Here is a 55817-nt window from a genome sequence, read left to right on the forward strand (position 1 = left end):
GCCGGTGACGATGTTGGGCAGCGCGCCGGGCAGCAGCACCTGGGTGAGCATCTGCCAGTGCCCTGCGCCCAGAGAGGCCGCGGCGTGGCGCAGCGGCATGGGAATGGTCGAGACACCCAGAAGCGTGTTGTAGGTGACCACGAAGAAGACCGCGTTGAAGATCACGAAGGTGATCGCCCCGAAACCGTAGCCAAACCAGAGCGTGGCGATGGGGATCCAGGCGATGCCGGCCAGCACCGAGAAGAAGCGCAGTGGCGGCGTCAGGAAGGTGGAGATGCCGCGGCTGACCCCCATGGCGATACCCAGTGGCACCGCGGTGACGATGGCCAGGACCGTGCCCACCGACACGCGCAGCAGGCTCGCGCCCACATGGGTCAGCAGCGTGCCGTCGATAATGGTCTTCCAGCCGGCGCTGAGCACCGTGGGGACATCGGGAAAAACGCGCGGATTGACGTCCAGCGCCATGACCAGCACCTGCCAGACCACCACCAGGCCGAAAAGCGGCCAGAGGAAGCGCAGGGCTTGGCGCACGCGCGACGGAGCGGGCCGGAAGATAGTGGTCTGATCAGCGGCCATAGCTGCAATCCTGCCCTAAACTCAAGGCCTGAAGATGAACAAGCGCCCTTCGGCGGCTGGCTTGCACCAGGATCTCCTCCCCGACCAATTTGCTGGGCGGCGGCAGGACGGCGTCACCGATCTCACCCACCTTTGTTTGCCCACACTATGGACATTTGCCCACATTTCGCGGAGAAGTATTGTCGCAGGCTTGACCGCCGTCAAGCCAGGCTGGCGGGCTTCCGGCCGAAAGGCCACCGCGAGGAACAAGCGACCCGGTCGACAGGCAACGAGGTGGCGCAGATGGAGGTGTTCGAGGGCAGCGGAAAGGGACAGGCGCGGGGCGCCCGGCGCGGGATTGCGGTGCAGGGGGCGGCGGCCTTTTCCAAGTACATGGCCGTGCTCCAGGCCGTGGCCGACGAGCCGGGGCGGCTGGATCGGGCGGGCCTGGCGCGCCAGATGCCCTATCCGCGCGGCACGGTCTATCGGCTCGTCTCGGCGCTGGAGGCCGAGAACCTGCTGAACGAACACGCCGACGGCACGCTCCATCTTGGCCACCGACTGATCAGCCTGGCCTCGCGCAGCTGGGAGAACTCGGACCTGCGCAGCACTGCGCACGATCATCTTGAGGAACTGCGCCGGCTCACCGGCGAAACCGTGCACCTGGCGGTCCCCAGCGGCTTGGGTATGGTCTACATCGACAAGCTGGAAAGCCCCCACACCGTGCGCATGACCTCGCGCATCGGCACCTACGTCGACCTGCACACCACCTCGGTGGGCAAGGCCTATCTCGCTGCGCTGTCCCCCGACGCGCGCGCTGCGCTGGTGCAGCGAATCGAGTTCCGGCCCCGCACGTCGAACTCCATCACCGATGCGCCGACCCTGCTGCAGGAGGTGGAGCGGGTGGCGCAGCAGGGCTACTCGGAGGACCGAGAGGAGCAGGAGCCGGAAATCCGCTGCTTCGGGGCCGCGATCCTCGACCGTGACGGCGCTCCAGTCGGCTGCGTCAGCGTCAGCGTTCCCACTTTCCGCTTCGATGCCCAAACAGCCAAAGCGCAGATCGGCCACCTCAAGCGTGCCGTCGCGCGCATATCCGCTGAGTACGCGACTCTCGTTTAGAGGGTCTTCGTTAATCGGCCTGCAGGTACCAGTCGTACTCTTGTGGCGAGATCAGCCAGTCGAATTCGTCGTATTCCGCTTCCTTGCAAGCGGCGTAGAGCTTGGGATAGTCCGCGCCCAGGTACTGGGGGATGATCTCGGAAGCGAGGAGCTGCTCCAGTGCCCGGCGCGGACGCATGGGCAAGGCCTTATCGAAGCTCTCTCCTGCGTTGCCATCGTGCGGCGCGCCGGGATCGATGCGATTGACGATGCCGTGGTGAATGCCGGCGATCATGCTGGCCAGAGCCAGGTAGGGATTGGCATCGGCGCCGGCGACCCGGCTTTCGATGCGCCGTGCCTTGCCTGAGCCGATGGGCACGCGCATGGCGACCGAGCGGTTCTCGAAACCCCAGGAGCGGGTGATCGGCACAAAGATGTTCGGCTCGAAACGCCGGTAGGAGTTCACGTTCGGCGCCAGGAAGGCCATGGATTCGGGCAGCAGATCGAGCACGCCGCCGATGGCGTGGCGCAGAGTGTCGCTGGCTAGGGCTTCGCCGCCGTCGAAGACGTTGTTGCCCTCCTCGTCGTAGAGGCTGACGTGTAGGTGCAGGCCGCTGCCGGCTTCTTCGGGATAGGGCTTGGCCATGAAGGTGGCCTGATAGCCGTGCTTGCGGGCGACACCGCGCACCACCCGCTTGAAAAGCACGCAATGGTCGGCGGCCATGAGCGGGTAGGTCTCATGGCGCAGATTGATCTCGAACTGGCCGGGCGCGTACTCGGCACTGATCGCCCCAGTGGGAATGCCCTGGGCGTCGCAGGCATCGGTGATGTCTTCCAGCAGGTCTTCGAAGCCGTCCACCTGGTCCATGCCGTAGACCTGGGTGCCGCTCTCGCGCTTGCCCGTGAGGGGGGAGAGCGGTGGCTGCGGCCGCCGGCCCTCGGCCCGCTCCTTGTCCAAGAGATAGAATTCGAGCTCGAAGGCCACGACCGGGCGCAGGCCCAGTTCGCGCAGGCGGCCCAGCGCGCGCGCCAGAACGTTGCGCGGCTCGAAGGCCAAGGGCTGGTTCTTGCTGTCGGAGAAGGTCAGCAGCAGCTGCCCCAGCGGCCGCTTGGCCCAGGGCACGGGCTTGAGTGAGCCAGGAATTGGCCGGGCAATGGCGTCGGGATCGCCGTCGGAAAAGCCCTTGCCGCCGGGATCGTGACTCTGGCCGTTGGTGTCGAGCAGGAAGACCGACGCCGGGAAGGTGACGCCCGATTTCCAGACGCTCTTCAGGTCCTCGACCGGATAGCGCTTGCCGCGGATGACGCCGGAAAGATCGGCAAGCAGCAGGTCGATGGCGACGGTATCGGGATGGTCGGCGAGGAAGGCCGCGACCTCGGGGTGAAGTTCAGAGCTGCTGTCCGGCATGATACCCTGGAAGGACGTTGCGTATGCCGCATCATCCTTCGCCGCAGCGGTGCTGGCAATGTTAATGCAACGGCGGCAACGCAGCGGTGTTGGCCGCCGCCGCTGCGTTCAGCCGTTGGTGCGCGCCTTGTCCACCTCGCTCTCGGTCATGCGCGCGGGCGAAGGGATGCCTACCACGTTGTAGCCCGCATCGACGAAGTGAACCTCGCCGGTCACTCCGGCGGACAGCGGCGAGAGCAGGTAGAGCCCGGCCTTGCCCACCTCTTCCAACGCGACCGCGCGGTTGAGCGGCGCCTGGTCCCGGCTCCAGCCATAAGTGAAGCGGGCATTGGTGATGGCCGAGCCGGCCAGGGTGCGCATCGGGCCGGCCGAGAGCGCGTTCACCCGCTTTCCCTCGGAACCCAGGTCGGTGGCCAGGTAGCGCACGCTGGCTTCCAGGGCGGCCTTGGCGACACCCATGACGTTGTAGTTCGGCGTGACCCGCTGAGAACCGAGGTAGGAGAGGGTGAGCAGGCTGCCACCCTCGCGCAGCATCGGTCCGGCTGCGCGGGCCACCTCGGTGAAGGAGTAGCAGGAGATGGTGAGCGTCTGGGCGAAGTTGGCGCGCGTCGTGTCGAGGTAGCGCCCCTTCAGCTCCTCCTTGTCGGAGTAGGCGATGGCGTGCACGACGAAGTCGATCTCAGGCCAAACCTTGGCCAGCTCCTCGAAGGTGCCTTCCACGGCACCCGGCGCGGCAACATCGCATTCCAGCACGATGTCGCTGCCGATTGACTCGGCGAGCGGCCGCACCCGGCGGGCAAAGGCCTGCCCCTGAAAGGTGAATGCCAGCTCTGCCCCTGCTTCGTGCAAGGCCCGGGCAATGCCCCAAGCGATGGAGTGGTCATTGGCAACGCCCATCACGAGGCCGCGCTTGCCCGTCATCAAACCCATGAGTCTTGCCTTTCCGCTTCGTCTGCGCTGGCGCCGGGGGAGGAGAAGGTAAGGGGCATCCTCAGGACTGCAGGCGCCGGAAGGCGAGGCTGCAGTTGGTGCCCCCGAAGCCGAAGGAGTTCGAAAGCGCGCAGTCGATCCGCGCGTCTTCCGCGTTATTGGCCACGATCGGCACGCCCTCTGCCTCGGGATCGGGATTGACGATGTTGATCGAGGGCGCGATGAAACCCTCTTTCATCATCAGCAGCGTGTAGATGGCCTCGGTGACCCCGGCCGCACCCTGGGCGTGGCCGGTCATGGACTTGGTGGAGCTGACTTTAGGGGCTTTCGCGCCGAAGACCTCCTTGATCGCCCGCAGTTCCACACTGTCGCCCACCGGCGTCGAGGTGCCGTGGGCGTTGATGTAGTCAACGTTCGTGTCCTGCAGGTCCGCTGTCGCCAGCTTCATGCAGCGCACCGCACCCTCGCCGGAGGGTGCGACCATGTCGGCGCCGTCGGAGGTGGCGCCATAGCCCACCAGTTCGGCATAGATCGTGGCACCGCGCGCCTTGGCACGCTCCAGTTCCTCCAGCACCACCACGCCGCCGCCGCCGGTGATGACGAAGCCGTCCCGGTCGGTGTCGTAGGCACGGGAGGCAAGCTCCGGTGTGGCGTTGTGCTTCGAGGAGAGAGCGCCCATGGCGTCAAACAGCATCGACAGCGTCCAGTGCAGCTCCTCGCCGCCGCCGGCAAAGACCACGTCCTGCTTGCCGTACTGGATCAGCTCCGCGGCATTGCCGATGCAATGCGCGCTGGTCGAGCAGGCCGAGGAGATGGAGTAGCTGTGGCCCTTGATCTTGAAGGCGGTGGCCAGGTTGGCCGAGTTGGTCGAGGACATGCAGCGCGGCACCATGTAGGGCCCGATGCGCTTCACGCCCTTGCTGCGGGCGATGTCGGCCGCTTCCACCTGATTCGCGGTGGAGGGACCGCCGGAGCCCATGATCAGGCCGGTGCGCTCGTGACTGACGTCGCTCTCACCAAGGCCTGCGTCGGCGATGGCCTCCTGCATGGCGATGTAGTTGTAGGCCGCGCCTGCACCCATGAAGCGCAGCAGGCGGCGGTCGATGTGGTCCTCGAGCGCGATGTCGACCGAGCCTTTGACGTGGCTGCGAAAGCCCCGCTCGGCATAGTCATCGGCAAAGACGATGCCCGAGCGCCCGCCCCGCAGCGATTCAACCACTTCCTGACGATTGTTTCCGATGCTGGAGACGATGCCCAGGCCGGTGACGACGACGCGTTGCATGATACTCTAACCCCGTAGCTTGCGTTCAGCCGGTGCCCGCCGCGCAGGCGGCACGCGGTCCTTCAGGCTGCCTGCGCCGCGTCCTGGAACAGGCCGACCTTCAGATCCTTGGCTTCGTAAATGGTGTTGCCATCGGCTTTCAATACCCCGTCGGCAATGCCAAGCACGAGCTTGCGCATGATGACGCGTTTGAGATCCAGGTGATAGGTCACCTGCTTGACGTCCGGCAGCACCTGGCCAGTGAACTTGACCTCGCCGACCCCCAGCGCGCGGCCGCGACCGGGCGCGCCGAGATGTCCGAGGAAGAAGCCCACGAGCTGCCAGAGCGCATCCAGGCCCAGGCACCCGGGCATCACCGGATCGTTCTCGAAGTGGCAGCCGAAGAACCAGAGGTCCGGGCGCACGTCCAACTCGGCGATGATCTCGCCCTTGCCGTGAGTGCCGCCCTCGTCGCTGATGTGCGTGATGCGGTCGAACATCAGCATGGGCGGCAAGGGTAGCTGCGCATTCCCCGGGCCAAAAAGCTTGCCGTGGGCGCAGTCCAGCAGTTCCTGATAGGTGTAGCTTAGCTTCTTTTCGGTCACGGCCTCACCATAGGTGACTGGGTTGCGGAAGAAAAGCGACTGCCTTTCGCTCCATTGCTGCATGCCCGTTGAGGTCACCCGCGAGGGCCCCTGACGGACGTTGCGAATTGGGGAGAAAAGGGCCGCAGGATGCAAGAGCTAACCGCCGCGCCTGGGGAATCGAGCGTGGAGAAATACCTTCGACCCATTCCAATTTTCTCCCCAAGCGCATGAAAACCTCTTTCAATTTATGCTAAGCCGACTATATTCCAGCCATGTCCACGATGCGACCATACAGTGGCCTGATCGACCGCCTGAAGGCCGTCGGCCTGCGACCCACGCGGCAAAGGCTGGCCCTCAGCCGTCTCCTTTTCGAGGAAGACGGCTCGGCCGACCGTCATCGTCACGTGACTGCCGAGCAGCTTCACGGCGAGGCGCTGGACGGCGGCATCCGGGTGTCCCTGGCCACGATATACAACACGCTGAACCAGTTCACGCGTGCTGGCCTGTTGCGTGAAGTGGTGGTCGAGCCCGGCCGTTCCTACTACGACACCAATGTGGACGACCATCATCACTTCTACTTTGAGGGAAGCGGGCGCCTGCTCGACATTCCCGGCGAGAGCGTGCATCTCGACCGCCTGCCGGAAGCGCCCGAAGGGTCGAGCGTGCGGCGCGTCGACGTCATCATCCGTCTGAGCGACGAAGGCTGACGCCTGCCTCCGGCATTGCCGGGGGATCTCATTGATCATTCCTTGCCGACCAAAAGCTTGGAAGTGTGATTGGAACGCTTCTAAAGTGTTGACCTGAGCGGCTGTTCCTGCTTAACTATGATCACAACGCGTCACCGGTGGGGTCCCTTCTCGGGGCTTCGCAGCACGGCGCCGCAAAAAAGCCGAACCGGCATTTTCGAAGTTGATCAGGAAGGGAGAGATCAATGGCTGCGTTAAAGGGTTCCAAGACCGAGGCCAACCTGAAGGAAGCCTTCGCGGGCGAATCCCAGGCGAACCGCCGCTACCTCTATTTTGCACAGAAGGCCGACGTGGAAGGCTACAACGATGTGGCCACCGTGTTCCGTTCCACCGCTGAGGGTGAGACGGGTCACGCGCACGGTCACCTCCAATATCTCGAGGAAGTGGGCGACCCGGCCACCGGCGAGCCCATCGGCGACACCCCTCTGAACCTCAAGTCTGCCATCGCCGGCGAGACCCACGAGTACACCGACATGTACCCGGGCATGGCTCGTACCGCCCGTGAAGAGGGTTTTGACGAGATCGCGGACTGGTTCGAGACGCTGGCGAAGGCTGAGAAGAGCCACGCCGGTCGCTTCCAGAAGGCGCTCGACACGCTCGATTAATGGCGTGCAAGGCGGGGTCGGACCAGTCCGACCCCGCCTTTTTGCTTTAACCCCAATTGAAAGCGATGCCCTCCACCCGTTGTTGCTGGAGCAAGGCCTGCGCTTTGGGGTGAACTTTACTCAAGGTGCAGGGGAGATCGGCGATGCGCGAGGGCAGTCTGGATGCCCCGGTCCGGCATCCGATTCGATGGAACGACCCGGATTTCTACGACTGGGAAAAGATCAACGACGAGCTGGAGCGGGTGTTCGACATCTGCCACGGATGCCGGCGTTGCTTCAATCTCTGCGATTCCTTTCCCCTGCTGTTCGATCTGATCGACGATTCGCCCAGCGGTGAACTCGATAGCGTCGATCGCAGCGAATATAAGAAGGTCGTGGACGCCTGCACGCTCTGTGACATGTGCTTCATGGTGTCCTGCCCCTATGTGCCCCCGCACGAATTCGACCTCGACTTCCCGCACCTCATGCTGCGCTACCGCGCGGCCGAGCGGCACCATGGCCACAAGCTCGGCATGGAAGGCGAACTGACCAAGACCGACCGCAACGGCAAGCTTGCTGCCATCGCCCCCTGGCTCGCCAACTGGGCCAGCGAACGGAGCAATGGCCTGACGCGGCCGCTGCTGGAACGGGTCGCCAAGGTGGACCGCCAGGCCGACCTGCCGAAGTATCACGGCAAGCCTTTCATCAAGCAGGCGCGCAATCCCGAGACGGTGAACAGCGCGGCGCCGGCGGCCGGACGCAAGGCGGTGCTCTATGCCACCTGCTTCGTGAACTACAACAATCCTGACATCGGTGTGGCCACGCGCCGGGTCATGGCGCACAACGGCGTCGAGACCGAAGTGGTCTATCCGCGCTGCTGCGGCATGCCGCAGTTCGAGCAGGGCGAGGTCGAGAAGGTTGCGGAAGCGGCGCGCGAGATCGCCGGCGAACTGATCGGCTGGATCGAGCGCGGCTACGACGTCGTGGCCCTGACCCCGTCGTGCGCGCTGATGATGAAGTTCGAGTGGCCGCTGCTGCTGCCCGAGGACGAGACGATCAAGCGCGTCTCCCAGGCCACCTTCGACGTGACGGAGTACGTGGTCGACATCGCCAACAAGGAAGGCCTGGCCGAAGGGCTGCAGCCGCTGGACGGCGGTGTTGCCCTGCACATCGCCTGTCACGCCCGCGCCCAGAACATGGGCAACAAGGCGCGCGAGATGATGAAGCTGGTGCCGGAAGCCGAGATCAAGCAACTGCCGCGCTGCTCCGGCCACGGCGGGTCCTGGGGTGTCCTGAAGGGCAACTTCGAGACTGCGCTGAAGGTGGGCAAGCCGGTGGCTCGGGACACCTACAAGGCCGGCCACAAGTACGTGGCTTCGGAGTGTCCCCTGGCCGGGACGCACATCCTGCAAGGGCTGGAGCGGATCGACGCCGACACCGCGGCGGAAGATAAGAAGCCCGTGCCGAATCGCGCGCACCATCCCATCGAGCTGTTCGCGCGCGCCTACGGCTTGATCGATTGACCTTGCCTCAAGGAGGCCTGCCATGACGAAGAAGACCGAGATCACCCGCGACGACATCTGGCCGATGGAGCGCTACGAGGCGGAGCGAAAAGGCCTGCGCAAGCAGCTTGTCGAGCAAAAACGCAACCGACGCTGTGAGGTCGGACCGGTCTGCACCTTCTATTTTGAGAGCTACGAGACCATGTGGGCGCAGATCCACGAGATGCTCTACATCGAGAAGGGGGGCGAGGAGCAGATTGCCGATGAACTTTCCGCCTACAACCCGCTGATCCCTAAAGGCAACGAACTCTGTGCTACCGTGATGTTCGAAATCGACGATCCGGTGCGCCGCAAGGCCTTCCTGTCGCGCCTGGGTGGTGTGGAGGAGACGGCCTTCTTCGAGTTCGACGGTCATCGTGTGCTTGGAAAGCCGGAAGAGGACGTTGATCGCACCACCGCGGACGGCAAGGCGTCTTCGGTGCAGTTCATCCACTTCACCTTCACGCCTGAGCAGATCGAGGCCTTCAAGACGCCGGAAACGCGGGTGATCCTGGGGTTCAGCCACCCGCAGTACTCGCACATGGTGGTGCTGAACGAGGCCACGCGGGAGGCCCTGGCTGGCGATTTCGCTTGACCCGCGCGGTTCCTGCCCAATTCTGACACCTCGGTCCATGTGGATCCGAAGAGCGAACCAGCGGCAGGGCGGGGGTCTGGCACTTGGCGACGGCGGGACGGGAGGCAGCAGCACGGCTGACGACGGACCGCGACGGTTCGCAGTTGCGGCTGCTGTTTGCCGGAAGCTGGACCACTGCGAATCTCGCTGATCGCGAAGCCGAACTCGACGGAACTTTGAACCGCCGCGCGCTCGCCGGGGTCGAGCGTGCCGTCTTGTCCTTGGACCAGGTCACCCACTTCGACACGGCGGGAGCCTGGGCGACGCTGCGTACCGCGCGGCGACTGCGCGATGCCGGGGTTGAGGTCGCCATCGAGGGTGCCGGGGCGGATCGTCAGCGCCTACTGGAGGCGGTGGAGCAGACTGAGCCCGCGCCCTCGCCGCCGCGCGGCCTGCGCTTTCCGCTCAGTTTCCTGGCCAATTTGGGCAAGCTCACTCTGACCCTGGGCGCCGATGCCCGGGCTCTTACGGGCTTTCTCGGGCTGACCACCCTGGTTTTTCTGCGGGCGCTGCTGCGACCCTCGCGCATCCGCTTTACGTCCCTGATCCACCATATGCAGAAGACCGGTGTCGACTCGCTGCCCATCGTCGGACTGCTGGCCTTTCTGATCGGCGTGGTGCTGGCCTATCAGGGGGCAGATCAATTGGCGCGATTCGGCGCGCAGATCTACACCGTCAACCTGCTCGGCATCTCGGTCCTGCGGGAGATGGGCATCCTCATCACGGCGATCATCGTGGCCGGGCGCTCCGGCAGTGCCTTCACGGCGCAGATCGGCACGATGAAGGTGAACCAGGAAATCGACGCCATGCGCACCATCGGCCTCGATCCCGTCGAGGTCCTGGTCTTGCCGCGGGCCCTGGCGCTGGTGCTGGTGATGCCGCTGCTCACCTTCTATGCCAACATCATGGCGATCCTGGGCGGCGGTCTGATGGTGTGGGTGCTGCTGGGAATCGACCCGGCCGCCTTCGTGCGCCAGCTCCACCAGTCTCTCAACGTGGAAGCCCTTCTGGTCGGCATGATCAAGGCGCCGGTCTTTGCCTTCGTCATCGGCCTTGTCGGCTGCTTCGAGGGTTTGCGCACCGGCGGCAACGCGGAATCCGTTGGCACCCAGACCACCAGGGCAGTTGTGGAGGCCATTTTCCTCGTCATCGTCCTCGACGCCTTCTTCTCCGTGTTCTTTTCAGTGATCGGAGTCTGAGCGGTGGAGCAGGATCCCGCCATCCGCATCAAAGGCTTGCTGACCCAGTTCGGCAGCAACGTGATTCACAAGGATCTGGACCTGAACGTGCGCCGCGGTGAAATCCTCGGGCTCGTCGGCGGCTCCGGCAGCGGCAAGTCGGTGCTGATGAACACCATCATCGGCCTGCGCAGGCCCAATGCGGGCAGCATCGAGGTTCTGGGCCAGAACGTCGACCAAGCGAACTCCGCGACCCTCAAGTGGCTCAGCAGTCGCTGGGGCGTGCTGTTTCAGGATGGGGCGCTCTTCTCCTCCCTGACGGTGCGGCAGAACGTGGAAGTGCCGCTGAAGACCCACACCGAACTCTCCGAACACGCCTGTGCCGAGCTGGCGGAAATCAAGGTGGGGCTCGCCGGGCTGCCCCCTGATGCTGCACACAAGTATCCCAGTGAGCTCTCCGGTGGTATGCGTAAGCGGGCGGGCCTGGCGCGCGCACTGGCGCTGGATCCGGACATCCTGTTTCTGGACGAACCGACTGCGGGATTGGATCCCATCGGGGCGGCCAGTTTTGACAGCCTGGTGCAGGAACTGCAGCGTGCACTGGGCCTCACCATCCTGATGGTGACGCACGATATGGATTCGCTTTACACCGTCTGTGACCGTGTGGCGGTTTTGCTGGACCGGCGCATCAAAGTGGGGACGATTGCGGAACTGATGGAAGACTCCCACCCTTGGATAGCCGAGTACTTCGGCGGACCCCGTGGCCGCGCCGCTGCCGATGCGCGCCGGCGGGTGACCGATGGCCGGAAAACCTGAGCCATGGAAACCCGTGCAAACCATGTGCTGGTGGGCCTTTTCGTGCTGCTGCTCGGCATCGGTGCCATCGCCTTCGCGATCTGGATCGCCGCCCTGCAGGCGGACCGCCAGGTCAACAGCTACCTGCTGGTCTTCGACGGCGCGGTGACCGGTTTGTCGACCGGCAGCTCGGTCAACTACGAAGGCGTACCGGTCGGTCAGGTGATGAACATCGATCTCAGCGCGCGTGACCCGGGTCGGGTGAGGGTGACGATCTCGATCGATGCGGATACGCCGGTGCGCCGGGATACGGTTGCCACCCTGGAACTGGCTGGTTTGACCGGCGGCCGCTACGTCCAGCTCAGTGGCGGCAGCGCCGACGCACCGCTGCCGCGCCGGCAGAACGGCGAGACGCTGCCGCAGCTCCAGACGCGGGCATCGCCTATCGAACAGGTGCTGGCCGGCGCGCCCGACATCATCACCGCGCTCAACTCCATTCTGCTGCGCACCGAGGCGATTCTCAGCGAGGAAAACACGCGCAACGTGGAAGTGATCCTGCAGGAAGGGGCCGCGACCATGGGCAATATCAACGACACCAGCGCCGTGGTCGCCGACCTGGCGCGGGACCTGCGTAGCGAACTGGGTGTGATCATGCCCAAGCTCGAGAGTACCTTCACGGCTGTGGAGGGCGTGGCCACCAACATCGACGCCGCCAGCCGCGAAGCGCAGCCTACTCTGGCCGAGTTCCGGCAAGCCGCTCGCTCGGTAGACCGACTCGCCAACGATTTGAACGGTCTGGTGGAGGAAAACCGCCGCCCGCTCTCCGACTTCACCAATTCGGGTCTTGGCGAGCTTTCCAGCCTGCTGGGCGAGCTGCGGAGGCTTGCCGGCAATCTGAACCAGATATCCAATGACCTGCAGAGCAATCCCGCCGGCTTCCTCCTCGGCGTTCCCCCCGACGGCTACAGGCCCAGCAATGACTGACCGACTTCCCGTACGGCCCCAGCGCCGCCTCCTCTTTCGCTCCCTGGCCGCCGCCCCACTGCTTCTGCTGGCAGGCTGCGGCGGCCTGGTCGGACGCGATCGTGACAGCGATCGTCAGGTATTCGCCCTGAACGACGTTCAACCTCCGACCGGTACACCGGTTTCCTGGCAACTGGCAATCGACGAGCCGGCGACACCAGCGATGCTGAACCGAGCGCGCATCGCCCTGCAGCGGGCCGATGGCCAGTTCGACTACTTTGCTGATGCGAGCTGGAGCGACAGGCTGCCGTCGCTCGCGCGCCTCGTGCTTATCCAGTCCTTCTCCAACAGCGGACGGATCCTGGGCCTGGCAGAGGACACCTTGACCCTGCGCGCCGACTATCAGCTCAGGTCCTCTCTGCGCGCCTTCCAGGCCCATTACAGGCAACAGGGTGAGCCTCCGGAAGCCGTGGTGGCCGTCGGCGTTCAACTTGTGCGCCTGCCGGAGCGGGTTGCCGTCGACGCGCGGGTGTTCGAACGCCGCCGGCCGGCGCAGCGCGACTCCCTCTCGGCCATAGCGGGGGCGCTGGACGCTGCTTTTTCTGAGGTGCAGCAGGAACTGGTCGGCTGGGCGCTGACCTCTGGAAGTCGCGACTACGCCTCGCGCCGCTGAACGAAGTCTTCCAGGTCGGCGAAGAGATCCTCATCGTTGATGATGCGCGGCACTTTGTTTTGGCCGCCCAGCTTGCCGCGCTGTTTCATCCAGGCCGCGAAGCCGCCCGGACCAACCAGTCTGATCTCCGGCTCTCCCATGCCCACACCGCCGCTGCGGTGAGCGCGATAGTCGTCATTGAGACGTGACAGCTCTTCATCCAGCACCGCGGAGAAGCGCTGTAGGGCGCCTGGGGCCGGTGAAGCGGCAAACTCCACGTAATAGCGATGGCATCCCAGCACCTCGCCATCGGCGCGCGGGTGAACGGCACCCATGGCGTAGTCTGTGATGTCAGCGCCGATCGCTTCCGCGGCAGCGGTGACCGCGGTTTCGATTTCCTCGGCGATCAGGTGTTCGCCGAAGGCCGACATGCCGTATGCCGTGCGCCCGGTGATCAGCAGGCGCGGCGGATCGGTTTCGATGAAGCGCACCGTATCGCCCAGGATGTAGGACCAGAGACCGGCCGGGGTGGTCATCACCACCGCGTAATTCACCCCCGGCTCCAGATTGCCGACCCAGTGCCGTTTCGGCTGCTCGGCGTTCAGCTCTTCCAGGGGCACGAATTCGTAGAAGACGCCATGATCGAGGTTCAGCCGCAGGCCTTCGCCTTCACCGCGGTCGGCCACGGCGATGAAGGCCTCGCTCGCGGCATAGACCTCGCGCAGTTCGGCGTGGGAGCCGGCGAGCATCTCCTCGAAGCGGTGGCGATAAGGGCCGAAATTCACGCCGCCGTGCACCAGGAGCTCCAGCTCCGGATAGGGATTGGCCGCGCTGTCGCCTCGCAGGGCGCGCACCCGCTCCAGAAGGATGAGCAGCCAGCTCGGTACGCCCGCCAGTACCCGAATCCGTTCCTCCAGAGAGGCCTGGGCCAGGCGCTCCAGCTTCTCTTCCCAGTCGGCCAGCAGCGCCAACTCACGCTCGGGGAAGGAGAAGGGGCGGCCCCAGACCGGCAGGGTGTGCGTGATGATGCCGCTGAGATCGCCGCTGTAGACCCCCGGCGCTTCCTCCACCAGTTCGGTGCTGCCGCCCAGCATGAAGGATTTGCCGGCGAAGAGACGCGATTGGGGGCGCGCAGCGAGGTGGAAGGCGATCACGTCCAGTCCGGAGCGTGTGTTGTTGCTCAGGATGGGCCTGGTCAGGGGAATGTACTTGGTGCGCCCGCTGGAGGTGCCCGAGGTGACCGCAAAGTAGGGAATGCGGCCGGGCCAGGTGGCATTCTCTACCACCGGGAAGGCTGGCTCCCAGTATTCCTTCCAAAAGTCTTCGTAGCTGCGCAGCGGCACCCGCTTCTGGTACTCGCTGACGGTGAGGTCGGGGGTGAGCCCATGCGCGCGTCCGAAGCGTGTTCCTGCACCGAGCCTGAGCAGGCTGCGCAGGATCTTCTGCTGCGTTTCTGCTGCGTTGAGCGTACGCAGCTGCTTCAGCCGCCGGCGCCCGAGGAGCCGGAACAGCGGCGTTACGTCGATCACCGGCCCGGCTCCAGGCTCTGTCTCTGCACGGTGACGGCCTCCACGCCCTCCGGCGTCAGGGGAAGCTGCAGGTACTCCCCTTCCAGCCAGAGCGGGATCTGGTCGTCGAAATGGGCGCTGCCCAGCCACCCGTCCTGACCCCCGAACAGCACCGCCCAGGTGGCGTCGGGATCGGCCATGTCGGCCAGGAAGCGCGACTGAGAACCATAGCGGGCGCTGTGACGCTCGTTGGTGAGCCCGTGGGCGGTCTTCATCGGCGTTTCCCGCGAGCCGCCGATGGGCCAGTCGCCATAGGTGAAGAAGCGCCCGATCACCGGCGCGTTGGCCAGGGGATGGGACGCGCGCAGCCGATGCATGTCGCCCCAGGTTTCGAAGTCTTCGGCATCCTCCGCGGCGGCCGCAAGCGCCCGGCTCAGTGCGGCTTTGCGTTCGGCATTCGGCATGGCGGCCAGGTCGCGCTCCAGGAAGACGACGAGGAAGTTCCACTCGTTCACCACCTCCGCCAGATCGTCGCCGGCTTCCTCGCCCAGGCCGTTGATCTGCGGCAGCAGGTGGTAGAGCAGCAGTTCAAAGGCCACCGGAGCCGGCGAGTGGGCGGCATAGTCGCCGTCCCAACCGCGCAGGCGGGACAGGAAGTCCTCGTGCTCGCTGCTCTCGGGCAGGGTGTCGATGGCCGCGAGCAGCGCCGCCGCCAGGCGTTCGGCCGCGAGCGAACGGGTGTCTCGCTGCAGGGCGGCCAGGTCTTCCAGGCTGGTGCGCTCCTGGCCGGCGAGGATCTGCTGCAGGCGCTCGACCCGCTCCGAAGGGCTGAAGAAATAGCCCACCTTGATGCCGTCCTCGGTGGGGCGGTTGTTGGCCGACGCGAGGAAACCCTCCGGGGGATTGAGCGACCAGGGCAGGTCGCGCACGTCCAACAAGCCCTGCCAATGGGTGGAAGGGTCGCTTGCATCCAGCACCAGGTCTTCCGGCGGGAACTGTTCTCGCTCTGGCAGCACCAGGGCCATGATCTGTCCGATGTTGCCCTGAGTGTCCGCGAAGAGCATGTTCTGCGGCGAAAGGCCGAAGCCGGCAAAGGCCTCGCGGAAGCTTTCCGGCGTGTCGGCGCGCATGGCCCGCAGCATGGCGCTCAACTCGTCGGTGTTCTCATGCCCGACCCAGCGCAGCGCCAGGGTCTCGTCGGCGCCGTTGGTGATCATCTCCGCATCGGTGATCACCGGCCCGAAGGGCGTGGTGCGGACCTCTCGCTTGGCAGAGAACCAGAAGCGCTGGCCGATGTGCGTCTCCTCCACTTCGAACGCCTCCTCCGGCAGGCCGGAGACGTCGTAGAGGTCGCTGCCGGCGGCGCGCATGTGTGTGCCGCTCCAGGCCATTGCCGGCGTGCGCCCGAGCGCGACGAAAGGCAGGCCCGGCACCATCATGCCCACCGCGTGGTAAGAGGGGGACTTGATGCCGGCCAGCAGCCAGAGGTTTGGCAGGAAGAGCCCCAGGTGCGGGTCGCCAGCCAGCAATGCGCCGCCGCTGGCGCTGCGTTCCGGGGAGACCACCACCGTGTTCGAGCCGGAGCGGCTCTCTCCGGCCAGCACCTCGCTGAGGAGCGCGGTTTGGGTGTTCTGTCGGAAGCTGGCGGTGCCGTTTAGCCCGGCCTCCAGAGTGCGCTGCCAGAGTTCCATGAATCCCGGATCGCCCCGCGCGCCCAACAAAGCAAAGTAGGCCAGCCAGTTGACGTCGGTGCCGGCCATGCGGCCGATACGCAGCAGGTCCTGCGGTGTCCAGGGCTCGTCCGACAGCGCAAGCAGGCCCGCCTCCGGTGGAGGAGTTGTCTGTTGCGCCTGATAGTGGTTGAGGCCGTGGGTGAAGGCCTGCAGCCAGTCACGGGTTTCCTGCGGCATTTCGGCCCAGATCTCATCAACCGCCCTGCCGAAGTCGAGGATGCGTAAGGCATGGTCGATGTCGCTGGTCAGTGGGCCTGCGGTTTCGGAAAGGCGCCCGCTCGACAGGCGGCGCAGCATCCCCAGTTGCGCGCCGCGCAGGTGCGCATGCACCAGTCCCAGGCTGAAGGCCAGGTCGCGATCCGTCTCGGCTTCGATGAAAGGCACCATCTCGGCCGACCAGCTGATGGTGACGGCACTTTCGAGGGGCAGATCCTCGGTGGGGAAGCTGGCAAGCCGCGTCTGGCGGTCGACCTCGCCCGGCCACAGCGCGCTGCAGCCGCCGAGCAGCAGCAGGAGAGCGAGCAGAAACGGAAAAGGGCGCAGGCCGAGCGTCGCAGTCACGGGATCTCCGATGAGCTCCGGCGCCCGGCGGGCTGCCGGGGCGTTGCTGGTACCAGCAAAGATGGGTCCGGCCCTGTGCCAGTCAACCGGTCTCGCCCGCGGTTTCCTCCGCCCTTCTCAGGCGCGCTTGAGTTCGCTCAGCAGGGAGAGCTGCGGCGAGTTGGGATTCTCCCGGTCGGTCAGGCGGGTGGGATAGTCCCCGGTGAAGCAGGCGTCGCAGAAGGCAGGCTGTCCCGAATCCCGGCCGGGCCGGCCCATGGCGCGGTAGAGGCCGTCCATGGAGATGAAGGCCAGGCTGTCCACGTCCAGGTGCCGGGCGATCTCCTCGACAGACATCTGCGCAGCGAGCAATTGGCCGCGTTCGGGCGTGTCGACCCCATAGAAGCACGGATCGGTGATCGGCGGGGAGGCGATGCGCATGTGCACTTCCGTCGCGCCGGTGGCGCGGACCATCTGCACGATCTTGCGCGAGGTGGTGCCGCGCACGATGGAGTCATCGACCAGCACCACGCGCTTGCCTTCCAGCATGGGGCGATTGGCGTTGTGCTTCAGCTTGACGCCGAGGTTACGGATTTCCTGGCCGGGCTCGATGAAGGTCCGGCCGACGTAGTGGTTGCGGATGATACCGAGGTCGAAGGGCAGCTTCGATTCCTCGGCGAAACCCAGGGCCGCCGGCACGCCGGAGTCCGGCACGGGCACCACCAGATCAGCCTCGGGCAGACTTTCGCGCGCCAATTCGCGGCCGATGGCCTTGCGGGCCTCATAGACCGACGTGCCCTCGATCACCGAGTCCGGACGGGCGAAATAGATGTACTCGAAGACGCAAAAACGCTGCCGGTTGCCGCTGGTCACGCGGATTGAGCGCGGCTCGCCCTGGCCCAACACGACCATCTCGCCGGGGTCGACGTCGCGGACGAACTCGGCTCCCATGATGTCGAAGGCGCAGGTTTCCGAGGCGAAAAGCCAGGCATCCCCCAGTCGACCCAGCACCAGCGGCCGCACGCCCAGGGGGTCGCGCACGCCGATGACGGCATCGTCGGTCATGGCCACCAGGGAATAGGCGCCTTCCACCAGTGCCAACGCGCCCAGCATGCGGTCGATCAGGTTGCTGCCGGCCGAGGTGGCGATCAAGTGGATGAAGACCTCGGTATCGGAGGTGGACTGGAAGATCGCGCCGCGGGTGACCAGTTCGCGGCGAAGCGTGGTGGCGTTGGTCAGGTTGCCGTTGTGGGCCAGCGCGAAACCGCCCAGAGACAGGTCTGCAAACAGCGGCTGCACGTTCCGCAACAGGGTGTCGCCGGTGGTGGAGTAGCGATTGTGGCCGATGGCGGCGTGGCCCACCAGGCGGGACATCACCGCTTCGCTGCTGAAGATATCGCCCACCAAGCCCAGTTCGCGGTGCGCGTTAAAGCGCTGACCGTCGAAGGTCACGATGCCGGAGGCTTCCTGTCCACGATGCTGCAGCGCATGCAGGCCGAGGGCAGCGTGGGCGGCCGCATCGGGATGGCCGTGGATGCCGAAGACGGCGCATTCCTCGTGGACCCGGTCGTCGTCAAAAGGCAGACCAGGCTGCGGCTCAGGGGTAAAGCGTGACGCGGGCATGTGCCTCAGTTTCCTTCCCGGATCGAATCCAGCAATCGATCCATCTCACGGCGTGGCAAGTCGTCGTAGCCGGCAGCCCCCTCGGTGGCTTCGCCGTTGCCGGCCGCTTGAGGGGTGGGTTGCAGGGGCGGCAGGCGGAAATCAATCACCTCGCCGTCGCCGTTCGGTTGCTCCAGGGCATCCTCGATCCGCAGTTCGGCCGGGACCAGGGTGCGAATGTAGTCGGCGCCGGTTTCGACCAGGGGCAGGGCGCGCGCTTCCTGAAGCCAAGCAGGGTGCTCATCTGCCGGCATGAGCCAGGACACTCCCAGCCAGATCAGGCAGACGATCACCACCCCACGCAGCAAGCCGAAGACGACGCCGAGCGTCCGGTCGAGAAAGCCCAGGCTGCTGTCCTGGACCCGTCGCCCGATCATGCGCGAGATGATCGACAGCAGGATCAGCGCCACCAGGAAGATCGCGACGCCCGCGCCGATATCGGCAAGCAGTTCGATCGCGATCATATCCCGGGCAATCTCCTGCACCGGAGCGAAGAACCACAGGGTCGCAAAAACCGCGCCGATCCAGGCACCGATGCCGAGAACCTCGTTGACGAAGCCGCGGGAGAAGGCGAGCAGCGCTGAAAGCAGCAGCACCACCAGAATAATCAAGTCGGTGACGTTTATCGGCAGCCAATCCATGGCCGGGCATCGCTCCTATCAGGCTTTGTCTGCACCGCCGCCGGCGGCAATGCGCGCCACCAGATCCTGAAGGTGGCTCATCTCCTCCAACCGGATCCCTTCCGGCGGAGACAGACGCCGTCCGCGGCGCGGCGGCAGCAGGGCGCTGGCAAAGCCCAGCTTGGCGGCCTCCTTCAGCCGAACCTCGCTCTGGCTGACTGCCCGGATCTCGCCCGACAGGCCGATTTCGCCAAACACCACGCATTCCTCGGGTACGGGCCGGTCGCAGGCGCTGGATACCAGCGCGGCGGCCACCGCAAGGTCCGCTGCCGGCTCTCCGATGCGCAGTCCACCTGCAATGTTCAGATATACGTCCTTCCCGGCCATCACAAGCCCGCAGCGCGCTTCGAGCACCGCAAGGACCATGGCCAGCCGGCCGCTGTCCCAGCCCACCACGGTGCGCCGCGGCGTGCCCAACGGCGATGGGGACACCAGAGCCTGGACTTCCACCAGCAGCGGGCGCGTGCCCTCTAAGCCGGCAAAGACCGCTGCACCGGCGATATTGCCGCGCCGCTCGGCCAGGAAAAGCTCGGAGGGGTTGGCGACCTCCATCAGTCCGCCGTCGGTCATCTCGAAGACGCCGATCTCGTCGGTCGGGCCGAAGCGGTTCTTTGTAGCACGCAAGATGCGGAACTGATGGCCGCGCTCGCCTTCAAAGGTCAGCACGCAGTCGACCATGTGTTCCAGCACCTTCGGGCCGGCGATCATGCCGTCCTTGGTGACATGGCCGACCAGCAGTAAGCAGAAGCCCCGGCGCTTGGCGACCCGCACCAGTTCCTGGGCGCTGGCGCGCACCTGTGCCACCGTACCCGGGGCGGATTCCAGGGCATCGACATGCATGGTCTGGATGGAATCGATGATCACCAGACGCGGCGCATCGGGGCGGTCGAGCGAGGCGACGAGGTCGCGCACGGAGGTGGCGGCCGCCAAGCGCACCGGCGCCTTGGACAGGCCCAAACGTGCGGCGCGCAGGCGCACCTGCTCCACGGCCTCTTCACCGGAGACGTAGATCGCTTCATTGCCGGCCGCGAGCGCGGCCGCGGCCTGCAGAAGCAGGGTCGATTTGCCGATGCCGGGGTCGCCGCCCACCAGCACAGCCGAGCCGGGGACCAGGCCCCCGCCGCACACGCGGTCGAACTCGCCGATGCCGGAGACCAGGCGCGGTGCCGGTTTGCTTTCGCCCTCCAGGTCGACGAACTCGACCTTGCGTCCGCTGCGTTTGGGGCCCTTGGCCAGGCCGCCGGGTGTGCCTTCGGGCGCCGCTTCCTCAACGATCGAATTCCAGGCGCCGCAGGCTTCGCAACGGCCGGCCCAACGGCCGGAGACCGCGCCGCAGGATTGACAGACGTAAGTGCTGCGGGCGCGGGCCATCACTGGGCAACCTGAATTGGGCCGTCGATTTCTCCGGCTACGAACTGCTCGACGAAGGCGTTGCCCTCGCGCTCGATGGCGTCCATCGGGCCCTGCCAGACGATCTCGCCCTTGTAGAGCATGGCGATGCGATCGGAGATACGCCGGGCGCTGTCCATGTCATGAGTGATGGTCAGTCCGGTGGCGCCGAGATCCGTGACACACTGGCGGATCAGCCGGTCGATCAGGTCGCCCATGATGGGGTCGAGGCCGGTGGTGGGTTCGTCGAAGAAGAGGATCTCAGGACGAACGGCAATGGCGCGCGCGAGCCCGACGCGCTTGCGCATGCCGCCGGACAGCTCGGCCGGCGAAAGATCGGCCACCTCCGCGTCCAGACCCACGTCTGCCAAGCGCTCGAGGGCCAGATCGCGTGCTTCCTTGCGGCTCATCCGCTCGTGCTCCAAGGGCACGAAGGCCACGTTCTGCCAGACCGGCAGGGAATCGAAGAGGGCTGCGTTCTGGAACAGCATGCCGATGTGGCTGCGCATCTCGTCCAGTGCCGCGCCGCGCAGGCCCACCGTTTCCTTGCCGTCGATCAGAATGGAGCCGGCGTCCGGCGGCAACAGCCCGAGGATGCACTTTAGCAACACCGATTTGCCGGAGCCGGAGCCGCCGATGATGACCAGCGATTCCCCCTTGGCGATGTCCAGGTCCACGCCATTGAGCACGTGATTGTCGCCGAAGGACTTCTTCAGTCCGCGAATGCGGATCTTGGGCTGGTCCTGGCTGGCCGCGGTCATCCGAAAAAGAGTCCGGTGATCAGGTAGTTGAAGCAGAGGATGAGGATCGAAGCCGAGACCACGGCATTGGTGGTCGCGGTGCCCACGCCTTGAGCGCCCCCGCGCGAGTGATAGCCGTGGTAGCAGCCCATCAGCGTGATCAGGAAGCCGAAGGCCGCCGCCTTGACCAGGCCCGAGAGCACGTCCTCCAGTTCCATGAAGTCATAGGTGTTCTGAAGATAGGCCTGGGGGTTGAAGCCGAGCTGGCCGGTAGAAACGAGATAGCCGCCCAGCACGCCGATGATGTCTGCGGTCAGCACCAGCAGCGGCAACATGGTCACGCCCGCGATCACCCGCGGCACGATCAGATACTTGAAGGGATTGGTGGCCAGGGTGACGAGCGCGTCGATCTGCTCCGTCACCCGCATGGTGCCGATTTCTGCTGCCATGGCGGCGCCGATCCGGCCGGCGACCATCAGGCCGGCCAGCACCGGCCCCAGCTCGCGGGTGATCGAGACCACCACGACGTTCGGGATGGCGCTCTCGGCCGAAAAGCGGGCAAAGCCGGTGTAGCTCTGCAGAGCCAGCACCATGCCGGTGAAGATCGCGGTGAGACCGACCACGGGGAGGGAGTAGTAGCCGATCTCGATCATCTGCCGGCCGATCAGCCGCGGATACCAGGGGCCGCGCAGGCAGTGCCACAGCGTCAGCCCGGCAAAGAGCGAGAGGCGGCCGGCGGTTTCGAGAAAGGATAGGAAAGCGCGCCCAAGTGGCGTCAGAAGAGGAACCACGCCTAGTCGTCCCGGTAGATGCGATGAGAGCGCCGGCCGAGGGACGTCAGGATCTCATAGCCGATGGTGCCGGCCTGTTCCGCCAAATCATCCACTCCCTGTTGAGGACCCAGCAGGTCCACCAGATCGCCGGGGCGGAGCCGGTCCTCGGGCAGATCGCTGATGTCCACAGTCACCACGTCCATCGACACCCGCCCGGCCAGCGGCAGGCGCTGACCGTCATACCACGCGAAACTGCGTCCCGACAGGCAGCGCAGGAAGCCGTCGGCATAACCCAGGGCGATTGTTGCGATGCGGCTGGGGCGCGGGGCCCGGAAGCTGGCACCGTAGCCAACGGCCCTACCTGGGTCAATCGAGCGGATCTGCAGCACTTTTGCTTGCAAGTGAACCACTTGGCGCATGGGGTTGGGCTTGCCGGGTACTGGATTGACCCCGTAGTGCGCCGCCCCGGGCCGCCCGAGATCGAAGTGGAAAACCTGACCGAGGAAGATCCCAGAGGAGTTGGCGAGACTGGCCGGGGCCGCCGGGAGACGCTCGCGCGCCCAGCGGAAGCGCTCGAGTTGCTCGGCGTTTTGGGCATGAGTGGGCTCATCTGCGCAGGCGAGATGGCTCATGATCAGGCAGGTCTCGATGCCCGCCAGGCGCTGCGGCTCCGCGGCAAGGCATTCTACTTCGCTGTCGGGAAGCCCCAGCCGGCTCATGCCGCTGTCGGTCTGCAGTGCGGCGGGCAGGCTTTTGCCCAGACTGCGCGCCTGTGCAGACCAACGCTCGACCTCCTCAAGGGAATTGAGCACCGGGATGAGGTCGGATTCGACATAGTCGGGCTCTGCTCCGGCGAAGAGGCCGCCGAGCACGTAAATCTGGGCCTCCTGCAGGCAGCGGCGCAGGCGCAGCCCCTCGTCGGGCAGGGCCACGAAAAAACTGCGCGCCCCGGCCTGCCAGAGTGCCGAAGCGGCCTGTTCCAGGCCGAGGCCGTAGCCATCCGCCTTCACAACCGCCGCACAGGGCACGGCTCCCAGTTCCTGCTGCAGGCGTTGATGGTTGGCGCGCAGCGCCCCAAGGTCGATGGTCAGGATCGCCCCGGCGCGGGCCGCGGCACGGTCAATGGGCATCGGGCAGGTACTCGTCGGCTATGTAGTCGCCGAAGCGGGTGGTGTCGCCGTCGAAGGTCAGCTTGCGGATGCCGATGGGGCCGTGACGCTGTTTGGCGACGATCACCTCGGCCAAACCGTAAACCTCTTCGCAGCGCTGTTTCCACCGCTCGTAGCGTTCGTGATACTTCTCGTCATTCTCGTTCTCGCGGCGCATGGGCTCCGCACGCTCGAGGTAGTACTGCTCGCGATAGACGAAGAGCACCATGTCGGCGTCCTGTTCGATCGAGCCGGACTCGCGCAGATCCGAGAGCTGAGGGCGCTTGTCCTCGCGCTGTTCCACCTGGCGGCTGAGCTGCGACAGGGCGATGACCGGCACGTCCAGTTCCTTGGCGATGGCCTTCAGGCCGCGGGTGATCTCTGAGACTTCCTGCACACGGCTGTCGCTCTTGCCCCCTCCGGGCACGGTCATGAGCTGGAGGTAGTCGACCACAATGAGGCTGAGGCCGTGCTGGCGCTTGAGGCGGCGGGCCCGGGTGCGCAGCGCCGGTACGGAAATGGCCGGCGTGTCGTCGATGAACAGGCGCAGCGCCTGCAGTTCACGCGCCGCGTCGAAGACCTTGTCGAAGTCCTCCTGAGTGATGGCGCCCTTGCGCAAGGAATCGGAGCGTACGCCCGATTGTTCGGAGAGAATGCGTCCGGCGAGCTGCTCCGCCGACATTTCCAGGGAGAAGAAGGCGACCGTCTCTGGTTCTTCAAAGCTCTGGCCATCGGGCCCACGCTCCAGCCGACGCGACTTGGCCACGTTGAAGGCGATGTTGGTGGCGAGCGCCGTTTTGCCCATGGACGGCCGGCCCGCGAGGATGATCAGGTCGGAGCGGTGCAGGCCGCCCAACAGCTTGTCGATCTCGGCGAAATGGGTCGCCAAACCTGCCAGCGCGCCGTCGCGGCGATAGGCGGCTTCGATCAGCGTGACGGCTTCGGTCAGCGCACCGGAGAAGGGCTGCAGGCCGCCTTCTGCCAGACCGGTTTCCGCGAGACTATAAAGTCGCTGCTCCGCCTGTTCGATCTGGTTTGTGGCCGCGCTGTCCGGGTCTTGTTCGTAGGCAGACTCGTCGATGTCCTGCGCGAGGGCGATGAGCTCTCGCCGCAAGAAGAGGTCGTGGATCAGGCGGCCGTAGTGGCGGACGTCCGGGTTGACCGGCGCTGCCTGTAGTTCGGCGAGATAAGCCGCACCCCCAACGTCCGCCAGACCGCCGTCCTGATCGAAGAAGCCCTTGAGCGTGATGGCGTTGGCGAGTTGCCCGCGCTCGATCAGCTTGCCGCAGGCGCGATAGATCCGCTCATGTGCCCCATCGGCGAAGTGCTCGGGCAGGAGAAAGTCGGACACCTTCTCATAGGCATGGTTGCTGTGCAGAATTGCGGCCAGGAGCGCCTGCTCCGCCTCCAGATTGTGTGGGGGCAGGCGCTGGAGGGCGGATTCCTCCTCGGATGCGACGAACTGAAGGCGCTGTGTGGGTTCCATGGCCCGAGACTAGCAGGTGGAAGCCGGAAAGGGACGCGGTGAATCAGGTGGAAAGCGGGGAAAACCTGAAAAGCCGTTTAATATCAGCCTGTTAAGAATGACCTGTTACAGGACTGGTCCGCGTTCCGGCGGTCCATCCACCAGGAAGCCCGTGATGTAGTCGAAAGCGTCCTCCACCGAGTCGGTGGGATGGAAGAGGGCGAGGTCCTTCTCATTGACCGTGCCGTGGCGCACAAGCGCCTCAAGGTTGAGGACCTCGGACCAGAACTGCTTGCCGAACAGCACGATGGGCATGCGCTTCTTCATCTTCAGAGTTTGCATCAGGGTCAGCAGTTCGAACATCTCGTCGAGCGTGCCGAAGCCGCCTGGCATGATCACCACGGCCTTGGCCATGTAAGTGAACCAGAACTTCCGCATGAAGAAGTAGTGGAACTCGAACGACAGTTCCGGCGTCACGTAATGGTTCTCGAACTCCTCCACGGGAATGGAGATCGTCAGGCCGATGGAGCGGCCACCCGCCTCGTAGGCGCCCCGGTTTGCTGCCTCCATGATGCCGGGCCCGCCGCCGGTGCAGACCACGAAGCGACCCGGATCGCCGGGCAGCGCCAGGGACCATTCTGTCAGTTTGCGGGAGAGTTCCCGAGTGGCCTCGTAGTAGATCGCCAACTCGCGCAGGCCCTCGTGATCGCGCGCGCTGCCGTCCTCGATGCTGGCTTGCGAAGGCACCCGCGCGGAGCCGAAAAAGACAATGGTGTCGAGGATGCCATTGCGGTCAAAGCGATCGAGCGGCTCGTGAAATTCCGATAGAATGCGCAGCGGTCGGCCGGCCCGGCTGTTCAGGAACTCGCTGTTGGCATAGGCCTTGGGGGCCTTGGTGGTGGGGGTGTCATCAGTCATTGGGGCAGGTTACCCGTAAGTTGTGGTGAAGTTGGGGCAGATGATCCCCTTGTGCTGACGGATCAGCAGCCTCGGGCCGCCGGCCAGGCAGTGTTGATCACCTCGCGGTGGGGCAGCAGCCAGCCCTCGATGGCATAGCCCAGACCGCTATTGCCGCACCATTTGCCGCGTCCGTCCAGCCATTGGCGCTGGTGATAGGCCTCCAGCACCGCGGCCAGGATCTCCTCGCCATCGAGGTCGTCGGGAAAGAGCGTCGAACGCTTGCACTGCCGGCCGGGCGCATTCGGCTGGCAGACGCGGGCGACGTAGATGCCGTGCGCATCGCGTGGCCGCAGGACCTTGTCGATCTCCGCTTCCCCCGGTGTTGCTTCCCCGAGGGTGGCGTGGAAGCCGACGGCGTCGCCCCGGCGGTTAATCTCGCCGCAGAACAGGTGGGTGAGATTGACCGGCGGCGTGGTCTCCGACCAATGGGGCGCCTCGCTGGTGCAGTCAAAAGCCCGCACCGGCGCACTCAGCGTCACGAGGAGCAGGCAGAGAGTAAGGAGCGAGCCGGAGCGCACGGGTTTCGATCCCACATAAGCAGAGGAAGGCCGACCGAAGGTTCGGCCCGGCTTCCGGCCTTGGCCAGCTGCCTCAGGCACTGTTACATAAACGCATACGGGAGACAGTCACAAGACGGCGGAAGGAGCAGGGCGGTGAACCCCTTTGAACAGGATCTTGATCGCAATTCAGCCAACTATGTCCCCCTTTCGCCGCTGTCGTTCCTGCCCCGCACAGCGGCGATCTATCCTCAACGCACGGCAGTGGTGCACGGACGCACCAGCTTCACCTGGGCGGAGGCCTATGAGCGCTGTCGCCGTCTGGCCTCGGCACTGGCCGATCTGGGGGTGAGCAAGGGCGATACGGTGGCCGTCATGGCGCCGAACACGCCGCCGATGTGGGAGGCACATCACGCAGTGCCCATGCTGGGTGCTGTGTTGAACGCGCTCAACGTGCGCCTCGATGCCCGAACCATCGCCTTCATCCTGGCGCATGGCGAGGCGAAGGTCCTGATCACCGACACCGAGTTTCACCCGACCATCTCCGAGGCCCTGAAGTTGCTCGGCCGCGACCTTCCCGTGATCGACATCGACGATCCGCAAGGCCCCGGTGGGGAGCGGCTGGGTCAGGTGGAGTATGAAGACTTCCTGGTCGGCGGTGATCCCGACTATGCCTGGGACCTGCCCGAGGACGAGTGGAATGCCATCGCCCTCAACTACACCTCCGGCACCACCGGCGACCCAAAGGGCGTCGTTTATCATCATCGCGGCGCCTACCTGAACGCGCTGGGCAATGCCATGGTCTGGAGCCTGCCGCCGCACCCGGTCTACCTCTGGACCCTGCCGATGTTCCACTGCAACGGCTGGTGCTTTCCCTGGACGATCACGGCCGTGGCCGGCACTCATGTCTGCCTGCGGCGGGTCGAAGCCAAGGCCATATACGATGCCTTCGCCGACCATGGGGTGACGCATCTCTGTGGGGCGCCCGTCGTCATGCAGCTCATCCTCGGCGTGCGGCCGGAGGATCGGCGGGACTACGGACAGAAAGTGCAGATGATGACGGCCGCCGCCCCGCCGCCGGCCTCGGTGCTCGCCGCCATGGAGGAGCAGGGGATCGAGATCACCCACGTCTACGGGCTGACCGAGGTTTACGGGCCGGCCGTGGTCTGCGCCTGGCACGACGACTGGAGCGCGCTCTCCATTGAGGAGCAGGCGGAACTCAAGGCGCGTCAGGGGGCGGCCTATCCGGTGCTGGAGCAGCTGATGGTCGGCGATCCGGAGACCCTGGAGCCCGTGCCGGCCGATGGGCAGACCATGGGCGAGGTCTTCATGCGCGGCAACATCGTGATGAAGGGCTACTTCAAGAACCCTTCGGCCAGCGAGCGGGCTTTCGCCGGCGGCTGGTTCCACAGCGGCGACCTGGGTGTGGTGCACCCCGACGGCTATGTGCAGCTCAAGGACCGCTCGAAGGACATTATCATCTCGGGCGGGGAGAACATCTCCTCCATCGAAGTGGAGGATGTGCTCTACAAGCATGCCGCTGTGGCGGCGGTTGCCGTGGTGGCCAAGGCAGACGAACGGTGGGGCGAAACCCCTTGCGCCTTCGTCGAACTGAAACCCGGCGCAACGGTCGAGGCCGAAGAGCTGATCGCCTTTTGCCGCGAGCGGCTCGCACACTTCAAGTGTCCGCGCCATGTGGTCTTCGGCGAATTGCCCAAGACCTCTACCGGCAAAATTCAGAAATTCACTCTGCGCGACCGCGCCGGCCAGCTTTGAAGCAAGGCCGGCGCCGTGCGCTTAGATCAGGCTGAACCAGACTTAGGCGGTGCTATGGCCGTTGCTGAGGCTGGAAATGGTATCTTTGAGCTTAAGTTTCTCCCTCTTCAGTTCATGCAATCGAGCCTCGTCGGGATGGGGCCGCGCGCGTTCCTCGCTGATGGTCTGCTCAATACGGGCATGCTTGTCGCGGAGCATCTCGATGTGCGGTTCGATCATATGAACGACCTCCTCTCAAATGGTAGGCCAACGCGGCACAGCCCGAATTTCCGGGGGGTGCGGCGTGAGGGGAGACGGAAGCGCTGCCCCTTGATATTAAGTGTGGGTGCGAAGCCGTCGGGGCGCAATATTGCAAAATGATGAAAAGTGTCAGCGAGTCGAAACCCACCCGGTTGATTGTCGGCATCAGCGGCGCCAGCGGCGTGATCTACGGCATCCGCCTGCTGCAGGCGCTGCAACCGCTCCCGGTCGAAAGCCATCTGGTGGTCAGCCGTTCGGCCGAGCTGACGCTGGCCTACGAAAGCGATCTCAGTCTGCGCGATCTGCAGAGCCTCGCCGATGTGGTGCACGGCCGTGACGACATGGGCGCGGCCGTCTCCAGCGGTTCCTTCCGGACGCTGGGCATGGTGGTCGCTCCCTGTTCGGTCCGCTCCATGGCGGAGATCGCCAGCGGCGTGACCACCAGTTTGCTGACCCGGGCAGCCGACGTGGTGCTGAAAGAGCGCCGGCGTCTGGTGCTTATGGTGCGCGAGACGCCGCTGCATGCCGGCCATCTGCGCAATCTCCTGTCTTTGGCCGAGATGGGGGCGGTGATCGCGCCGCCGGTGCCGGCCTTCTACACCAATCCCACTAGCCTCGAGCAGGTGGTGGACCAATCGGTGGGGCGTGTGCTGGACCTCTTCGACCTGGAAAGCACTGCGGTGCAGCGCTGGGGCGAAACCGGGGAGGAGGGGGCGCGCCGGCGGCGCGGGCGCCTTGAGAAGAAGGGCGCCAAGGACTGAGATTTCCCGGTTTCGGTTCCGGCGGGCTTGCAAAAGCGGTTATGCTGCATCAGGAACAGGAATGGGGAGGCCGGACATGATCCGCAACGCTCTCTGGCTGGCGATCGCTGGCTGCCTGATGATGTCAGGCGCGGCAAAGGCCCAGTCCTGGCCTGAAGGCCCCGGGCGACAGCTCACGGAAGAGACCTGCGGCGCCTGCCACCGCACGAGCCTGATCACCAACAGCAGCGGTTATGACGAGGCCGGCTGGCGCCATCTCATCGGGACCATGATCGACCTCTCCGGGACCGACATGCTCAACGAGATCGCCGGCTATCTGGCTGAACACTTTCCGCCCAATGACCGGCGCGCCCCGACCCTGGTCGAGGGGGAGCATTCCATCCGCTTCGAGGAATGGGTCACCCCGACTCTGGGCCAGCGCACGCGCGACCCTGTGGAGGCACCGGACGGCAGCATCTGGTGGGCGGGTCAGTGGGCCGATCTCGTCGGGCGCCTCGACCCCGAAAGCGGCGAGATGGAGGAGTTCCACCTGCCCAGCGGGGCCAAGCCGCACACGGTAACCGCCGATGCCGAAGGACGCATCTGGTACACGGGAAATGGAAACGCCACCATGGGCGTGCTGGACCCCACGACCGGCTCGATCACGGAATACGAGATGCCCGACCCCGAGGCGCGCGATCCCCATTCGGCCATCGTCGACGGGAGCGGGCGGGTCTGGTTCACGCTGCAGCGCTCCAACATGATCGGCCGCCTCGATCCCGCATCCGGAGAGGTGGACCTGGTCACCCTGCCCACAGCCAACAGCCGACCCTATGGCATCAAGCTGGATTCCAGTGACACGCCCTGGGTGGCGGCCAACGGCAGCAATCGGCTCTTCCGCGTCGAGCCGGACAGCATGGCGATCGAGGAACACGAGTTGCCGGGAGACGGCACGCATGTGCGTCGGCTCGCCATCGCCGAGGATGACAGCATCTGGTACGTGAACTCAGGGCTCGGGCGTATCGGCCACTACGATCCCCGGACCCGTGAGGCGCGGGAGTGGCCTTCGCCCAGCGGCCCGGACTCTCACCCATACGCTATTGCGCTGCTCGACGGTGCGGTCTGGTTCAACGAATCCGGACAGCGGCCCGATGCTCTGGTGCGCTTCGACCCCGAGAGTGAGAGCTTCCAGAGCTGGCCCATTCCTTCGGGAGAAGTTCACGCCGGCATCATCCGGCACATGCGCCCGGCCAGAGACGGCTCGCTCCTGATCCACCAGAGCAGTACCAATCGCCTGCTGCGGGTGATGCCGGAGGACTGACGGCGCAGAGCTTTTACAGCAGGGCGAAACCCAGCAGACCCGCGGCGATGACCACGGTCCAGGCCGGTGCCCGCCAGGCGGCGAGAGCGACGAAGGCGGCAGCGGTGATCGCCATGCTCGTCGGGGAGATGACACCGGTGGTGAAGACGGGGTCATAGAGCGCCGCCGCCAGCAGGCCCACGACGGCGGCATTGATCCCGAGCAGTGCCTTCTGTGCCTTGGGCGCGCCGCGCAGGCGGGCCCAAAAGGGCAGGGCGGCCACAACGAGCAGCGCCGAGGGCAGGAAGATCGCAAGAAGCGCCACAACAGCGCCGAACAGGCCGTTGGGCGCCTGGATCTGCACCGTCCCCAGATAGGCGGCGAAGGTGAACAGCGGGCCGGGTACGGCCTGGGCTGCCCCGTATCCCGCCAGGAATGCCTCCCGCTCCACCCAGCCGGTGCTCACGACCTCGGCCTGCAGCAGCGGCAGGACAACATGGCCGCCGCCAAAGACCAGAGCGCCGGCGCGATAAAAGCGGTCGAGCGTCTGGACGATGCCATCGCCTGTCGCGCCGGCCAGCAGTGGAAAGAGCAGCAGCAAGAGGAAGAAGAGCGCAAGGCAGAAGAGTGCAGCCCGGCGACTGACCGAGACCGGCAGTCCGTCCGCCTCTGTGAGTGCGCTGTCGCCCGGCCGCAGCCACAGCAGTCCGGCCGCAGCCCCCAGGACGATGACCGTCAACTGCCCCGCCACGCCCGGGACCGTCAGGGCCAGTATCATCCCGGCAACCGCGATGGTCGCCCGTTCGCGGTCGGGTGTGAGGCTGCGTGCCATGCCGAGCAGGGCATGGGCCACCACGGCCACGGCCGCTGCCTTCAGGCCTTGGACCCACCCGGCGTCTGCACTCATACCCAGGGCCTCGGCGCCGTAGGCGAAGGCTACCAGCAGCAGGGCCGAGGGCAGAGTGAAGGCGGTCCAGGCAGCCAGCATGCCGGCATAGCCCGCGCGCTGTAGCCCGACCGCCATGCCGACCTGGCTGGAAGCCGGTCCCGGCAGGAACTGGCACAACGCGACGATGTCGGCATAGGCCCGGTCGCTGAGCCACCTGTGCTTGGCCACGAAGGCATCGCGAAAGTAGCCGATGTGCGCGACAGGACCGCCGAAAGAGGTGAGGCCCAGCACCAGGAAGATGCGAAAAACCTCCCAGGCGGACCCCTGCCTCTCGCTGACTGGGTCAGTCCTGCTCATGCTCACGGGGGAAGAGCCCCGACAGCCGCGTGGGGTCGAGCTGTGGCCAAGTGGCTTTGAGCAGGGTCAGGAGGTGGTCACGCTCGTCGCCGTCGGGCGCGGGAATCAGGGCGAGGAGGTTGGCGGCGGCGTGGGACGGGCCTCCGGTGGCCGCCGGCGGGGCCAGGGCGGATTCGAGCAACAGCTGCTCCAGCCGCTCGGCTTCCAGTTCCTGCGCCTTGATCTGCTGGCGCAGTTCTGCCGCCTCACCCAGCGCCGTCGCTTCGCGGCCCTTGAGCCATTGGCGGACCCCGCGCAGAGGCCGCACAACATGGGCGTGCCAGGGGGCAGCTTGCTCGTCGAGCCTTTGGCGCTCGTCCTGCGTGATGCGATGGCCCAGCGCGCCGCACCAGAGCGCATGCAGCAAGCGGTTCACGTCCGCGCCGCGGCTGTCCTGCAAGGCCAGGCAGGCCTCGGGGACACCAGGTCTGCCGTAAATCGCGAGGGAGAAGCTCCAGAGCCGGCCGGTGTGCTCCATGTCAGCGGTCTCCCAGGCAGATGCCCAAGCCGCGAGCGGCGTGAACCAGGGCGCCCTGCGGATCGACCCGGTGGGGCTGGTCCACCACATCGACCAGTGCGAGATCGGTGACCGTGCGCCCGGACCAGGCCACCATGCGGTCGCGTTTGCCGGCGGCCAGGAGATCGACGGCATGAACGCCGAAGATCGAGGCCATCAGCCGGTCGCGTGGCACCGGGGTGCCGCCGCGCTGCACATGCCCCAGCACGGTGACCCGGACTTCGGCCCCGGTGGCCTCGGCCAGTTTTTGGCCGATGTAGTGGCCAATGCCGCCGTAACGCGCTTTGGCGGCTCCTGGACTGGCAGTGACGGCCTCACCCTCCTCGGTGCGTACGGCCTCGGCCACCACCACGAGTGCGAAGTTGCGATCGCGCCGTCGCAGCTCGTCGATCTTGCGCTTGAGATTGTCCAGCGAGTAGGGGATCTCCGGGACCAGAATGATGTCGGCGCCGCCGGCAATCCCCGCGGCGAGGGCGATGTGGCCGGCATCGCGCCCCATGACCTCCAGGACCATGATCCGGTCGTGGCTCGCAGCGGTGGGCTGCAGGTGGTCGAGCGCGTCAGTGGCCACGCCGACGGCTGTGGCGTAGCCGATGGCCACCTCAGTGCCGGCGACGTCATTGTCTATGGTCTTGGGAATGCCGATCAGGGGTAGGTCGGCCTTCTCACACAGTCGTGAGAGGATGGCGAGGCTGCCGTCGCCGCCGATGCCGATAAGACCCTCGATCTCCAGTTCGCGAAAGCCCTCGACGATCTCCTCTGAACGGTCGAGTCGGCGGCCGTCGGGCAGGGGGAAGTTGAAGGGATTGCCCTTGTTGGTGGTGCCCAAAATCGTCCCGGCCCGGCGCAGCAGTTCGCCCTGGAAGCGGGAGAGGTCAAGGGTTTCTGCCTCCACCGGGCGAGAGAGCAAGCCCGCCGTGCCCTTGTGGATGCCGACCACGTGCCAGCCGTAACCCTCCACCGCGCGCTGGACAACCGCGCGCAGAACTGCGTTGAGCCCTGCGCAGTCGCCCCCGCTGGTGAGCACGCCAATTCTGCGCCTATTGGTCATTCTGCTGCTCAAGGATCCGTGTTAGGGAAAACAAGGTGTCGCAAAGCTTCATCCCCTGCAACTCTCCCCGGCGTTTTCACCCCCTCCCCGGGTAAAGCGGGAAGCGCTATGATGGTTTCCGGTCCCCAATCAACAGCACGAGCCCTCCAGGCCTATGAATGACGATTATGAGAACCGCGAGGAAGAGCAGGCGTCACTGCGCGCCCGCCTGGAGCAGCTGCAATTGGAACACCGGGATCTGGACGAGGTAATCGAGAAGCTTTCCGAGTCGCCGCTGAGCAATCAGTTGCAGATCCAGCGTCTGAAGAAGCGCAAGCTTGTCTTGAAGGACATGATGGGGCGCATCGAAGATCGCCTGATCCCCGACATCATCGCCTGAGACATCACGATTCGACCCCGGGTTCCCGAGTGAACAGCAGGTAGTCGAATCGGTCTGAAGGTCCATGGCGGTAGGTTTCTTGCAGCCTGTAGCCTGGAAGGTGTTTCAGGGCGTCGCTACCCATCAGGATCACGGCGCGGGGCCGCGGCAGGAGGCGGGCAAGGCAGGCCAGGATCACCGGCTCGGGGAAAGGTTTGAAAAGGAAGCAGACCGTCACGTCGCTCGGGTAGTCAATCTTGAGTGCATCGCCCAAGATGAGCTGATGATTGCGGCTGCCCAGGCGCTCGAGATTCCTGCGACAGACACGGATATGGGAGGGAATGAGGTCCACGCCGATGATCCGTTGGAAGGGATAGCGTCGCGCCACCACAAGGGCCCGGCCCTTGCCGCAACCGATGTCCAGGAAGACATCGTTCGCAGAAACAGCAAGCGCATCGAGCGCCCGTCGCAGCACCCCCGGATGGCAGGGAAACGCGGCGGTGCGATCACCGCGCGGGGTGCCGTTTTCAGTCAGGGTTTCCTGCGTGGCCGGGGAGGTGGTGTCGATGCGCTCGTGAAAGGCATCGAAGACATAGCCCAGGCCGTAGTAGTAGCTCTTGTAAAGTGTTGCGCGCAGTCCGTCGGCTGAAAGGTTGCGCTGGATCTGGCGCGCGCGGGCAAGCACATGCATTCGGGTGTGCCCCTTTTTCTGCAATCCGGATGCCCACGGAAGCCCGGCGCGGATCCGACGCGTCGCAGATTAGGGCATCGCGCAGGCTGCTGTGCACAGTCGCAAAAGGGATAACCCGAAAGATGCGGCAGGCCACGACACCTGGGGTGAGCCGCGATGGATTTCGGCTGGTAGCGCAGCGGCAAAGCTTGTTTCGCGGCGGGTGCGAACGGATAATGCGCCAAAGCACCCGCCCGGGGAGGGCCCGGGCCAATTTGACGGGGTCGTCTAACGACGGATCGGGGGCCTTTCCGGATGATGGCAATGGGAGCGAAGGCATGACGGTGTCTGCGCCGCAGGTCGGTATCATCATGGGCAGTCAATCCGATTGGCCCACACTCAGCCATGCGGCCGCGGTGCTGACGGAGTTGGGAGTTGCGCACGAAACCCGAATCGTTTCGGCGCATCGCACCCCGCAGCGGCTTTACGACTATGCACGCACGGCCCGCGAAAGAGGACTGCAGGTGATCATCGCCGGCGCCGGCGGTGCGGCGCATTTGCCTGGAATGGTGGCCAGCCTCACGCCTTTACCGGTATTCGGGGTTCCCGTGGAGAGCCAGGCTCTGAAAGGCATGGATTCGCTGCTGTCGATCGTGCAGATGCCGGGCGGCGTTCCCGTGGGCACGCTGGCCATTGGCCGGGCGGGCGCGAAGAACGCGGGACTGTTGGCAGCCTCGGTGCTCGCGTTGCACGACGAGGCCCTGGCGAAGCGGCTCGACGCCTATCGTGCCGCGCAGAGCGAAGCTGTGGCAGAGGAGCCTCGCGACGATGGCTGAAGCGCGTTTCACCCTGCCGCCGGGCTCGACCATCGGCATCCTGGGCGGCGGACAGCTCGGGCGCATGACAGCCTTGGCGGCCGCGCGACTGGGCTATCGCTGCCACGTCTATTGCCCGGGCGCGGACGAGCCGGCCACCCAGGTGGTCGCGCGCTCGACCATTGCCGCCTATGACGACGAGGCGGCGCTGAGCGCCTTCGCCGATGCGGTGGACGTGGTCACCTTCGAGTTCGAGAATGTGCCGGCGCACACCGCGCGGGTGTTGGCCGAGCGGGTTCCGGTGCGTCCCGGTGCGGACGTGTTGCACATCTGCCAGAACCGCCTGCGCGAGAAGGACTTCCTCGGCTCGATCAATGTGCCGACCACCCGCTATATGGAGGTGGCCGGACCGGAGGCCATGATCCGGGCGCTGCGCGATTTCGGCGCGCCGGTCATCCTGAAAAGCGCCGAGTTCGGCTATGACGGCAAGGGGCAGGTCCTGCTGCGCAGCGAGGAGCAGGTGGAGCAGGCTTGGCAGGAAATGCGCAGCCATGCGCCGGACAGCCCGGCGATCGTGGAAAGCTTCGTCGACTTTCGGGCCGAGATTTCGGTCATCGTTGCCCGCGGCCAGGATGGAGCGATTGCGCCCTATATTCCGGTCGAGAACCGGCATCGCGATCACATCCTCGATCAGACAGTGGCGCCGGCGCGCATTCCGGCAGACGTTGCCGAGCGGGCCGAGGTGATTGCGCGGCACGTGGCGGAAGGCCTGAACCTGGTCGGGCTGGTCGCAGTGGAGATGTTCGTGACCACCGACAACCGTGTGCTGGTCAACGAGCTGGCTCCGCGCCCACACAACTCCGGCCACTGGACCATGGATGCCTGCGTCACTTCTCAGTTCGAGCAGCTGGTGCGGACCGTGGCCGGCCTGCCCCTGGGCGCGCCCGACCGCCATTCCAATGCGGTGATGCGTAACCTCTTGGGCGACGAAGCCGGCCGCTGGCGAGAGATTCTCTCAGATCCTGCTGCGCGCCTGCATCTCTACGGCAAGGGGGAGGCGCGCCCGGGCCGCAAGATGGGTCACGTCACGCGCCTGTCGCCGCTCGGCTGACGCTTCGCTGCCTGCCTTCTTCACCTGCCCGTACTCCGAGACCATTCGGGAGATAAAACCTCGCCATGCTGCGTCACATTGTCTTCTTCTCCGCCAAGGATCCGCAGGATATCGAGCGGATTCAAGAGCTGCTTATGCAGCTCGGCACCATCCCCAGCGTGCGACATTTCGAAGTGGGCCAGAATATCCGTCGCGACCAGTTCTCCTCGGAAGTGGATCTGGTGGTCTACGGAGAATTCGAGGATGAGGCGGCCTTGCAGGCCTACAAGGCACACCCGACTTATGCGGAGTGCATTCGCCAGGTGAAGCCGCTGCGCGATCTGCGCGTTGCCGCAGACGTTCGCGCCGACGTAACCTGACGCCCTGTTGCGCTTCGGCCCGCAGTGGGCCGGTCCAGAATGGAGAAGTTGACCGTGAAGGCTGCCCTGCCGACATCCCAGCGTGCCACCCGCCTGTCCATTGGCGCTATTTTTGCCGCGCTCTGTGCCGGCATCATCATGTTCGATGCCGTCTTGGCGCTCGGTATCGGCCTGGATTGGGCGATTATCGGGCTTCTGCACCTGTCCGAGAGCTTTGCCCTGGCCGGCGGTGTCGTCGCGCTGGCACTGGCGGCACTGTCCGGGGTGTGGCTGTTCCGGCGTGCCTGTGAGGCTGAGCGGGAGCTTGCGCAGCCGGACGCCGTCGCCTGATATCACCGGCGGCGGCTGCCTATAGCCTCAGCGGAGCGGTTCTTCCACCCGGAGACCGTACTCTGCGCCCAGGTCCAGCAGCTCCTCCCAGAGCGCCAGTGCGAAGCTGCGCGTGACGTAGAGATCGATTTCCTCGCGCGCCCGCGCGTGAAGCGTCACGGCCTGATGCCCAAATCGGGTGAGGGCGCAATGGCCGGCGGGGAAGGACTCCTCAATGAGATCCAGCCCGCAGCCCTTGGCCAGCAGATCGCGCGCCTTTGTACCGGCGATGCGGATGACGCAGCGGGCGTGGTTGATGTCGGCCACGGCCACCGCCGGACGATCGGCAAAAGCGTCGCGCAGCGTCCGGACCAGATCGGGCCGCTTGTCCTCGGGCACCACGACGAGCCATCGGTCCGGGCCCTGCCAGAGCAGAGCGCCGGCCTCGTTCTCATGGGCCCGACTCGGGGCCGGCAGTTCCAGTCCCACCAACTCACGCAGCGTGGCGGCCACCGCTTCCCGGTCTTCCGGAAAGCAGGAGACGAGAGCCACGGAGAGGCCGCGCCGCTCACTCGAAGACAGGCGGGCGGCTGCCGGGTCCGTGGTGCCGTGAAGGCCGGGATGATAGGCGCCCTCGAGGGCGGACAAACGCTCAGGCATGCAGGCGCTTTCCTTCGGGATCGAAGAAGTGGGGAGAGACCACCTCCACCTTGACGGTGGTGTTGTTCAGCGGGTTGGTGGCGTAAAGCGTCGTGCCCATCCGCTCCGCACCGTCCTTCAACAGGCCCAGCGCGATGTTCTTGTTGAGCGTGATGGAGTAGGTCGGGCTGGTGGCATAGCCCAGCATCGGCACCGGCGCCTGCGCCTTCGGGTCCTCGACCAGTTGGGCGCCGCCGGGAATGCGCTTGTTGTCCTCGAGAGAGACCAGCCCCACCAGCGCCGGACGGTGCGGGTCGGCGGTGACGGGCCGTTCCTTGAGGCGGTGGCCGATGTAGGGCTTTTTCGTCGAGCAGAGCTTGCCCAGCCCAAGGTCGGCGGCGGTGGTCTGTCCGCTGAGCTCGGGCCCCGCGGCATGGCCCTTTTCGATGCGCATCACCGCCATGGCTTCCGTGCCATAGGCCATGATCTCGGAGTCCTGTCCGGCCTCCATCAGGGCTTCCCACACCGCCAGACCGTGATCGGCGCCGGCCGCGACTTCATAGGCGAGTTCGCCGGAGAAGGAGATGCGGAAGATGATCACTGGCTTGCCGGCGATGCGGGCATGCACCACGCCCATGAAGGGCAGGGCCTCGTTGGAGACCTCGGCTCCCTCCACCGCCTTCTCCAACACCGCGCGCGAGCGTGGCCCGGCAATGGCCATGGCGGCGATCTGGTCGGTGACCGAGGCGACATGCACCCGCAGGTCCGGCCAGCAGGTCTGGAGGTGATACTCCATGTGGCTGAGGATCCGCGCCGCATTGGCCGTGGTCGTGGTCACCAGGTAGTGGCTTTCCGACAGGCGCGAGCAGGTGCCGTCGTCGAAGACCATGCCGTCCTCGCGCAGCATCACGCCGTAACGGGCCTTGCCCACGGGCAGCTTCTTGAAGCCATTGGCGTAGATGCGGTTGAGGAACTCGCCGGCGTCGGGTCCCTGCACGTCGATCTTGCCCAGGGTCGAGACGTCCACCATGCCGACCTTCTCGCGCACGTGCCTCGTTTCGCGGTTCATGGCCTCGAACAGCGTTTCGTTGCCTCGCGGATAGTAGCGCGGCCGCATCCACAGGCCGGTTTCCACCATCACGGCACCCTGCGCCTCGTGCCAGGCATGCATGGGCGTTCGCCGGATCGGATGGTAGTGGCGCAGCACGTCGCGGCCGCCGAAGGCGCCCAGGCTGACCGGGGTGTAGGGCGGACGGAACGTGGTCTGCGCCAGCTTCTCCCGCGCCTCGCCGCGGGCCCGGGCCAGCACTTCCAGCGCATTGACGTTGGCCGTCTTGCCTTGGTCGGTGGCCATGCCCAGCGTGGTGTAGCGCTTGGCGTGTTCAGGGGCGCGGTAGCCTTCGCGCACTGCCTGATCCAGGTCCTTGGCCGTGACGTCGTGCTGGAAGTCGACGAAACGCTTACCCTTGCGGGTATAAACCTCCCACAAGGGCGCCGGCACGGCTTCGGCCTCCGGCTCGACGGCCGGCAGGTCGATCGGTTTGAGCGCGTGTCCCAGCGCCTCCAGCGCCGCACCGGCGGCACTGACGCCGTCGGTAAGCGCGGACGCCAGGGTCATGTGGCCGGCGGCGGCACCGGCAGAGCGCTCGGCCTGCTTGGATGTCCCAGGAACGAAGGTGAAGAGGCGGGAGTCCCATTGCGGCTTGCCGCCGGACTGGGCGTGCAGTTGCACCGCCGGGTTCCAGCCGCCCGACATGGCGAGCAGGTCGCTGGAGATGAAGCGGGTGGGCTCTGTGGGATTGCCGTCTGCATCTAGCGCCGCCACTTCGGCGCCGAGCAGATGACGGCCGCCGCGAGCGCGGACCACGACGTGATTGCTCAGATGCTCGATGCCGCGTTCCGCCAGGGCCCGCAGCAGATCGCCGCCCGGCACCGGCCGCGGATCCACCACCGCTGCCACGGCGACGCCGGCATCGGCCAGATCCAGGGCGGTGCGATAGGCCTCGTCGTGGTTGGCGAAGACCGTCGCCCGCTCGCCGGGCGTCACGGCCCAGCGATGCAGGTAGCGCCGGACCGCGCCGGCCAGCATCACACCGGGAATGTCGTTGTCGCCGAAGACCAGCGGGCGCTCGTGGGCGCCGGCGGCGATGACGACCTGCTTGGTCCGTAGGGTCCAGAGCCGCTGGCGCGGCTGATGCGCACCCGGCTGAGGCAGGTGATCGGCCACCCGCTCCACCAGCCCCATGACACCGTGGTCGTAGAAACCGAAGGCCGTGGTGCGGGTGAGAATGCGCACGTTGGGCAGGCTGGCCAGCTCGCTGGCTGCGTCTGTGGCCCAGGCAAGCCCGGCACCGGCCGCTTCACCCAGTAGGGCACCGCCCAGCTCGTTGTCCTGCTCCACCAGGAAGACGCGCGCTCCACTGCGGCCCGCGGTCAGCGCAGCGGCGAGGCCGGCAGCACCACCACCCACGACCAGGAGGTCGCAGTGGGCATGGGCCTTCTCATAGCGGTCCGGGTCCGGCAGCGTCGGCGCGGTGCCGAGGCCAGCGGCCTTGCGGATGATACGTTCATAGAAATGCCAGGCGCCCCGGGTCGGGCCCATGAAGGTCTTGTAGTAGAAGCCGGCCCCCAGAAAGGCGGAAAAGACGTTGTTGATGGCGCTGACATCGAAGGCCAGCGACGGCCAGCGGTTCTGGCTGGTGGCTTCCAGACCGTCATAAAGCTCTGCCACGGTGGCGCGCAGGTTCGGCTCGTGCCGGGCGCCGCTGCGCAGCTGCACCAGGGCGTTCGGCTCCTCGACCCCGGCGGAGAGGATGCCCCGCGGGCGATGGTACTTGAAGCTGCGTCCCACCAGCTTGACCCCATTGGCCAGCAGCGCTGAGGCCAGGGTGTCGCCGGCATAACCCTGATAGGATTGTCCATCGAAGCGGAAGGAGAGCGGTGTGCCGCGGTCGATCCGTCCGCCGTCGGGCGAGCGGTGGGGCTGTGCCTTGTTTGCCTTGGCCGCGCTCATGGCGTCACCTCGGACTTGGCAGGGGCGGCTACGACCATCTCATTGGCCGGCCAGCTGCCAGTGATCTCGTGGGTCAGGGTGTCGCGTTCGACGACGATCCAGGCACGGCAGCCCTGGATGTGCTGCCAGTGCTCACGATGGCTGCCGCGGGGGTTGTCGCGGAAGAAGACGTAATCGACCCATTCCTTCATCGGCGCATCGTCGGCAGGGCGCTGCAGCGTGGCATCGCCGCCATAGCCGAATTCGTTGAGGTCGCGGTCTCCGCACCAGGGACAGGGAAGTCGCATGCTATACTTGCCTCAATGATGGCCAGGCACCGGGCCGGCGCCTTTTTCGTCGAGCACCGCGCCCGTCTCGAAACGTTCGAGGCTGAGGGGCTCGTTGATCGGATGGGGCTGGTCGTTGGCGATGGTGTGGGCAAAGACCCAGCCGGAGCCCGGCGTGGCCTTGAAGCCGCCGTAGCACCAGCCGCCGTTCAGGTAGAGTCCCTCCACCGGCAGCTTGCCGATGATGGGGCTGCCATCCATGGACATGTCCATCACGCCGCCCCAATGGCGCAGCAGCTTGACGCGCGATAGGTTGGGAAAGAGCGACAGCCCGGCGGTGATCACGTCCTCCACCACCGGCAGATTGCCGCGTTGGGCATAGGAGTTGTAGCCGTCCAGGTCGCCGCCAAAGACCAGGCTGCCCTTGTCCGACTGGCTGACGTAGAAGTGATGTGCGCCGTAGGTCACGACCGTGTCGATCACCGGCTTCAGGGCCTCGGAGACGAAGGCCTGGAGCAGGTGGCTCTCCATGGGCAGGCGCAGCCCGGCCATGGCGGCGAGGCGCGAGGAGTTTCCCGCCACCGCGATGCCGATCTTCTTGGCGCCGATGAAGCCGCGGCTGGTCTCGACGCCGGTCACGCGATTGCCCTCGCGCCGGATGCCGGTGACCTCGCAGTTCTGGATGATGTCGATGCCGCGGGAGTCGGCCGCGCGGGCGAAGCCCCAGGCGACGGCGTCGTGGCGGGCGGTGCCGCCGCGCGGCTGCAGCAGGCCGCCGTAGATCGGAAAGCGCGCGTCCTCGAAGTTGAGGTGGGGCACCATGGCCCGCACGCCCTCGCGATCGAGCAGTTCCGCATCGATGCCGTTCAGGCGCATGGAGTTGCCGCGGCGGCGGAAGGCATCCATCTGCGCGTCGCTGTGCGCTAGGTTGAGGACGCCGCGCTGGCTGAACATGACGTTGTAGTTCAGGTCGTGGCTCAGGTTTTCCCAGAGCTTCATCGACCACTCATAAAGGTGGGCGTTGCCGTCCAGGAGATAGTTGGAGCGCACGATGGTGGTGTTACGGCCAGTATTGCCGCCACCAAGGTAGCCCTTTTCCAGCACGGCGACATTGGTGATGCCGTGCTCCTTCGCCAGATAGTAGGCGGTGGCGAGCCCGTGTCCGCCGGCGCCGACGATCACCACGTCGTACTCGGCTTTCGGCTCCGGTTCGCGCCAGGCAGGCGACCAGGCGCCGGGGCCGCAGAGGGCGCCCTTCACCAGGCTGAAAATGGAATAATGGGTCATGCTTGCGCCGCTGTGATTTGCCTTCCGGCTGCAGCGGACGGGCGCCAGTTCGCGCCCTCAGATCCGCTTTGCCGCTGCAGAGCAGGCTAGGCACTTTCGTTCTACGGCAACAATCACGGGGCGACGCCTGGAACGCAAAGACGCGACATCGCCCAAAAAGACGCAAAGCCTTGAAAAGCAACAGCCGCAGGGAACGGCAGCTCCCTGCGGCTGTAGGTGAACGAGCCTAATTGGCGCTTACCAGCCGAGCGCGCAGCCGTCCTTGCGTGGATCGGAGGCGGCGATCAGGGCACCGCACTCCCGGTCGATGCGGATGGCCTGGGCGCCGCCATGAGGGCTCTCGACAAACTTCACCTTGTGCCCCAGTGCCCGCAGGGCCTCGGCCTGGTCTTCCGTAAACCCGGTCTCCAGTGCCAGAACTCCGTCGTGGGCGAAGCTGCGCGGACGGTCGATGGCAATCTGCATGTTCATGTCCTCGTCGAGCACCGAGGTGAGGAAAGCGGCGTGGCCGCTCGCCTGGTAGTGCCCGCCCATGACCCCGAAGGGCATGAGGGCGGCGCCATCCTGCATGACCATTCCCGGGATGATCGTGTGCATCGGACGCTTGCCGGGAGCAAAGGCATTGATGTGCCCCGGCTCCAGCCGGAAGGAGGAGGCACGGTTGTTCAGCACCACACCGGACTCCGGACCGATGACGCAGCTTCCGAAACCGTGGAACAGGGAGTTGATGAAGGAGATGGCATTGCCGTCCTGGTCGACGACGGACAGGCAGATCGTGTCGCGGTGTTCCGAGCCGCCCAGATCCAGAGCCGGGGCGTCTGCGGCCTCATTCGGCGAGATGCGCGCGCGCAACGCTTTGGCGGTTTCTTCAGAGAGCAGCTGTTCCGTCATGGCGGACATGGCGGCCGGGTCACTGATGAAGGCATCGCGCTGGGCGTAGCCTTGCTTGGTGGCTTCGGCGATCAGGTGCGTGCGGGTGACCTCGTCCAGGCCGGCCATGTCATAGCCGGAGAGGATGTTGAGGATCATCAGGGCGATGATGCCCTGGCCGTTGGGCGGGCACTCATAGACCTGGTAGCCCCGATAGTCGGTGGAAACCGGCGTCACGTAGTCGGCTTTTGCCGCTGCGAAATCTTCCAGGCTGTGATGGCCGCCCAGAGCCTGCAGGCGGCCGACCAGATCCTCGGCCACCGGGCCGCTGTAAAAGGCCTTTGCGCCGTCCAGGGCGATCCGGCGGAGTGTTGCGCCCAGCTTCGGCTGGCGGTGGCGGGTGCCGAGCGCCGGGGCCTTGCCGTCAACCAGGAGCAGTTCGCGTGCCACCGAGTCGTTTGCCAGGCGCGGCACCAGTTTTTCCCAGTCCCAGGCCACGCGCGGCGTGATGACGTAGCCTTCCTCAGCATAGCGGATGGCAGGCGCCAGGATCTCGCCGATGTCCTTGCGGCCGTGGTCTTCGGCCAAACGGCACCAGGCAGCAATAGACCCGGGAACGACCACGCCGTGCGCTCCGTCTTCCGGAATCTTGGTGAAGCCTTCCTGCCGGTACCAGTCGAGCGAGGCGCCGGAGGCCGCGCGGCCCGAGCCGTTGATCGCGACGGGCTCGGAGGCGCCCGCCGGAGCATAGAGCGCAAAGCAGTCGCCGCCGATGCCGGTCATGTGCGGCTCCACGACGCAGAGCACGGCGCAGGCGGTCAGGGCAGCATCGACCGCATTGCCGCCGGAGCGCAGCATTTCCACCGCGGCCATGGAAGCCAGCGGGTGGGAGGTGGCGACGGCGGCGCTGCCGGCGTAGAGGGCGGAGCGACCGTTCTTCTGGAAATCGCGCATGGGCGAGATTCTCGCTTTCTCTCGTGTGTCGAAGGCTTTGCCTTTTGTGATAGCGGCTCGCGGGCAGGCGGTCCAGCACCGGGCCTGTTCCACGAGCCAAACGTCGGTCAGGCGGCGCCGGCCTCCGCCATGGCTGCCTCGATGGCTTCTTCCGCCTCCAGCCAGGCTGCTTCAGCCTCGGCGATGGCCTTGTCCAGTTCGCCCAGGCGCTTTTGCAGTTCGGGCACCGCCTGTGGCTGGCTTTCGTAGAGCTTCGGGTCGGCCAGTTTCCGCTCCACTGCCTGTCGCTCGGCGGTGAGGGTTTCCAGGAGTTTCTCGGCCTGACGGGCTTCCTTGCGAAGGCCTGCGGTGGCGGCGCGCGCTTCGGCAGCGGCGCGACGCTGGTTCTTGCGGGTGGGCGTGGTGTCCCGCGGCTTATCGCTTCTGGCCTCGCGTCGCTCAGCCCGGCGCTGTTCCAGGAGCAGTTGGCGGTAGTCGTTCATGTCGCCGTCGAAGCTCTGCACTCTGCCGTCCTGCACCAGCCAGAGCCGGTCGGCGACCAACTCCACCAAGCGGGGGTCATGGCTGACCAGCACCACGGCGCCCTCATAGGCCCCCAAGGCCTGGACCAGTGCGTCTCGTGCGTCGATGTCCAGATGGTTGGTCGGCTCGTCCAGGATCAGCAGGTGCGGCGCTTCGCGGCTGATGATGGCAAAGAGCAGCCGCGCCTTCTCGCCACCGGAGAGATCGCCGGCCTTGGTGGTCGCCCGGTCACCGCCGAGGCCGAAACGCGCGAGATGGTCGCGCAGGGCCTGGGCTGTCGCCTCTGGCATTTGACGGGCCAAATTGTCCATGGCCGAGCGGGAGAGATCGAGCGCCTCGGCCTGGTCTTGCGCGAAGTAGCCGACGCGCAGTTTGCGGTCCCGGTGGCAGCGCCCTTCCAGGGGGTCGAGGCGTGCGGCCAGCAGGCGCGCGAGGGTCGACTTACCGTTGCCGTTGGCGCCGAGCAGCGCGATCCGGTCGTCCATGTCCAGGCGCAGATTGAGGTTGCGCAGCACAGGTTTGCCCGGCGCATAGCCCACAGCGGCCTTTTCGAGCTGCAGGATGGGCGGGGCCAGCGGTTCGGGGTTCGGGAAGTTCAGTGTGATCGAGGCATCCTCGATCAGCGTCACGCTGGGCTGCAGCTTCTCCAGCATCTTGATGCGCGACTGCGCCTGGCGTGCCTTGCTGGCCTTGTAGCGGAAGCGGTCCACAAAGGCCTGGATATGCCGGCGCTGGGCCTCGATCCGGGCATTCTGGGCCGCCTCGTGTTCCAGCCGTTCGCGCCGTGTGCGCTCGAAGATGTCGTAGCCACCCGAATAAAGGGTGAGCTTGCCCCCTTCGAGATGAAGGATGCGGTCCACGGCGCGGTTCAGCAGGTCGCGGTCATGGCTCACCAGCAGCAGGGTGCCGGGGTAGTTCGCCAGATGCCCTTCGAGCCAGAGCGCCGCCTCCAGGTCGAGATGGTTGGTCGGCTCGTCGAGCAGCAGCAAGTCCGGTTCGACGAAGAGCAAAGCCGCCAGGGCAACGCGCATGCGCCAGCCGCCGGAGAAGGCGGAGCAGGGCCGTTGCTGGGCCGCCTCGTCGAAACCCAGGCCGGCGAGGATGCGCGCCGCACGCGCCGGCGCGCTCTCGGCACGGATTTCGGCCAGCCGCTCGTGAATCTCGGCGATGCGGGCGGGCTCGCTGGCGCTCTGGGCTTCCTCGAGGAGCTGGCTGCGTTCGCTGTCGGCGGCCAGCACGGTGTCGATGAGGCTGCGTTCGCCCCCCGGCGCCTCCTGGGCCACCGTGCCGATGCGCTGTCGGCCGATCACCTCCACGGCGCCGCCGTCGGGGCTCAGCTCCCCGGCGATTAGCTTGAGCAGCGTGGACTTGCCTGTGCCGTTGCGGCCCACGAGACCGACGCGCCAACCGCGGTTGATCGTGGCCGAGGCTCGCTCGAACAGCACGCGTCCCTCGACGCGGTAAAGAAGATCCTGGATCTGCAGCATGGCGCCTTGATAGCAGCCGCGCGCGGAGGTGGCGAGAGGGGCGCACATTGAAGTTATGGTGCGGTTGCCGCTTGCCGCCGGCGCAGCTATAAGGCGCGCGATTTCGCTTTCTCGAGCAATTTGACCCTAAATCAGGAGACAACCACCATGGCGATCGAACGCACCCTGTCGATCATCAAGCCCGACGCCACCCGCCGCAACATCACCGGCAAGATCATCGATCGCCTGGAGACCGCCGGTCTGCGGGTGGTGGCGCAAAAGCGCGTCCAGCTCACCCAGGCACAGGCCGAAGGCTTCTATGCCGTGCACCGTGAGCGGCCTTTCTTCAATGACCTCGTGTCCTTCATGGTCTCCGGCCCGGTTGTCGTGCAGGTGCTGGAAGGCGAGGATGCCGTGGCCAAGAACCGCGAAGTGATGGGTGCCACCAACCCGGAGAACGCCGACGCGGGCACGATCCGCAGGGACTTTGCCGAGTCCATCGAGGCCAACTCCGTGCACGGCTCCGACAGCGCCGAGAATGCCGCCAACGAGATCGCCTACTTCTTCTCCGAGTGCGAGATCGTCGGCTGAGAGACTGGGTGAGCCGCTCACGAAAGTGAGCTATTCAGATAAAGCCGGGGCGGCTGAAGAGGTTGCTCCGGCTTTTCTTTTCCGCAGACACCAAGCTGCTGCTTGCTTTTGACAAGCCCCCGGCGCTGCTGCACTTTCCGGGCCTGATCGTCGATTTCCGGTGGCTATACCGGAACCACCCAGACAGATGGCAAGCAGAGGAGGCGAGGGCGCTCTATGGCCGAGGATGCGGTTTCCGTCATACCGGCGCGGGACAGCTGCGTGCTGCGCTACATGCTGGAGCATTGGGCGGTGGCGCGCCCCGACGCCGACTTCGTGCGTTTCTGGCCGGGCGAAGGCTGGAGCTATGCCGAGACGCTGGCGCGGGTGCAGCGGCGCGCGGCGGTCCTGCAGCGCGAGGGCGTGAAGCAGGGCGATCATGTGCTTTGCTGGATGGGTAACGGGCCCGATCTGCTGACGACCTGGTTTGCCATCAACTATCTCGGCGCGGTCTACATCCCGATCAATACCGCGGCGCGTGGCCGACCCCTGGCACACATTCTCGACAACGCCGATGCCCGCCTGATGATCGCCGAGCCTGACTTCCTCGAGCGGTTGAGCGACATCGCAACCGGCAAGGTGGAGCGCATCCTGGTCACCGAAGCAGGAGACTTGCCCCCGGTTGCCGGCCTGTCGCTTTCGCCGCTCCTTGACCCTGATACACCGCCGCCTGCCGAGAGCCTGGCCTTGGAGCGGCCGATCGAGCCCTGGGACAGCCAGGCGATCATGTACACCTCGGGCACCACCGGCCCGTCCAAGGGCGTCGTCTTCTCCTACGTGCAGCTCTATACCATGGGTCCCGATGCCTTCGACTGCATCGCGCAGGACGACATCTGCATGATCTGTGGGCCGATCTTTCATTGCGGCTCCACGCTCTATGTCTATGCCATGCTGGCGCTGGGCGGCAGCATGGCCATGATCCGGGAGTTCAAGACGGGGACGTTCTGGCAGGCAGTGCGCGAAACCGAGAGCAGCGTGGTTCTGCTTCTGGGGGTGATGGCGAACTTCCTGCTCAAGGCGCCGCCGACACCGGAGGACAAGGACCACCCTCTGCGGAAGGCCTTCGTGGTCCCCTTCGGCGAGGACGCGCCCAAGTTCCGCGACCGCTTCGGCGTCGAGCTCTACACTGTCTACAACATGACCGAGATCGCCAGCCCGATCAGCGCCGGGCCGATCCACAGCGGCGAGGACGATCTGGGTCTCGCCGGCCGGCCGCGGCCCTGGTTCGAACTGCGTGTGGCCGATGCCCATGACCAAGAGGTGCCGCGCGGCGAGGTGGGCGAACTGCTGGTGCGCAGCCACCGCCCCTGGGCCTTGATGAAGGGCTACTATCGCAATGCCGAGGCGACGGTGGAGGCCATGCGCAACGGCTGGTTTCACACCGGCGACGCCTTCCGCCAGGATCCTGACGGGCGCTTTTTCTTCGTCGACCGCATGAAGGACGTCATTCGCCGGCGCGGCGAGAACATCTCCTCCTTCGAGCTGGAGGCGGAGGTGGTGGCGCACCCGGATGTGAAGGAAGCCGTTGCCGTCGCCGTGCCCAGCGCGCACAGCGAGGACGAGGTGTTGGTTGTGGTCACCCCGGTGCCCGGCGCCACCATCGACCCGGAGGCACTGACTCTCTTCCTGGCCGAACGGCTGCCGCGCTTCATGGTGCCGCGCTACCTGCGCATCACCGACGATCTGCCGAAGACCGCCAGCGGCAAGCTGCAGAAGCACGTTCTGCGCCAGGACGGCGTGACCGCCGACACCTGGGACCGCGAGGCGGCCGGCCTCAAACTGAAACGCTGAAAGGATCGGATCGCCCGATGAAGGAAGCCGTCATCGTCTCCACGGCCCGCACGCCCCTGGCCAAATCCTATCGCGGGGCCTTCAACAACACCACAGCCCCGGACCTGGCCGGCCACGCCATTGCCGAGGCGGTCAAGCGCGCGGGTCTGGCGCCGGAAGAGATTGAGGACGTGCTGCTGGGCGCGGCCTTGCAGCAGGGCACCACCCACGCGAACGTGGCGCGGCCGGCAGCCTTGCGCGCGGGCCTCCCCACCAGCGTTGCGGCCATGACCCTCGACCGGCAGTGCGCCTCGGGGCTCATGACCATCGCGACCGCCGCCAAGCAGGTCCTGCATGGTGAGACGGGCATCGCTGTGGCTGGCGGCGTCGAGCAGATCTCCCTGGTGCAGACCGACGCGATGAACCTTGGTCGCTGGCGGGATCCCTGGCTGATGGCGCATCGCCCGGACGTCTACATGTCGATGCTGGAAACAGCCGAGATCGTGGCGGAGCGCTATGGCGTGTCGCGCGAGGCGCAGGACGCCTTTGCCCTGCGCTCGCAGCAGCGCACCGCCGAGGCCCAGGAGGCCGGTCGGTTCGACGAAGAGATCGTGCCGCTCACCACCCGCAAGATCGTGCGCGACAAGACCAGCGGCGAGACTTGGGAGGAAGAGGTCACTCTGACGAAAGATGAGGGGAACCGGCCGCAGACAACGCTGGCCGACCTAAAGAAGCTGCAACCCGTCTTCCGCGACGGACAGCAGGTCACGCAGGGGCGGTTCGTGACCGCCGGCAATGCCTCGCAGCTTTCCGACGGCGCCAGCGCCGTGGTGGTCATGGAGCGCGCCGAGGCCGAGCGCCGCGGCCTGTCCCCTCTGGGCGTCTACCGCGGCATGGCGGTCGCCGGCTGCGATCCGGACGAGATGGGAATCGGCCCGGTCTTTGCCGTGCCGAAGCTGCTGGAGCGCCATGGCCTCGGCGTTGATGACATCGACCTCTGGGAACTGAACGAGGCCTTTGCCTGCCAGGCGGTCTACTGCCAGGAGCGCCTGGGCATTCCTGCGGAACGCCTGAACGTCAACGGTGGCGCCATTGCCATCGGCCATCCCTACGGCATGACCGGAGCACGCCTGGTCGGGCACGCCCTGCTGGAAGGCCGGCGCCGGAAAGCGCGCTATGCGGTGATCACGATGTGCGTCGGCGGCGGCATGGGCGCGGCCGGTCTCTTTGAAATCTGCTGATTCCCACGTCTGGACGTTTGCGTCAGGCGCTGTCTAATTATTATGGTGATATGCGCGGCGAAGAGCCGCTCTGCCGCGCATGCCCGCCGCGGCGTCGGAAGAGGGAGGACGGCACATGGTTGATGACAAGACCATTTATCGCGGAAGCTGCTTTTGCGGTGCGGTCGAGGTGGCCGTGAGCGGTGAGCCCTTTGCCATGGGCTACTGTCACTGCAAGGATTGCCGGGCCTGGAGCGCCGGTCCGGTCAATGCCTTTGCGCTCTGGGGGCCCGATGCGGTCGAGGTGACCAAGGGCGAGGAGTTCCTGGCCGGCTACAACAAGACCGAGGACAGCCACCGCCGGTTCTGTAGTCGCTGCGGCGGCCATGTCATGACCCGGCATGTGCCCGGCGAGTTCGTCGACGTCTATGCGGCCGTTTTGCCGGACCTGACCTTCAAGCCGCAAGTCCACGTCAACTATGCCTCTGCTGTGCTGCGCATTCCCGACGGCCTGCCCAAGCTCAAGGACTTCCCTACCGAGATGGGAGGCAGTGGCGAGACGATGAGGGAATGACGGCCGGCGCGCCGGTTCGTCAGTTGGCAGAAACCAGGCGCGCGTCTGTGTGCCACTCCACGCGGTTGCGCCCGCTGCGCTTGCCGCGATAGAGGGCGTCGTCGGCGCGCTTGATCGTCGGTTCCAGGCTGCTTTCGTCCGACAGGGCGGCGGCCACGCCCAAAGTCACGGTCAAGCGCGCACCCGTCATCGGCTCGGGCAGGGCGAGGCCGGCGACGGTCTCGCGCAGGCGTTCGGCAAGGACACAGGCCTCCTCCAGGTCCGTGTCGGGAAAGGCGACCATGAACTCCTCGCCGCCGAAGCGACCCAGCAGATCGCCCGGCCGCAGAGCCTCCGTGCAGGCGGCAGCCACGCGCTGCAGGGTGCGGTCGCCCCCGTCGTGTCCCCAGGTGTCGTTGACGCGCTTGAAGTGATCCAGGTCGAACATGCAGAGGCTGAAGGGGCGCCCTTGGGCGCGCGCTTCCGCCCAGGCGCCTTGGGCCCGCTCCATGAAGTGGCGGCGGTTGGCGATACCGGTCAGGTCGTCGCGCTCCGCCCGATGGCGCAACTGCTCCTCCAGGCGCTGCTGTTCCGCCATGGCGCTGGTCAGGCGGTGGTTGGAATGCCGCTCCTCCGACAACAAGGCGAACTGTCGTCGTTCGAGCCGCGCCAGTCTCAGCGCTGTGCCGAAGCCCACGAAGTTGGCCATACTCAGAAGCAAACCATGGGTCAGGACCCGAACCGGCGGCAGGCCGGCCCAGAACCAAGCGGCAAAAAGGAAGCCGGCCGTGAGCAGTAAGCTGGACAGGAGGATGCCCTGCAAGAGGTTGGGCACGAAGAGATAGAAGGCAAGCAGCGCGATGATCACGGCCGTGAACTGCGTCGGCAGCGTCGTCGGGCGCAGCGGTACGATCAGAATGATGCACAGCGCGATGACGATCGGAGCAACGCTGTGCAGCCAGGGCCGCGTCAGCAGCACCGGGTGCCGGCTGAGATGGAACGCAAAGAAGAGGCAGCAGCTACTGACGGTGAGCCGCATAGCCAGCAGCAGCCAGCTTTCCTGCGTTACGCCGAGGAAGCTGAAATCGGCAATCGAGAAGCTGAGCAGGATCGCTGCCGCGATGCACAGAGAAAGGCGGCTGTCGCGCTGGACGCTGCCGAGGACTGATTCCCGAAAGGCGGCCTCCATCCCGCGGTCCCGAAACTGCCCGGTGATCGGGTGCAGTTGCGGCAGGGGTTCCTCGTTGCTCTGGGCTGCCATTCGTTAGCCTAACTCAAGCGCTTTTCGATTGAACAATGCCTGCCGGCGGCATGCAACCAGGGATCCGAGGGAAGATCGACAGAGGGGTTTTGCAAATATAAGCTGTGGGCAGCAGAAAGAAGACTGCGCTGCGCGCGATTGGGGGAGAGGGGCATGGCGATTCCCGACTATCAGGCTCTGATGGCACCCGTCCTCGATGTGGCACGGGACGGCGAGATCAAGGTATCTCAGGCGGTCGAGCGGCTGGCTGAAACCCTGGGCTTGAGCGATACGGACCGGCAGGCGCTGCTGCCCAGCGGCAAGCAGACGGTGTTTGCCAACCGGGTGCACTGGGCCAAGACCTACCTGAAGCAGGCCGGCCTGGTGGAAGCCACGCGCCACGGGCATTTCCGCACGACCGAGCGCGGCCAGCAGGCGCTGTGCGAAGCGGGCGGGCGGATCGACAACAGCTACCTTGAGCGCTTTGCCGCGTTCCGCGCCTTCAAGGCGGGAGCGGCAGCGTTCGAGAACGGAGACGATGCGCCTGAAGTGAGTATCACCACTCCTGCCCAGGATGACGAGCGCACGCCGGATGAGATCATGCGCGATGCGCATCGCCGGATCGAAAGGGAACTGCGGCACGATCTGCTGGATCGCATTATCGAAGCGCCGCCCAGCCTCTTTGAACGCCTGGTAGTCGCCCTGCTCATCGCCATGGGTTACGGCGGTTCCGCCGAAGCCACGGGGCGTGCGCTCGGGCGTTCCGGTGATGGCGGCGTCGACGGAGTGATCGACCAAGACTCGCTGGGGCTGGACCGGATCTATGTCCAAGCCAAGCGCTACGGTACAGGCAATCCCGTTGGCGCCGGGGCGATCCGGGACTTCTTCGGCAGCCTCGATCGCTTCAAGGCGGCCAAGGGTGTGTTCGTCACCACCTCCACCTTCACCCGCGAGGCCCATGCCACGGCCGATTCGCTCAGCAAGCGCATCGTCCTGCTGGACGGGAATGCGCTGGCTGGGCTGATGGTGCGCCACGGGGTGGGCTGTCGTACTGAGGAGGTGCTCCACCTCAAGCGGGTCGATGAGGACTTCTTTCTCGACTGAGTCCTCGCCGGCCCGCCTGGGCGGAGCGCTTCCCTACTTGGCCGTCAGCGACTGGATCTCGGCAATCATCTCGTCGGCGGAGCGGGTGCGGCAGTAGTGGCCCTTCATCGCCTCGATGGACCGCGCATGCCCCTCGGGCGTCTCGGCGGCGCAGGCATCCTCGATCTGGGTGACCAGATAACCGCGATCAGCGGCATCGCGCACGGTCGATTCCACGCACTGGTCGGTCATCACGCCGTAGACGATCAGGTAGTCGATGCCGAGATTGCGCAGCACGTACTCGATGTTCGTGGCATTGAAGATGCCCGATGCGGTCTTGGGGATCAGGATTTCGTCACCCTGCGGCGCCACGGCCGGGATCACCTGCGCCTCCCAGGAGCCCTTGGCGTGGTGCAGGCGTGAGATCTTGTGGTCGAGGCTGCGATCGCGGCCGTCCTGGGTCAGGCTCTCGATTACGGTGTAGATGACCTCGATGCCTGCCGCCCGCGCGGCAGCCTGCAGGCGCTGCTGAGCTGGAAGTACCACCGATTCCAGGCGCTCCAGGAAGGGCAGCATCTTCTCGGCCGGGTCGCCCGCGGTGCGGGCACGCTGCAACAGCTCCGAACTGTACTCGGCATTCTGCATGTCCACCGAGAGCAAGGCGGTACGCTGGGGAACGATGGCGCGCTCGCGGTAGATCCCGCCGGGGGCGTCAATGGCCGGAAGTGCTGTCGACATAGCCTGTTACTCCAGATCAAGGATGAGAGCGATCCCTGCACGGCAGCGCAGGTTTTCGGAACTGTAATTACAGGATTGCGCTTATCACGCAACTTCGTAACGATGGCGGTACTTCATGCTCAACGCGGGAGGTGCCCTTGCCCACCAGCACCAGCGCCGGCACAGGCACCGGCAGGCGACCGGCCACCCTGGCCGATCGCATCACCGCCAGTCTGCCCTCGCTCACCAATGCGGAGCGGCGCGCCGCCCGGGCACTCCTCGCGCGCTACCCCACAACCGGCATAGAGACCGTCGCTCTTTTTGCCGAGCGGGCTGGGGTCAGCGCACCGACCATCCTGCGCTTCATCGCCAAGCTGGGTTTCGACGGCTATGGCGATTTCCGGCGCGAACTGCGGCGCGAACTGGAAGCGCAGGCACAGTATCCTCTGACCCGGCCCCCCGAGGCCGACAGCGCGGCCTCGGGGCTGGCGAAACTGGGGAGGCGCCTGAGCGATACCATCGGCGACAGCCTTGCCATGTGCGAGCGCGGCGAACTCGACCGTCTGGTCAGCGCGCTCAGCGATGAGCGCAGGGATGTCTACCTGCTGGGCGGCGATTTCACCGACGTGGCTGCCCGACACCTCGAGTTTCATCTGCGCAAGATGCGGCCGCGGGTGCGCCTGATGGACCACGACCTGATCCGCCGTGCCGATCTCCTGGCCGACCTGCGGCGCCGGGACCTCTTCATCCTTTTCGACATCCGCCGCTATCAGCGCGACAGCGTCGACACGGCCCGCCTCGCCGCGGCGCGCGGTGCCAGTGTGGTGCTGATCACCGACCAGTGGATGTCCGACGCCGCCGAGGTGGCCGACCTGGTTTTCCGCACAAGAGTGGACGGTCCCTCCCGCTGGGACAGCCTGGTTGGCATGATCGCCTTCGTGGAGGTTCTGGCCCAGGCCTATGATGAGCAGGTCTGGTCGCGCTCGCGGCAGCGGATAGAGGCGATCGAGCGCCACAGGCAGGCACTTTGGGGCGCGGAACCCGGTGCGCCCGGCGATCATAAGTGATGGAACAATCGTACTATTCGTTACCGATTGATGTTTTGAAACGATCTCTGTAACGTGCATTTCGCAAGATAACGGTTGGGATGGGCATGGCGACATCGGGCGTGACCCTGAAGGCAGAGGGGCTGACCAAGCGCTTCGGTGGCTTGGTGGCGCTCTCCGACTATTCCGTCGAACTGAGCCAGGGTGAGGTCCTGGGGCTGATCGGGCCGAACGGCGCCGGTAAGACCACGGCCTTTAATCTGCTCACCGGTGTGCTGGCTCCCACAAGCGGGCGAATCGGCCTGGAGGGGCGTGACCTGACCGGCACCAAGCCCGAAGACTTCGCTGTCGCGGGCATCGCGCGAACTTTCCAGAATATCAGGCTCTTCCGTGATCTCAGCGTCTGGGAGAATGTGGCCGTCGGCGCGCACCGGGGCGAGGGCGCCGGCTGGCTGGCGACGCTGCTGGGACTGCCCTCCGTATCCCGGAGCGAACGCGCCCTGCGGGAGCGCGCGGCCGCCCTGCTGGCCCAGTTGGACATGGAGGAGATGGTCGACCGGCGTGCCGGCGACCTGCCCTATGGCCTGCAGCGCAAGGTCGAGATCGCCCGCGCGCTGGCGACCCGGCCGAAGGTCCTGCTGCTCGACGAGCCCGCTGCCGGCATGAACGCGACGGAAACCGCCAGCCTCACCACCATGCTGCAGGACTTGGTCGCGCGCATCCCGGATCTGACGCTGGTGGTGGTGGAGCACGACATGCGCCTGGTGATGGCGCTCTGCCGGCGCATCCAGGTGATCAACCGCGGCGTCCTGCTTGCCGATGGCGCGCCGGCGGAGATTCAGCAGGACCCGGCGGTGATCGAGGCCTATCTGGGCAGCGCACGCCGTAAGCGGCGCACAGCGGAGGCCGCCGATGCTCACGCTTGATGGCCTCGACGTCTGGCGCGGCCCCTCGCAGGTGCTGCACAACCTCGACCTGGAGGTAAAGGCCGGGGAGATCGTGGCGCTGCTGGGCGCCAATGGTGCCGGCAAGACCTCAACGCTGCTGACCATCTCCGGCCTGCTGCGGCCGCGAGGCGGGCGCGCGGTTCTCAGCATGGACGGCCGCGAGCATGACCTGCTCCGCCTGGCGCCTGATCGCATCGTCGCTGCCGGCGTTGCCCACTGCCCGGAGGGGCGGCAGGTCTTTGCTGGACTCAGTGTGGCCGAGAACCTACGCATGGGCGCCTTCTTGCGCCGCGACGGCGAGGTGGCGAGCGACCTTGCAGAAATGGGCGACCTCTTTCCGATCCTGCGTGAGCGCGCTGGCGGTCTGGCCGGACAGCTTTCCGGCGGCGAGCAGATGATGCTGGCCATCGCCCGTGCGCTGATGTCGCGCCCGCGCCTGCTGCTGCTCGACGAGCCCTCGCTGGGGCTGGCGCCGCAGATGGTGGACAGGATCTTCGACGTGATCGAGACGATCCGCGGACGCGGCACCACGGTGCTGCTGGTGGAGCAGAATGCCGGCATGGCATTGGAGATCGCCGACCGGGCTTATGTCCTGGAGAATGGCCGCATCACCCTGTCCGGCTTGGCGGCGGAATTGGCCGAGGATGCGCGTTTGCAGGAAGCCTATCTGGGCCTGGCACCGGCAGGGGAGGGAGCATGACCGGCGGCTATCTGCTGCAACAGATGATCAACGGATTGGTGCTGGGGTCGGTCTATGCCCTGGTGGCGGTCGGCTTCTCGATGATCTACGGCATCGTGCGTCTGATCAACTTCGCCCACGGCGACGTGTTGATGGTCGGCGCCTTCTCCGCCTTTGCCATCCTGCTGGTCTTCGGCTTTCCGCTCTGGGCCGCCGTCCTGGCCGTGCTGACCATCGGTGCCATCCTGGCGATGCTGATCGACTTCATCGCCTTCCGGCCCCAGCGATCCGCACCTCAGGTCAATGGTTTCATCACCTCGCTCGGTGTCTCGATCCTGATGCAGAACCTGGGCATTC

54 protein-coding genes and 1 pseudogene (2 of these 55 running past the window's edge) are annotated in these 55817 nt (G+C 65.9%); 26 read left to right on the forward strand and 29 right to left on the reverse strand.

Features of this window, described 5'->3' with window-relative positions:
• On the reverse strand, positions 1 to 576 hold the 5' portion of the coding sequence (locus P2G67_RS01015; protein ID WP_275819143.1) for an ABC transporter permease. The gene continues 231 nt to the left of window position 1, outside the view; only the first 576 of its 807 coding nucleotides appear in the window; its start codon is at positions 574 to 576; the stop codon falls past the left edge of the window.
• 282 nt (positions 577 to 858) lie between these two features.
• Between P2G67_RS01015 and P2G67_RS01020 the strand changes: the two genes are divergently transcribed.
• Entirely contained in the window at positions 859 to 1674 is an 816-nt protein-coding gene (locus tag P2G67_RS01020; RefSeq protein WP_275819144.1) for an IclR family transcriptional regulator, read from the forward strand.
• A 10-nt stretch (positions 1675 to 1684) separates the two neighbouring features.
• On the opposite strand, the gene P2G67_RS01025 is transcribed toward P2G67_RS01020, so the two are convergent.
• The 4 genes from P2G67_RS01025 to fabA form a co-directional block, all read right to left on the reverse strand.
• Positions 1685 to 3061 (reverse strand): glutamine synthetase family protein, encoded by a 1377-nt coding sequence (locus P2G67_RS01025; RefSeq protein ID WP_275819145.1) that lies wholly within the window; start codon positions 3059 to 3061, stop codon positions 1685 to 1687.
• A 108-nt stretch (positions 3062 to 3169) separates the two neighbouring features.
• Complete coding sequence (locus P2G67_RS01030; protein WP_322099625.1) at positions 3170 to 3982, reverse strand: enoyl-ACP reductase FabI; 813 nt, start codon at positions 3980 to 3982, stop codon at positions 3170 to 3172.
• A 70-nt stretch (positions 3983 to 4052) separates the two neighbouring features.
• Positions 4053 to 5273 carry a beta-ketoacyl-ACP synthase I gene (gene fabB, locus P2G67_RS01035; protein ID WP_275819148.1) on the reverse strand — a complete coding sequence of 407 codons (1221 nt, stop codon included), beginning with the start codon at positions 5271 to 5273 and terminating at the stop codon, positions 4053 to 4055.
• Between the two features lie 62 nt (positions 5274 to 5335).
• A complete protein-coding gene (fabA, locus tag P2G67_RS01040; RefSeq protein ID WP_322099616.1) occupies positions 5336 to 5935 on the reverse strand; it encodes a 3-hydroxyacyl-[acyl-carrier-protein] dehydratase FabA in 600 nt (199 codons plus the stop codon).
• Positions 5936 to 6111: 176 nt separating this feature from the next.
• On the opposite strand from fabA, the gene irrA reads away from it, so the two are divergent.
• From irrA to P2G67_RS01080, 8 genes are all read left to right on the forward strand, one after another.
• A complete protein-coding gene (gene irrA / locus P2G67_RS01045) occupies positions 6112 to 6546 on the forward strand; it encodes an iron response transcriptional regulator IrrA (RefSeq protein ID WP_322099617.1) in 435 nt (144 codons plus the stop codon).
• A 224-nt stretch (positions 6547 to 6770) separates the two neighbouring features.
• On the forward strand, positions 6771 to 7190 hold the full coding sequence (locus tag P2G67_RS01050) for a rubrerythrin family protein (RefSeq protein ID WP_275819152.1): 420 nt from the start codon (positions 6771 to 6773) through the stop codon (positions 7188 to 7190).
• Between the two features lie 143 nt (positions 7191 to 7333).
• The gene (locus P2G67_RS01055; protein WP_275819154.1) at positions 7334 to 8692 is read left to right on the forward strand and encodes a heterodisulfide reductase-related iron-sulfur binding cluster; all 1359 of its coding nucleotides are present in this window, start codon (positions 7334 to 7336) and stop codon (positions 8690 to 8692) included.
• A 22-nt stretch (positions 8693 to 8714) separates the two neighbouring features.
• Complete coding sequence (locus tag P2G67_RS01060) at positions 8715 to 9305, forward strand: DUF3501 family protein (RefSeq protein WP_275819156.1); 591 nt, start codon at positions 8715 to 8717, stop codon at positions 9303 to 9305.
• 83 nt (positions 9306 to 9388) lie between these two features.
• Positions 9389 to 10543: an MlaE family lipid ABC transporter permease subunit gene (locus P2G67_RS01065; protein WP_275819158.1), complete on the forward strand. Its 1155-nt coding sequence runs from the start codon at positions 9389 to 9391 to the stop codon at positions 10541 to 10543.
• 3 nt (positions 10544 to 10546) lie between these two features.
• The gene (locus tag P2G67_RS01070) at positions 10547 to 11338 is read left to right on the forward strand and encodes an ABC transporter ATP-binding protein (RefSeq protein WP_275819160.1); all 792 of its coding nucleotides are present in this window, start codon (positions 10547 to 10549) and stop codon (positions 11336 to 11338) included.
• 3 nt (positions 11339 to 11341) lie between these two features.
• Positions 11342 to 12301 carry an MlaD family protein gene (locus P2G67_RS01075; RefSeq protein ID WP_275819162.1) on the forward strand — a complete coding sequence of 320 codons (960 nt, stop codon included), beginning with the start codon at positions 11342 to 11344 and terminating at the stop codon, positions 12299 to 12301.
• The gene (locus tag P2G67_RS01080) at positions 12294 to 12953 is read left to right on the forward strand and encodes an ABC-type transport auxiliary lipoprotein family protein (RefSeq protein ID WP_275819164.1); all 660 of its coding nucleotides are present in this window, start codon (positions 12294 to 12296) and stop codon (positions 12951 to 12953) included. Before P2G67_RS01075 ends, P2G67_RS01080 begins: the two co-directional genes overlap by 8 nt.
• Here the strand turns inward: P2G67_RS01080 and P2G67_RS01085 are convergent.
• From P2G67_RS01085 to P2G67_RS01135, 11 genes and pseudogenes are all read right to left on the reverse strand, one after another.
• Positions 12935 to 14461: a GH3 family acyl-acid amido synthetase gene (locus P2G67_RS01085; protein ID WP_275819166.1), complete on the reverse strand. Its 1527-nt coding sequence runs from the start codon at positions 14459 to 14461 to the stop codon at positions 12935 to 12937. The genes P2G67_RS01080 and P2G67_RS01085 overlap by 19 nt on opposite strands.
• Positions 14458 to 16734 carry a penicillin acylase family protein gene (locus P2G67_RS01090; RefSeq protein ID WP_275819168.1) on the reverse strand — a complete coding sequence of 759 codons (2277 nt, stop codon included), beginning with the start codon at positions 16732 to 16734 and terminating at the stop codon, positions 14458 to 14460. The genes P2G67_RS01085 and P2G67_RS01090 overlap by 4 nt, the downstream gene beginning before the upstream one ends.
• 117 nt (positions 16735 to 16851) lie before the next feature.
• Entirely contained in the window at positions 16852 to 18336 is a 1485-nt protein-coding gene (gene purF / locus P2G67_RS01095) for an amidophosphoribosyltransferase (protein WP_275819170.1), read from the reverse strand.
• Positions 18337 to 18341: 5 nt separating this feature from the next.
• Complete coding sequence (locus tag P2G67_RS01100) at positions 18342 to 19016, reverse strand: CvpA family protein (protein ID WP_275819172.1); 675 nt, start codon at positions 19014 to 19016, stop codon at positions 18342 to 18344.
• An 18-nt stretch (positions 19017 to 19034) separates the two neighbouring features.
• Positions 19035 to 20426 (reverse strand): DNA repair protein RadA, encoded by a 1392-nt coding sequence (gene radA, locus P2G67_RS01105; protein WP_275819174.1) that lies wholly within the window; start codon positions 20424 to 20426, stop codon positions 19035 to 19037.
• Positions 20426 to 21205, reverse strand: coding sequence for an ABC transporter ATP-binding protein (locus P2G67_RS01110; protein ID WP_275819176.1), 780 nt, complete (start codon positions 21203 to 21205; stop codon positions 20426 to 20428). The genes radA and P2G67_RS01110 overlap by 1 nt, the downstream gene beginning before the upstream one ends.
• Positions 21202 to 21975 (reverse strand): MlaE family ABC transporter permease, encoded by a 774-nt coding sequence (locus tag P2G67_RS01115; protein WP_275819178.1) that lies wholly within the window; start codon positions 21973 to 21975, stop codon positions 21202 to 21204. The genes P2G67_RS01110 and P2G67_RS01115 overlap by 4 nt, the downstream gene beginning before the upstream one ends.
• Positions 21962 to 23087: pseudogene (alr, locus tag P2G67_RS01120) on the reverse strand (alanine racemase); the annotation flags it as partial. The gene P2G67_RS01115 and the pseudogene alr, both read right to left, overlap by 14 nt.
• Complete coding sequence (locus P2G67_RS01125; protein WP_275819182.1) at positions 23077 to 24591, reverse strand: replicative DNA helicase; 1515 nt, start codon at positions 24589 to 24591, stop codon at positions 23077 to 23079. The gene P2G67_RS01125 and the pseudogene alr, both read right to left, overlap by 11 nt.
• A 105-nt stretch (positions 24592 to 24696) precedes the next feature.
• Complete coding sequence (locus tag P2G67_RS01130) at positions 24697 to 25488, reverse strand: LOG family protein (RefSeq protein ID WP_275819184.1); 792 nt, start codon at positions 25486 to 25488, stop codon at positions 24697 to 24699.
• Between the two features lie 62 nt (positions 25489 to 25550).
• On the reverse strand, positions 25551 to 26048 hold the full coding sequence (locus P2G67_RS01135) for an EndoU domain-containing protein (RefSeq protein WP_275819186.1): 498 nt from the start codon (positions 26046 to 26048) through the stop codon (positions 25551 to 25553).
• 135 nt (positions 26049 to 26183) lie between these two features.
• On the opposite strand from P2G67_RS01135, the gene P2G67_RS01140 reads away from it, so the two are divergent.
• A complete protein-coding gene (locus tag P2G67_RS01140) occupies positions 26184 to 27803 on the forward strand; it encodes an acyl-CoA synthetase (RefSeq protein ID WP_275819188.1) in 1620 nt (539 codons plus the stop codon).
• 42 nt (positions 27804 to 27845) lie between these two features.
• Here P2G67_RS01140 and P2G67_RS01145 read toward each other — a convergent pair whose 3' ends face one another.
• The gene (locus P2G67_RS01145) at positions 27846 to 28022 is read right to left on the reverse strand and encodes a YdcH family protein (RefSeq protein WP_275819190.1); all 177 of its coding nucleotides are present in this window, start codon (positions 28020 to 28022) and stop codon (positions 27846 to 27848) included.
• Positions 28023 to 28159: 137 nt separating this feature from the next.
• Here P2G67_RS01145 and P2G67_RS01150 point away from each other — a divergent pair, with 137 nt between their 5' ends.
• Together P2G67_RS01150 and P2G67_RS01155 are read left to right on the forward strand one after the other, a co-directional pair.
• Positions 28160 to 28804 (forward strand): UbiX family flavin prenyltransferase, encoded by a 645-nt coding sequence (locus tag P2G67_RS01150; RefSeq protein WP_275819191.1) that lies wholly within the window; start codon positions 28160 to 28162, stop codon positions 28802 to 28804.
• Positions 28805 to 28880: 76 nt separating this feature from the next.
• Positions 28881 to 30104 (forward strand): Vgb family protein, encoded by a 1224-nt coding sequence (locus P2G67_RS01155; RefSeq protein WP_275819192.1) that lies wholly within the window; start codon positions 28881 to 28883, stop codon positions 30102 to 30104.
• Between the two features lie 13 nt (positions 30105 to 30117).
• On the opposite strand, the gene chrA is transcribed toward P2G67_RS01155, so the two are convergent.
• Genes chrA through P2G67_RS01170 form a run of 3 tightly spaced genes read right to left on the reverse strand, consistent with a single transcriptional unit; the run spans position 30118 to position 32936 of the window.
• Positions 30118 to 31329: a chromate efflux transporter gene (gene chrA, locus P2G67_RS01160; protein ID WP_275819193.1), complete on the reverse strand. Its 1212-nt coding sequence runs from the start codon at positions 31327 to 31329 to the stop codon at positions 30118 to 30120.
• Positions 31316 to 31846 carry a TIGR02444 family protein gene (locus P2G67_RS01165; protein ID WP_275819195.1) on the reverse strand — a complete coding sequence of 177 codons (531 nt, stop codon included), beginning with the start codon at positions 31844 to 31846 and terminating at the stop codon, positions 31316 to 31318. Before P2G67_RS01165 ends, chrA begins: the two co-directional genes overlap by 14 nt.
• Position 31847: 1 nt before the next feature.
• Positions 31848 to 32936: an ATP-dependent 6-phosphofructokinase gene (locus tag P2G67_RS01170; protein ID WP_275819197.1), complete on the reverse strand. Its 1089-nt coding sequence runs from the start codon at positions 32934 to 32936 to the stop codon at positions 31848 to 31850.
• Between the two features lie 154 nt (positions 32937 to 33090).
• On the opposite strand from P2G67_RS01170, the gene P2G67_RS01175 reads away from it, so the two are divergent.
• Complete coding sequence (locus P2G67_RS01175; RefSeq protein WP_275819199.1) at positions 33091 to 33315, forward strand: YdcH family protein; 225 nt, start codon at positions 33091 to 33093, stop codon at positions 33313 to 33315.
• A gap of 4 nt (positions 33316 to 33319) precedes the next feature.
• Here the strand turns inward: P2G67_RS01175 and P2G67_RS01180 are convergent, their stop codons facing one another.
• A complete protein-coding gene (locus P2G67_RS01180) occupies positions 33320 to 33985 on the reverse strand; it encodes a class I SAM-dependent methyltransferase (RefSeq protein ID WP_275819201.1) in 666 nt (221 codons plus the stop codon).
• Between the two features lie 317 nt (positions 33986 to 34302).
• Here P2G67_RS01180 and purE point away from each other — a divergent pair, with 317 nt between their 5' ends.
• The 4 genes from purE (at position 34303) to P2G67_RS01200 (ending at position 36579) form a co-directional block, all read left to right on the forward strand.
• On the forward strand, positions 34303 to 34800 hold the full coding sequence (gene purE, locus P2G67_RS01185) for a 5-(carboxyamino)imidazole ribonucleotide mutase (protein ID WP_275819202.1): 498 nt from the start codon (positions 34303 to 34305) through the stop codon (positions 34798 to 34800).
• Positions 34793 to 35890, forward strand: a complete 1098-nt coding sequence (locus P2G67_RS01190) for a 5-(carboxyamino)imidazole ribonucleotide synthase (protein ID WP_275819203.1) — start codon at positions 34793 to 34795, stop codon at positions 35888 to 35890. Before purE ends, P2G67_RS01190 begins: the two co-directional genes overlap by 8 nt.
• A gap of 65 nt (positions 35891 to 35955) precedes the next feature.
• Positions 35956 to 36249 carry a Dabb family protein gene (locus P2G67_RS01195; protein ID WP_275819205.1) on the forward strand — a complete coding sequence of 98 codons (294 nt, stop codon included), beginning with the start codon at positions 35956 to 35958 and terminating at the stop codon, positions 36247 to 36249.
• Between the two features lie 54 nt (positions 36250 to 36303).
• Positions 36304 to 36579 (forward strand): hypothetical protein, encoded by a 276-nt coding sequence (locus P2G67_RS01200; protein ID WP_275819206.1) that lies wholly within the window; start codon positions 36304 to 36306, stop codon positions 36577 to 36579.
• Positions 36580 to 36606: 27 nt separating this feature from the next.
• On the opposite strand, the gene P2G67_RS01205 is transcribed toward P2G67_RS01200, so the two are convergent.
• From P2G67_RS01205 to P2G67_RS01230, 6 genes are all read right to left on the reverse strand, one after another.
• Entirely contained in the window at positions 36607 to 37218 is a 612-nt protein-coding gene (locus P2G67_RS01205; protein ID WP_275819207.1) for a sarcosine oxidase subunit gamma, read from the reverse strand.
• On the reverse strand, positions 37211 to 40210 hold the full coding sequence (locus tag P2G67_RS01210; RefSeq protein WP_275819208.1) for a sarcosine oxidase subunit alpha family protein: 3000 nt from the start codon (positions 40208 to 40210) through the stop codon (positions 37211 to 37213). The genes P2G67_RS01205 and P2G67_RS01210 overlap by 8 nt, the downstream gene beginning before the upstream one ends.
• Positions 40207 to 40497 carry a sarcosine oxidase subunit delta gene (locus tag P2G67_RS01215; RefSeq protein WP_275819209.1) on the reverse strand — a complete coding sequence of 97 codons (291 nt, stop codon included), beginning with the start codon at positions 40495 to 40497 and terminating at the stop codon, positions 40207 to 40209. Before P2G67_RS01215 ends, P2G67_RS01210 begins: the two co-directional genes overlap by 4 nt.
• A gap of 12 nt (positions 40498 to 40509) precedes the next feature.
• Complete coding sequence (locus P2G67_RS01220; RefSeq protein ID WP_275819211.1) at positions 40510 to 41763, reverse strand: sarcosine oxidase subunit beta family protein; 1254 nt, start codon at positions 41761 to 41763, stop codon at positions 40510 to 40512.
• A gap of 237 nt (positions 41764 to 42000) precedes the next feature.
• On the reverse strand, positions 42001 to 43587 hold the full coding sequence (gene ggt, locus P2G67_RS01225) for a gamma-glutamyltransferase (RefSeq protein WP_275819212.1): 1587 nt from the start codon (positions 43585 to 43587) through the stop codon (positions 42001 to 42003).
• Positions 43588 to 43694: 107 nt separating this feature from the next.
• Positions 43695 to 45596 (reverse strand): ABC-F family ATP-binding cassette domain-containing protein, encoded by a 1902-nt coding sequence (locus P2G67_RS01230; protein ID WP_275819213.1) that lies wholly within the window; start codon positions 45594 to 45596, stop codon positions 43695 to 43697.
• Between the two features lie 147 nt (positions 45597 to 45743).
• Here P2G67_RS01230 and ndk point away from each other — a divergent pair, with 147 nt between their 5' ends.
• The 4 genes from ndk to P2G67_RS01250 all read left to right on the forward strand — a co-directional run bounded on the left by ndk (position 45744) and on the right by P2G67_RS01250 (position 49769).
• Positions 45744 to 46166 (forward strand): nucleoside-diphosphate kinase, encoded by a 423-nt coding sequence (gene ndk / locus P2G67_RS01235; protein WP_275819215.1) that lies wholly within the window; start codon positions 45744 to 45746, stop codon positions 46164 to 46166.
• A gap of 216 nt (positions 46167 to 46382) precedes the next feature.
• Complete coding sequence (locus P2G67_RS01240; RefSeq protein ID WP_275819216.1) at positions 46383 to 47996, forward strand: AMP-binding protein; 1614 nt, start codon at positions 46383 to 46385, stop codon at positions 47994 to 47996.
• Between the two features lie 17 nt (positions 47997 to 48013).
• Positions 48014 to 49216: an acetyl-CoA C-acyltransferase gene (locus P2G67_RS01245; RefSeq protein ID WP_275819218.1), complete on the forward strand. Its 1203-nt coding sequence runs from the start codon at positions 48014 to 48016 to the stop codon at positions 49214 to 49216.
• A gap of 115 nt (positions 49217 to 49331) precedes the next feature.
• A complete protein-coding gene (locus tag P2G67_RS01250) occupies positions 49332 to 49769 on the forward strand; it encodes a GFA family protein (RefSeq protein WP_275819220.1) in 438 nt (145 codons plus the stop codon).
• Positions 49770 to 49788: 19 nt separating this feature from the next.
• Here P2G67_RS01250 and P2G67_RS01255 read toward each other — a convergent pair whose 3' ends face one another.
• Complete coding sequence (locus P2G67_RS01255; protein WP_275819222.1) at positions 49789 to 51009, reverse strand: GGDEF domain-containing protein; 1221 nt, start codon at positions 51007 to 51009, stop codon at positions 49789 to 49791.
• 153 nt (positions 51010 to 51162) lie between these two features.
• On the opposite strand from P2G67_RS01255, the gene P2G67_RS01260 reads away from it, so the two are divergent.
• Positions 51163 to 52092, forward strand: coding sequence for a restriction endonuclease (locus P2G67_RS01260; protein WP_275819223.1), 930 nt, complete (start codon positions 51163 to 51165; stop codon positions 52090 to 52092).
• Between the two features lie 33 nt (positions 52093 to 52125).
• Here P2G67_RS01260 and P2G67_RS01265 read toward each other — a convergent pair whose 3' ends face one another.
• A complete protein-coding gene (locus P2G67_RS01265) occupies positions 52126 to 52809 on the reverse strand; it encodes a cysteine hydrolase family protein (protein ID WP_275819225.1) in 684 nt (227 codons plus the stop codon).
• 137 nt (positions 52810 to 52946) lie between these two features.
• On the opposite strand from P2G67_RS01265, the gene P2G67_RS01270 reads away from it, so the two are divergent.
• The 4 genes from P2G67_RS01270 to P2G67_RS01285 all read left to right on the forward strand — a co-directional run.
• On the forward strand, positions 52947 to 53855 hold the full coding sequence (locus P2G67_RS01270) for a MurR/RpiR family transcriptional regulator (protein ID WP_275819227.1): 909 nt from the start codon (positions 52947 to 52949) through the stop codon (positions 53853 to 53855).
• An 86-nt stretch (positions 53856 to 53941) separates the two neighbouring features.
• A complete protein-coding gene (locus P2G67_RS01275; RefSeq protein ID WP_275819228.1) occupies positions 53942 to 54760 on the forward strand; it encodes an ABC transporter ATP-binding protein in 819 nt (272 codons plus the stop codon).
• Entirely contained in the window at positions 54747 to 55481 is a 735-nt protein-coding gene (locus tag P2G67_RS01280; protein ID WP_275819230.1) for an ABC transporter ATP-binding protein, read from the forward strand. The genes P2G67_RS01275 and P2G67_RS01280 overlap by 14 nt, the downstream gene beginning before the upstream one ends.
• Positions 55478 to 55817, forward strand: partial view of a branched-chain amino acid ABC transporter permease gene (locus tag P2G67_RS01285; protein ID WP_275819232.1) — the 5' end (the start) only. It continues 557 nt past the right edge of the window; only the first 340 of its 897 coding nucleotides appear in the window; it begins with the start codon at positions 55478 to 55480; its stop codon lies beyond the right edge, outside the window. The genes P2G67_RS01280 and P2G67_RS01285 overlap by 4 nt, the downstream gene beginning before the upstream one ends.

It is taken from the genome of Aquibaculum arenosum, from assembly GCF_029222965.1.
GTDB classification, from domain to species: domain Bacteria; phylum Pseudomonadota; class Alphaproteobacteria; order Kiloniellales; family DSM-21159; genus Aquibaculum; species Aquibaculum arenosum.

Bases quoted from the DNA above. Each gene is read 5' to 3' on its own strand.
- P2G67_RS01020 (WP_275819144.1), top strand. From the start codon at position 859: ATGGAGGTGTTCGAGGGCAGCGGAAAGGGACAGGCGCGGGGCGCCCGG.
- P2G67_RS01025 (WP_275819145.1), bottom strand. From the start codon at position 3,061: ATGCCGGACAGCAGCTCTGAACTTCACCCCGAGGTCGCGGCCTTCCTC.
- P2G67_RS01030 (WP_322099625.1), bottom strand. From the start codon at position 3,982: ATGACGGGCAAGCGCGGCCTCGTGATGGGCGTTGCCAATGACCACTCC.
- fabB (WP_275819148.1), bottom strand. From the start codon at position 5,273: ATGCAACGCGTCGTCGTCACCGGCCTGGGCATCGTCTCCAGCATCGGA.
- irrA (WP_322099617.1), top strand. From the start codon at position 6,112: ATGTCCACGATGCGACCATACAGTGGCCTGATCGACCGCCTGAAGGCC.
- P2G67_RS01050 (WP_275819152.1), top strand. From the start codon at position 6,771: ATGGCTGCGTTAAAGGGTTCCAAGACCGAGGCCAACCTGAAGGAAGCC.
- P2G67_RS01055 (WP_275819154.1), top strand. From the start codon at position 7,334: ATGCGCGAGGGCAGTCTGGATGCCCCGGTCCGGCATCCGATTCGATGG.
- P2G67_RS01060 (WP_275819156.1), top strand. From the start codon at position 8,715: ATGACGAAGAAGACCGAGATCACCCGCGACGACATCTGGCCGATGGAG.
- P2G67_RS01075 (WP_275819162.1), top strand. From the start codon at position 11,342: ATGGAAACCCGTGCAAACCATGTGCTGGTGGGCCTTTTCGTGCTGCTG.
- P2G67_RS01080 (WP_275819164.1), top strand. From the start codon at position 12,294: ATGACTGACCGACTTCCCGTACGGCCCCAGCGCCGCCTCCTCTTTCGC.
- purF (WP_275819170.1), bottom strand. From the start codon at position 18,336: ATGCCCGCGTCACGCTTTACCCCTGAGCCGCAGCCTGGTCTGCCTTTT.
- P2G67_RS01100 (WP_275819172.1), bottom strand. From the start codon at position 19,016: ATGGATTGGCTGCCGATAAACGTCACCGACTTGATTATTCTGGTGGTG.
- radA (WP_275819174.1), bottom strand. From the start codon at position 20,426: ATGGCCCGCGCCCGCAGCACTTACGTCTGTCAATCCTGCGGCGCGGTC.
- P2G67_RS01110 (WP_275819176.1), bottom strand. From the start codon at position 21,205: ATGACCGCGGCCAGCCAGGACCAGCCCAAGATCCGCATTCGCGGACTG.
- P2G67_RS01125 (WP_275819182.1), bottom strand. From the start codon at position 24,591: ATGGAACCCACACAGCGCCTTCAGTTCGTCGCATCCGAGGAGGAATCC.
- P2G67_RS01130 (WP_275819184.1), bottom strand. From the start codon at position 25,488: ATGACTGATGACACCCCCACCACCAAGGCCCCCAAGGCCTATGCCAAC.
- P2G67_RS01145 (WP_275819190.1), bottom strand. From the start codon at position 28,022: ATGATCGAACCGCACATCGAGATGCTCCGCGACAAGCATGCCCGTATT.
- P2G67_RS01150 (WP_275819191.1), top strand. From the start codon at position 28,160: ATGATGAAAAGTGTCAGCGAGTCGAAACCCACCCGGTTGATTGTCGGC.
- P2G67_RS01155 (WP_275819192.1), top strand. From the start codon at position 28,881: ATGATCCGCAACGCTCTCTGGCTGGCGATCGCTGGCTGCCTGATGATG.
- chrA (WP_275819193.1), bottom strand. From the start codon at position 31,329: ATGAGCAGGACTGACCCAGTCAGCGAGAGGCAGGGGTCCGCCTGGGAG.
- P2G67_RS01165 (WP_275819195.1), bottom strand. From the start codon at position 31,846: ATGGAGCACACCGGCCGGCTCTGGAGCTTCTCCCTCGCGATTTACGGC.
- P2G67_RS01170 (WP_275819197.1), bottom strand. From the start codon at position 32,936: ATGACCAATAGGCGCAGAATTGGCGTGCTCACCAGCGGGGGCGACTGC.
- P2G67_RS01175 (WP_275819199.1), top strand. From the start codon at position 33,091: ATGAATGACGATTATGAGAACCGCGAGGAAGAGCAGGCGTCACTGCGC.
- P2G67_RS01180 (WP_275819201.1), bottom strand. From the start codon at position 33,985: ATGCATGTGCTTGCCCGCGCGCGCCAGATCCAGCGCAACCTTTCAGCC.
- purE (WP_275819202.1), top strand. From the start codon at position 34,303: ATGACGGTGTCTGCGCCGCAGGTCGGTATCATCATGGGCAGTCAATCC.
- P2G67_RS01190 (WP_275819203.1), top strand. From the start codon at position 34,793: ATGGCTGAAGCGCGTTTCACCCTGCCGCCGGGCTCGACCATCGGCATC.
- P2G67_RS01195 (WP_275819205.1), top strand. From the start codon at position 35,956: ATGCTGCGTCACATTGTCTTCTTCTCCGCCAAGGATCCGCAGGATATC.
- P2G67_RS01205 (WP_275819207.1), bottom strand. From the start codon at position 37,218: ATGCCTGAGCGTTTGTCCGCCCTCGAGGGCGCCTATCATCCCGGCCTT.
- P2G67_RS01210 (WP_275819208.1), bottom strand. From the start codon at position 40,210: ATGAGCGCGGCCAAGGCAAACAAGGCACAGCCCCACCGCTCGCCCGAC.
- P2G67_RS01215 (WP_275819209.1), bottom strand. From the start codon at position 40,497: ATGCGACTTCCCTGTCCCTGGTGCGGAGACCGCGACCTCAACGAATTC.
- P2G67_RS01220 (WP_275819211.1), bottom strand. From the start codon at position 41,763: ATGACCCATTATTCCATTTTCAGCCTGGTGAAGGGCGCCCTCTGCGGC.
- ggt (WP_275819212.1), bottom strand. From the start codon at position 43,587: ATGCGCGATTTCCAGAAGAACGGTCGCTCCGCCCTCTACGCCGGCAGC.
- P2G67_RS01230 (WP_275819213.1), bottom strand. From the start codon at position 45,596: ATGCTGCAGATCCAGGATCTTCTTTACCGCGTCGAGGGACGCGTGCTG.
- ndk (WP_275819215.1), top strand. From the start codon at position 45,744: ATGGCGATCGAACGCACCCTGTCGATCATCAAGCCCGACGCCACCCGC.
- P2G67_RS01240 (WP_275819216.1), top strand. From the start codon at position 46,383: ATGGCCGAGGATGCGGTTTCCGTCATACCGGCGCGGGACAGCTGCGTG.
- P2G67_RS01245 (WP_275819218.1), top strand. From the start codon at position 48,014: ATGAAGGAAGCCGTCATCGTCTCCACGGCCCGCACGCCCCTGGCCAAA.
- P2G67_RS01250 (WP_275819220.1), top strand. From the start codon at position 49,332: ATGGTTGATGACAAGACCATTTATCGCGGAAGCTGCTTTTGCGGTGCG.
- P2G67_RS01255 (WP_275819222.1), bottom strand. From the start codon at position 51,009: ATGGCAGCCCAGAGCAACGAGGAACCCCTGCCGCAACTGCACCCGATC.
- P2G67_RS01260 (WP_275819223.1), top strand. From the start codon at position 51,163: ATGGCGATTCCCGACTATCAGGCTCTGATGGCACCCGTCCTCGATGTG.
- P2G67_RS01265 (WP_275819225.1), bottom strand. From the start codon at position 52,809: ATGTCGACAGCACTTCCGGCCATTGACGCCCCCGGCGGGATCTACCGC.
- P2G67_RS01275 (WP_275819228.1), top strand. From the start codon at position 53,942: ATGGCGACATCGGGCGTGACCCTGAAGGCAGAGGGGCTGACCAAGCGC.
- P2G67_RS01280 (WP_275819230.1), top strand. From the start codon at position 54,747: ATGCTCACGCTTGATGGCCTCGACGTCTGGCGCGGCCCCTCGCAGGTG.